Below are 55,118 nucleotides of genomic sequence, written 5' to 3'. Positions count from 1 at the left end.
CGTGATTGGCACCTTCGCCTTCTATTTCAGGGAATGTCGCGCGCCGAGCCGCTGGCATCAGCGGATCGTCGACGCCTGCGTTCACCTCGGCGCGCTGGCGATCGAGCGAAAGGAAGCCCGCGCCCAGATCGCCCGGCTCGCCTACCATGACATGCTGACCGGGCTGCCGAACCGTGCGCAGTTGCGTGAGCTGATCAACCAGGCCATCGAAGACTGCGCGCCACAGAAGCAGCTCGCGCTGGTGTTCCTGGATCTCGATCACTTCAAGGACGTCAACGACACGCTCGGACATTCGGCGGGCGACGCCCTGCTGATCGAATTTACAAAACGGCTGCGCGCCCGTATCCAGCCGTCCGACCTGCTGGGACGCCTGAGCGGCGACGAGTTCGTCATCGCGCTACCGAATTGCGATCCGGCCCGCGCCTCGCTGGTCGCCTCCAACATCACCGAAGCGCTGACGTCGCCGCTATGGATCGATAACAGGCAGGTGCCGATTTCCGCCAGCATGGGCATCAGCATCTATCCCGACAACGCTACCGATATCGATACGCTGATACAGCAGGCGGATGCGGCGATGTACAAGGCCAAGCAGGCGGGCCGCTCCACCCACCGCTTCTTCAGCGCCGACATGAACCGGCTTGCCGAGCAGCGGCTCGTCTTCAGCGCGGCACTCCGCCAGGCCATCGCCAATGACCGGTTGAGGCTCGTCTATCAACCGCAGACCCGAACCGTCGATGGCGCCCTCTACGGCGTCGAAGCGCTGTCCCGCTGGCACGATCCTGATCTTGGCGAAGTCCCGCCTTCGAAATTCATTCCGCTGGCCGAGGAAGTCGGCCTGATCGAGCAGATCGGCCTGTGGTCGATCCGCGAGGCGTGCCGGCAAATGGCCGCGTGGCGCCAAGCCGGACTGGACGTCCCCTGCGTGGCGGTCAACCTGTCGCCGCTCAATTTCCAGAATGCGAAGCTTGCCGCCGTGGTGGCGGAGACCCTCGCAGCCAACGACCTCCCACCCCAGACATTGATGCTCGAGATCACCGAAGGCGTGCTCGTGAACGAGCGTTCTGCCGCGATCGACACCATGAATGCGATCCGCAAGCTCGGCGTCGGCCTGTCGCTGGACGATTTCGGAACCGGTTATTCAAGCCTGAGCCGGCTGGCGCACTTGCCGATCCGCGAATTGAAGATCGACCGCAGTTTTATGCGCAACATCGAGCGTGATGCCAGCGCGCTTGCGATCGCGACCGCCGTTGTCCGTGTCGGCCAGAGCCTGAAAATGGCCGTGGTCGCCGAGGGCGTCGAAACCGAGGGACAACGCAAGCTGCTGGCCGGGCTCGGATGCGACGTCGTGCAGGGATATCTCTACGCGCCTGCGATGTCGCCCGAAGCGTTCGAGCGATGGCTGCTCGACCATGTCGCCGAGCAGGCGCTGACGATGCGCAGATGCGTCGACGAGGCCCGTTCGCAGCCGACGCCGTCGCTGCTGGTCGCTTCCACGGGGGGTTAGGAAAAACGTAGGGTGGGCAAAGGCGCACTTGCGCCGTGCCCACCATCTTTCATGTTCGCCGATCTATGGTGGGCACGCGTCGCTTTGCCCACCCTACAGACCGCGCGCCCTCACTTCGCCGGGACGTATTTTCCGTCCTTCACCGTCAAAATGATGCGCGAGCGGTCGTCGAGGCCGTAGCGATCCTTTTCGGTGAAGTTGTAGACACCCTGGCTGGCGGCGATTTCCTTCTCGGACATCAGTGCCAGGCGGATCGCCTCGCGGAATTCCGGCGTTCCCGGTTTTGCCGTCTTCAGCGCCACCGGCACCACGCGCTTGAGCACCTCGAAGGCGTCGTAGGAATGGCCGGCGAACTGGCTGCGGCTGTTGGCGCCATACTTGGCTTCATAGGCGGTGTTGAGCGCGAGGCCCGGCTTCTTGGTCAGCGCGGTGTCGGGTTGCGTCTCCGGCGACATCACCGGACCCGACGCCATGATCACGCCTTCGGCCGCGGGACCCGCGATGCGGATGAAGTCCATGCTGGCAGCGCCGTGGGTCTGGTAGATCAGGCCCTTGTAGCCGCGCTCGCGCAGCGTGGTCTGCGGCAGCGCCGCGGCGGTGCCGGAGGCGCCGACGAGAATCGCGTCCGGATTGGCGGCGAGGAGTTTCAGAACCTGTCCTGCGACCGACGTATCCGGCCGCGCAAAACGCTCCTCGGTGGCGAGCGTCATGCCCATCGGTATAGCCTGGGCCTTGAAGTCGTTGAACCAGAGATCGCCGTAGGAATCGGAGTAGCCGATATAGCCGACGGACTTGATGCCGTGCGCCTTCATGTGCTCGTACAGCACCTTGCCCATGATCGGGATCGGCTGCGGCATGGCGACCGACCACTTGATGCGCGCCTCGTTGATCGGGAACGGCGCGAGACCGATATGCGGAATTCCCGCCTCGTTCGCCACGGTTGCGACCGCGACCGTCGAAGGCGTCGTCGAGGAGCCCATGATGATGTCGGCCTTGGACTCGGTGACGAAGCGCCGCGTGTTTGTTGTCGCCGTGGTCGGATCGCCGCCGTCGTCGAGCGTGATGATCTTGATCGGCACGCCGCCGATTTCCTTCGGCACGAAGTCGAGCGAGTTGCGTTCGGGAATGCCGAGCGCCGCCGCAGGGCCGGTCGTGGTGATGGAAATGCCGACTACGATCTCGTTGGTTTGCGCCATCGCCGGCAAGCCCGTCAGAGCAAGCGCCGCCGCGACGGAAGCAGCGGACAGAAAAGTCTTATTCATTCATTCCTCCCTGGATTATCTATTTATCGTTTTAAGCAAAATCTCGTGGGCTATTCAGCCCCTTCTTTAGGTCATGCGCAGGCCTGAGTCAGCCCCGCATGAACCGCTCGATGATCTCCTGCGGCATCGGCGCCGATTTCAGCTTCGCGGGGTCGTCCGGATGCTTGCCGACCAGCACGCGGGTCTCGAACGCCTCGATCGCCAACGCCTCGGCCTTGAACACGTTGTGGACCACCTCGAAAGAGGATCGCTTGAAGCTCTCGATCCGGCTTTCGATTCTGATCCAGTCGCCATGGGTCGAGGGGATGTGGAATTTCGCCCGCGTGTCGACCATGGGGATGCCGACCAGGCCATATTTGTGGATGAGGTCCTGCTTCGAATAACCAGCCGCTTCGAACATGATCGACGTCGAATCGTCGAACATCGCGAAATAGCGCGGATAGTAAACGATGTTGGCGGGGTCGCAGTCGCCCCACTGGATCTGCACGTCGCGCCGGTTGACGAACATGGGATGAAATATCCTAGCGCGGCGCCATGCGAAGCGCGGCATCGAGCCGCACCACTTCGCCGTTCAAGTAAGGATTGTCGATCATATGCAGCGCCAGCGAGGCAAACTCGTCGGCTTGACCGAGCCGGCGCGGGAACGGGATCGAGGCGGCAAGCGAGTCCTGCGCCTCCTGCGGCAGATTGGCGAGCAGCGGCGTGAGGAACAGGCCCGGCGCGATCGTCAGCACGCGAATGCCGAACTGCGCCAGCTCACGCGCGATCGGCAGCGTCATGGCGACGATGCCGCCCTTCGAGGCCGAGTAGGCCGACTGCCCGATCTGGCCGTCATAGGCCGCGACGGAAGCCGTGGAAATCACCACGCCGCGCTCGCCGGTTGCAAGCGGCTCCAGTTTCGACATGCCTGATGTCGCCAGCCGCAGCATGTTGAAGGAGCCGATCAAATTGACCTTGATCACCTTGTCGAAATCGCCGAGCGCCATCGGACCTTCCTTGCCAATCACGCGCTTGGCAACGCCGATGCCGGCGCAATTCACCAGCACGCGCGCCGGGCCGTGTGCCGCCGCGGCCTTGGCGATCGCGGCTTCCGCCGAGGCCGCATCGGAGACGTCGCAGATCACGGCTGTGCCGCCGATCTCGGCGGCGACGGTTTCGGCGAGCGCGGCGTTGAGATCGCAGACGGCGACTTTGGCGCCCTGCGCCGCGAGCCGGCGCGCGGTCGCGGCGCCCAATCCCGATGCGCCACCGGTCACGATGGCGGCCTGATCCTTCAACTGCATGATATTCTCCCTGACAAACTCTTGTTCGAATTCGGCTACAGCGTAATCACCTGCGCCGGCGGCGCGGGCGAATAAATCTCCTCAATCAGCGCGCTGCGATTTTCGAGCACCGCGCGCTGGTTGATCGAACCCTTGTCGGTGACCTCGCCTCGATCGATCGACAGTGGCGTATCAAGCAGCACCGCGCGCGTGATCCGGGTCGACGACCCCGTGGCGCCAGCCGCCAGCTGCTGGAAGCGTTCGCGGAAGGCCGCAACGATCAGTGGGTCGGACGCAGCAGTGGCAATGTCGTCAGGCGGAAGCGTCGGATTGATCAGGCGGCAACCGTCGAGGTCGAGCACCACCAGCGCCGATATTTCGTCGCGGTTGATGCCGGCAATGACGACGTCACGCACCAGGGGTGCACAGGCCGCAACGAAGCGCGCGCGCAACGGCCCAACGCTGACCCAGGTCCCGCTGGCGAGCTTGAAGTCTTCACCGGTACGGCCGTCGAAATCGAACCCGGCATCGAAATTATCGGGGTCGACCGGCTTCAGCGCATCGCCCATTTTGTAGAAGCCTTCCTCGTCGAAGGCCTTTGCGGTCATATCAGGCTGACGCCAGTAGCCGGGCATCACGTTCGGGCCCTTGGCGCGAACTTCCAGCTTGCCGTTGTTGGGCACGAGCTTCGCGTCATTGCCCAGCACCGGCAGCCCGACATGGCCGGAGCGGCTGGTGAGCGGATTGACCGACATAAAAAACGGCGCGGTTTCGGTGGCGCCGAGGCCGGTCAGCATCGGCACGCGATAACCGGTTTCGCGGACCGAAAGTTCGTCCAGGCTGTTCCAGACGAAGGCCGACAGCGCGGCGCCCGAGAAGAACATCGCATGCAGGCGAGCAAAGAATTTCTTCCGCAAGGCCCCATCGTCGCGCAGATAGGGCAGCAGCGATTCATAGCCCTTGGGCACGTTGAAATAGACCGTCGGCGAAATCTCCTGCAGATTTCGCACGGTCTCCTCGATGCCGCCGGGCATCGGCTTGCCCTCGTCGAGATACATCGAGCCGCCATTGTACAGCGTCAGCCCGATATTGTGATTGCCGCCGAAGGTGTGATTCCACGGCAGCCAGTCGACGATAACCGGCGGCTCGTCCTTCAGGAACGCCAGCGTCTCGCGCAGCATCACCTGGTTGGCGCAGATCATGCGCTGCGTGTTGATGACCGCCTTCGGGTTACCCGTCGAGCCCGACGTCAGCAGGAATTTGGCGATCGTCTCCGGGCCGATAGCTTCATGCACGGCATCGAGGCGCGGGTGCAGCGGCGTTGCCATCAGATCCGCCAGCGTGGTGACGTCGCGGCCGGGCACGGCGCCGCGCGAGGCCGCGATCTCAGTGCCGAAGGAAACGTTGGCGGCCAGCGCATCGGCGAATTTCGTGGCGTCGTCGGCGAAGACGAGGCCGGGCGTCAACAGCTTCATCAGATAGCCGAGCTTGCCGTAGTCCCGCGACACCAGCGAATAGGCCGGCGATACCGGGCAGAAGGGAATGCCGGCATAGAGCGCGCCGAACGCGATCAGCACATGATCGATCGAGTTGCCGGAGAGAATGACGACCGGCTTCTCGACTGAGAGGCCGCGCGCCAGCAGCGCGGACGCGATGTGCCGCGAGGAGGCGAGCAGTTCCGCATAGGTGATCTGCCGCCAGCCCCGCGTCGCGTTCCGCTCCGCCATGAAGACCCGATCGGGCGCGGCTTTAACCCAATGATGCAGGCGATCGGTGATGCGCACGGGATAGTCGAGCAGTTGCGCTTTCGGGCGCAGATAGATGGTGCCGTCGTCGCGGCGCTCGACATGCACCGCGGGCGTGCCGAATGAGATCGGGCGCAGCGGATGATTTGCGCGCGCGGCTGAATCGGTCGAGGCGGACATGCTGGGCGTGGCGCTCATGTCAGGTCGGCTTCACCTTTGCGGTCTTGTGGTCGAGAAACGCGCGAATACGGCGCTTTGCCTCTTTGTCGCTCTGCGCCACCGTCGCCATCAGGGATTCCATCAAGAGGCCGGTCTGCGGATTGGCCTCTGCGATCATCGGCAATGCCTGCAGCACGGCGAAATTGGTCAGCGGCGCGTTCGCAGCCACGCGCTCCGCAAGTTCCAGCGCCTTCGGCAGCGCGCCGCCGGCTTCGGTGAGATATTGCGAGAAACCATAGGCCGAGCCTTCGGTGGCCGAATAGACCCGGCCGGTGAGCATCATGTCGATCATCCGCGCCACGCCGATCAGCCGCGGCAGCCGTACCGATCCGCCGCCGCCGACGAAAATGCCGCGCTGGCCCTCGGGCAGCGCGAAATAGGCTGATGGTTCGGCGACGCGGATATGTGCCGCGCAGGCCAGTTCCAGGCCGCCGCCGATCACCGCGCCCTTCAGCGCCGCGATCACGGGGACGCGGCTATACTGGATGCGATCGAACACCCGGTGCCACATCTGCGAGTGCCGCAGGCCCTCGGTCGCGTCATGCTCGGTCAGTTCGGACAGATCGAGGCCGGAGGAGAAATGATCGCCGACGCCATGGATGACCACGGCGCCTGTCCCCTCTGGAAGATTGGTGAAGCAATCCTGGATCGCGAGGATGATGCCGTCGTTCAGCGCATTGCGCTTGGCCGGGCGGTTGAGGCCCACGGTCAACACCGCGCCCGTCTGCTCGATCTTGAGCAGGTCGGATTGACCCGCAGCGGCGGTGGTGGCGTTTCCCATGGGCGTATATTACTTCCTGTGCAGAATAGTTATATTTTATAACGATCTTGGCGAGAGTCAATACGGCGCAGCTGCTCACCCTCCCCTGGAGGGGGAGGGTCGCTACGCATGTAGCGAAGCGGAATGCGTAGCGGGGTGGGGTGACGGTCTTTCCACATCCAACAGCGCCCGAGTTGAGAGATCACCCCTCCCCGTCTCACATTTTCGCTGCGCTCAATGTGAGCCGACCCTCCCCCTCCAGGGGAGGGTAAGAAAGCGTCACAGCACCTGATGGACGTCGATCACGACGCGGTCGGCGTGGCGGGCGGCGGAGCCGATGAAGAGGTTTTCCATCAGCCAGCGGTATTTTGCAGCCCCGGTCTCGAATTTCGGCACGGTGCGGCAATAGATCAGTTTGGGATCGACCGGCTCGCCGCGCTTGAGTTTCTGCAACAAGTCGACCGGGCCGAAGCGCAGGCCCTTGTTCTCGACATAGATGACCGCGCCATCGTCGGTCTCGAAGGCGTATTTGGCTTCCAGCTCGATCAGCTCGTTCGGGCGGATTATCTGGAAGTCGGCGCCGAAGGCGCAGACCTTGCCGTTGATCCCCTCGCCCTTCACCTCGCCGCCTGTTATCGGAATGATCCGGCGCACGCCCGTGCCGATATCACCCGCCGAGGTTACCTCGCCGATCCGCACGGTGATGGTGAAGACGTATTTGGTCGAAAGCTGCGGGGTCATGGCGCAAACCCTATCCCGCCATGCGGGTCGGCAGCCAAAGCGCCAGCATCGGAAATGCGATCAGGATCACCAGCCGGATCAGGTCAGTCACGACGAACGGGATCACGCCGCGGAAGATCGTCGAGAATGACACGTCTTTCACGACGCTCTTGATGACAAAGACGTTCATGCCGACGGGCGGATGGATCAGGCCGAGTTCGACCGTCATGACGATGATGATGCCGAACCAGATCGGGTCGAAGCCGAGATGGGTGATGACCGGGAAGATGATCGGCACGGTGAGGATGATCATGGCCATGGCGTCCATCAGGCAGCCCAGCACCAGATACATCACCATGATGAGAGCAAGAATGCCGTAGGGACCGAGCCCAAGGCCGGTGAGAAGTTCCGTGACCTTCTGCGGGGTCTGCGTCACCGTCAGAAAATAGCCGAAGATCAGCGCGCCGATCAGCACGGTGAAGACGGCAGCCGCCGTGCGGGTGGCTTGCAAGAGCGACGCGAGGATCTTTTCCTTGTTCAGCCGTCCGGTGAGCAGGCCAATCAGGAACGCGCCGGTGGCGCCAACGCCGCCGGCCTCGGTCGGCGTAAAGCGCGGCAGAAACGGCAAGCCGTAAAGTCCGCCAATGACGAAGATGAACAGCAGTACCGGGGCCCAGATGCTCTTCAGGCCCGCAAAGCGCTCGCGCCACGGGATCGGCGTACCCCTCGGCAGGAAATCAGGCCGAAACCAGCCGATCAGCGCGATGGTCAGCATGTACATGGTCATCGCGAGTATGCCGGGAATAATGCCGGCGATGAACAGTTTTCCGATGTCCTGCTCGGTGATGATGCCGTAGACCGCAAGCACCGTGGACGGCGGCAGCATGGCGCCCAGCGTGCCACCGGCCGCGATCACGCCGGTGGCGAAGGATTGCGGATAGCCGAAGCGGCGCATTTCCGGATAGGCCACGGCCGAGAAGGTTGCGGCGGTCGCGACCGACGAGCCGCAGATCGCGGCAAAGCCGCCGCAGGCGCCGACGGTGGCAATGCCGAGCCCGCCGCGCAGATGACCGACAAAGCCGTTGGCGGCGCGGAACAGCTCCTGACTCATGCCGGAATTGCTGACGAAGGTGCCCATCAGCAGGAACATCGGGATGACGCCAAAAGTGTAGTCGGTCACCGTGCGCATCGAGGTCTGGCCGACCAGTTTCAGCGCCGGCGTGAAGCCGACGAGGTAACCAAAACCGCAGACACCGACGAGCCCCATCGCCATGCCCACGGGCACGCGCAGCAGCATCAGCGCAAACAGCGCAACAAATCCCAGGACGGCGACCGCGTCTGTGCTCATCGCCTACTCCACGGCCTTGATCTTGGGTTCTTCCTGCATCTCTTCCGGATGGAAGATCAGGCGATAGGTGCGGATCGCGATCAGCAGCACCGCAGCGCCATCGCCGGCCCAGGCAACGGCAAAGAACGGCCAGGTCGGCATGTGCATGTCGAAGGTGAGGACGTTGTCGTTATAGGTGCCGCGCACCTTGTCGAACAGCGTCCAGGTCTGCACCGACACCACGAACAGCAGCACCAGCGTGGCGAACACGTCGATCATGCGCTTGTATTTCGGGCCGACATTGGCCCAGACCAGATCGACGGTGATGTGGCCGCCGCGATAGCTGGTGGCGGCAATTCCCCAGAAAATCAAAATGCCGAGCAGCATGCGCCCGATATCGAACGAGTCCGGAATGTTGTAGCTGAGCGTGTTGCGCAGGATCACGGCCAGGAAAATGTTCAGCGCAACGATGCCGACAAAGGCGGCTGCGATCCATTCGATCGTGTCGATGAATCGGTCCATCCACGCGCGACTCATGGCGGCTCCGAGGGGCTGGCGATGGCAGGGAGGAAACGGCGGCAGGAGATTCCTGCCGCCGGAGAGATGTTTACGCGTTCTACTGCGCGAGCGCGTTGTACTTGGTGAGCGAGGCCTTGAGCTCGGCCAGCGCCGCGTCCGGATCGGCGTCGCCCTTCTTCTTGACGCCCTCAGCCCAGGTCTTGACCAGCGGTTCGGCCGCCTTCTTCCAAAGTCCGATCTGCTCGGGCGTGAGCTTGTAGACCTCGTGGCTGGACTCCGCCTTGATCTTATCGATCCCGGCGTCCTCCATCTTGCCCCAGTATTCGCCGACCTTGCCGGCGGTCTCGGTGTTGCAGTTATTGTCGATCGCCTTCTTCTGCTTGTCGGACATCTGGTTGTATTTGTCCTTATTGATCACGAAGGCGAAGGTCGTGACATAGAGCGGCGCCTCCATGTCGTACTTTGTCACCTTGTCGATGCCGAACAGCAGCAGCGAGCCCCACGGAAAGGTAACGGCGTCGGCGACACCGCGCTCGATGATGTCGCGGACCTCAGGCGCGGACGACTGCACGTTGGTGCCGCCGAGCTGGGTCACGAAATTGGCCATGGTGGCATGGGCGGGACGGATCTTCATGCCCTTGATGTCGTCGGGCACGACGATCTTCTTGGTCCGCGAATGAAACGACGAGGGCGAATGGACGAAGGCGAGACAGAACTTGACGTCCTTCATCTCCTTCTCGGCATATTTGCGATACCACGCATCGAGCGCCATCGAGCCGCCCTTGGCTTCCGACATCAGGAACGGCAATTCGCCGGCGCCGATGATCGGGAAACGGCCCGGCTGGTAACCCGGATTGACGTAGGTGACGTCGGCGATGCCATCGCGCGCCATGTCGTAATGGTCGAATGCCTTGCCGAGCTGCTGCGCCGGAAACACCTTGGACTTGATAGTGCCGCCGGAATCCTTTTCGACCGCGGCCGCCCAGTCCTCCAGCGCCTTCTGCAGCGAATGCGTGGCCGGCACCCAGTGCGAAATCTTCAGCTCGAAGTTTTTTTCCTGCGCCAACGCAGGCGTCACACCTGCTGCGAGCAGCAGCGCCAACAACGCTTTTCTCATGAACATTCTCTCCCCTGGCATGACAGGCCTTTAGTAAGCGGCCTCGTTATTTAACATGTTATCTAGCTAGCCCGCTTTTTCAAGGCGGACATCCGGCCGCACCGTTTTGCGGTGCGGCGAACGGCGCTTCAAGGTTTTTGCGCCAACGTGTTTGCCAAAAACGTTATATGATATAATTATCGGGGCAAGTCCGCGGGCAACCGACCTGCAGACTACAGCAATCGGGGAGCCAGGATTGAGGACAAAAGTAGCAATCATAGGCGCAGGTCCGGCAGGATTGTTGCTTGGGCAACTATTACACCTTTACGGCATCGAAAACATCATTCTCGAGCGCCAGACGGGCGAATATGTGCTCGGCCGGATCCGCGCCGGCCTGCTCGAAGAAGGCACGGTGGCGCTGCTCGACGAGGTCGGCGCCGGCGCGCGCGCCCATCGCGAGGGGCTGGTCCACCATGGCGTGGAGCTCGCGTTCGGCGGCGCCCGCCACCGCATCGACATGCACGCCGCCACCGGCAAGACGGTCATGATCTACGGCCAGACGGAAGTAACGCTGGACTTGATGAACGCCCGCAAGGCGGCCGGCCTCACCACGGTCTACCAGGCCGCCGACGTCAAACCGCTCGATTTCGATACCGACCGCCCGCGCGTCACCTATGTCAAGGACGGCCTCACGCACGAGATCGAATGCGACTTCATCGCCGGGTGCGACGGCTTTCACGGCGTCAGCCGCGCCAGCGTAAAACCGTCGGCGATCCAGACCTATGAGCGGATCTATCCGTTCGGCTGGCTCGGCATCCTGTCGGAGACCCCGCCGGTCAGCTCTGAGCTGATCTATTCCAACCACGCACGCGGATTTGCGCTCTGCACCATGCGCTCGACGCGCCGCAGCCGCTATTACGTGCAGTGTCCGCTCGACGATCATATCGACCAGTGGTCGGACGAGCGGTTCTGGGACGAACTGAAGCGCCGGATCGACCAGAAGGCGGCGGATGAACTCGTCACCGGCCCTTCGATCGAAAAGAGCATCGCGCCGCTGCGCAGCTTCGTCGCCGAGCCGATGCGGTTCGGCCGGATGTTTTTGGCCGGCGACGCCTCCCACATCGTGCCACCGACCGGCGCCAAGGGGCTGAACCTCGCCGCCAGCGACGTGCATTACCTCTCGCAGGCGTTTCGCGAGTATTACGACGAGAAGTCCTCCGCCGGCGTCGATGGCTATTCGGCGAAAGCGCTGGCGCGGGTCTGGAAGGCGGTACGCTTCTCCTGGTGGATGACCTCGATGCTGCACAAATTCCCCGACGAGGGCGAATTCGGCACGCGCATTCAGCTTGCGGAGCTGGAATATGTCGTCAGTTCGAAGGCGGCCTCGGCTTCGCTGTCGGAGAATTATGTGGGGCTGCCGTTTTGAACCTGTATGGTGGGCAAAGGCGCGTTTGCGCCGTGCCCACCATCAAGCACTCCGCAAGAATGGTGGGCACGCTTCGCTTTGCCCACCCTGCGAAGTCTTCGCGCTTAGCGTGCCACCGTCATCCCATTTCAAACACTCGCCCAAATCCCGTTTAAAACTTTGTAGGTGATGCGCGGCACACTCCGATAGCGTTCAATGACGAGAAACATCGTCAACCCGCGAGCCGCACATGACCGCACCCGACATCCCCGAAGGTTTTGAGCGCCACACCCGCAAGAGCCCGCTGACCGATCCCTGGGAGCCGCTGTATTCAAAGCGGACCGACAAAGCCGTGATCCTCGGGCTGCGGCTGGCAAAGCCGCACACCAACGGCCGCGGCATGATCCATGGCGGCTTGATTGCCGCGCTTGCCGACGGCGCCATGGGCCATAGCTGCGCCCATGTGATGGGCGGGGTGTCGTCGCTGGTGACGATCGGGCTCGCGGTCGATTTCGTCGGGACCGCCGAGGTCGGGCAATGGCTCGCGGTCGAGAGCGATGTCGTCAAGACCGGCAAGACGATCTGTTTTGCGCAGAGTTTGATCAAGGCCGACGGTGTCGTGATCGCGCGGGCCAACGCGACGTTTCGCGTGGTGCCGAAGAAGGAACCGGTGAGCTAGCCAAAATGCCAGTCGGCCATCTCGGTCACGAGATCGATGAACGTACGCACCTTGGCCGACAAGAGCCGCGACGTCGGATAGACGATCTGGATCGGCATCGCCGGCTGTTCGAACGACGCCAATACGATCCTGAGCCGCCCCGCTTTCAGCGATTCGGCGGCCTGATAGGCCATCACCCGCGTCAGTCCGCCGTCCGCTTCCGCATATTGGATCGCGGCGTCCGAACTGTTGGTGGCGAAGCGCGGCGTGCTGGCGACGCGGATCTCGCGGCCGTCCTCGACGAAGCGCCAGTCGAGCGCCGCCGTCATGGCGCCGAACTGAATGGTGTCATGCGAGGGAACCTCCCCTGGCCGCCCCGGCTCACCGCGTGCTTTGAGGTATCCGGGCGAGGCCACCACGATCCGCCGCATCTCGCCGACATGGCGCGCCACCAGCGTCGAGTCGGGGAGATGGCCGATCCGGACCGCGAGATCGACACCGTCCTCGACGAGGTTGACCATGCGGTCCGACAGGCGGAGGTCGACGGCGACATCGCCATAACGCTTCAGGTAGGCGGTCACGATTGCGCCGACGTGCAGCCGGCCGAAGCCGACCGGCGCCGAGATGACGAGCTGCCCCTCCGGCCGCGTGCGCTCGCCCTCGATGGCGCCCTCGGCCTCCTCGATATCGGCCAAAATCCGCCGCGCGCGCTCCAGGTAACGCGCGCCGGCGTCGGTCAGCGTCACCTGCCGTGTGGTTCGCTGTAACAACCGCGCGCCGAGCCGCTCCTCCAGCGCCGCAATCAGCCGCGTGACAGCAGACGGCGACAGGCGGAGCTTCCGGGCCGCGGGGGCAAAACCCTGCAGGTCGGCCACGGCGACAAAAGCCTGCATGGCATCGATCCGGTCCATTCAACTATTGCATAATCCGCAATAGTGAAGTGTCAATTCCAAAGATTGTTTTAGTTATTTGAACATCCATCTTGAAGCGTAAGGATGACCGTTTTGGCGCCCCACGGGAGGCTCAGATGTCTGACGTTCACACCTATTCCAGCGACGTCGCCTTTACCCCGGCGGTGAAGGCGATCCAGACCCGCAAGGGCTCGCGCGAGGCCTATGCAAATGTCGAGGCGCGCGGCGGCTGGCGCACCGAGATCGACGAAAATCTCGCCGGCTTCCTCGCCGAGACCAACAGCTTCTACCTCGCGACGGCTGCCGCGGACGGCCAGCCCTATATCCAACACCGCGGCGGGCCGAAGGGCTTCATCAAGATTCTCGACAAGAACACGATCGCGTTTGCCGATTACAGCGGCAACCGGCAGTACATCACGCAAGGCAATCTGTCGGAGAATCCGAAGGCGCATATTTTCGTGATGGACTACACCCATCGCCGCCGCGTGAAGATCTGGGGCGAGGCGCGCGTGGTGGAAGACGATGCAGCCTTGACCGACGCACTGATGCCGAAGGGCTACAAGGCGCGCCCGGAGCAAGTGATCCTGTTTCGGGTCGCAGCGTGGGACACCAATTGCCCGCAGCATATCCCGCAGAAGTTCGACGCCGCTGACGTCGCGCAGGCGCTTGCCTTGCGCGATGCCCGTATCGCCGAACTCGAAGCGGAGCTGGCGGCATTGAAGGGCCAGCCCGCGCCGGCGATGCCGTAATCAGGCGGCTTGCTCTTGCTGCACCGGCGCCCAGGCGAATTCCGGGTAGTACAGCAGCATCATCCGGTCGACATAGGTGGTGAGGTTGGCGAACTGCTCGGTCCGCCGCCGCAGCGGAGATTCGAAGAACGGCGTCAGGATTCCGGCGAGCGCGCCGAAGGCGGTGGCGTCCATGCCGCAGGGCGTTTCACCCATCAGAAAGGGCTTGTCGCCAAGCTGCACCGACAACGCAAACAGCGAGCGCACGGCGAGATCGACGTCCTCTTCGGGCGCGTGACGACCGAGGCCGCTGAGCAGATAATTCTCGGCGACGCGGAACTGGGCGTCCTCGCGCAGTTTTTCGCGCAGGTGCAGCGGCGCGCTGTCGAAGAAATGCGAGGGTCCCTTGGCAAAATTGTCGCCATCGACCCAGCGCGCGCCGACCAGCGCCCAATAGACGTGGTGTTCGATCATCCGCTCGAACGCCCAGGCCTGTGCACGCGCCTGCAGGCTGAGCGGGGCATCGAAATCGAAACCGTATTTGGCTTCCAGATGCGCGCGAATGAAGGTGGAATCGGCGATTGTCTCGGCCTCATCGACGATATAGGGCAACTGCCCCTTCGGCGAAGCCGGCGGCTTGGCCTTCTCCTTGCGATAGGCAAGACCGGCCATCTTCAGCTGGACCTCGGTTTTGGTCACAAAGGGGCTGATCTCCGGCAGGCCGAAACCGGCGCCGAAGCCATAAAGGGTAATCATGCTGGTCTCCCGATCCTTCAAAAACGTGCCCCAAAGCTAGCGGCCCTCTGCTGCCACCATGGTGTCAGCAGCAGCAATGCCGGCCACGGCCCTCCTCTGGCCGCGGCGTGCGGGCCTTGCGCACCCACGAGACAAGCTGCCCTTGCGCAAAGGCGCACATTGCTGTCAATGAGCGCCACGCCAGCTCAACCATCGCCCAGCGCAGATCGGTGGTGACGCACTGGATGGAAACCAGCTGTTCCAACGCAAATCCCTGGGCATTTTCGAGGGGTCCGCGGCTTCCCCGGAAGCCGAATTCGCTGAAAATCGTCATGGACAAATTCCCTTCACTTGAGGTGTTGTCCCGATATACCCACCCCCTGCTGCCAACATGCTGTCAGCATCGGGCAGGTGCTTTTAGAAAAGAGTGCTTTTTTAGAAAAGAGAACGCGCCATGCGACGGGCCGACCGGCTGTTCCAGATCATTCAGGTGCTTCGGCGCACAAGGAAGCCTTTGACGGCGGATGCCATCGCCGCCGAGCTGGAAACCTCAAAGCGAACCATCTACCGCGATATAACGACGTTGATCGAACAGCGCGTGCCGATCCGCGGCGAAGCCGGCGTGGGCTACATCCTGGAAAAGGGATTCGATCTGCCGCCTTTGATGCTTACGCCCGATGAAATCGAGGCCTGCGTGCTCGGCGCGCAATGGGTGGTCGGCCACGCCGATCCCGCGCTGGCGCGCGCCGCACAGGACCTGATGGCGAAAGTCGCCGAAACCGTGCCGGAGCGCCTGCGGCCATTCGTGCTGGAGCCCGCGAGCCGCGCCCGATCGGCATGGAACCGGGAGCCCGACCGCATCGACATGGTGCGGACACGCGCGCAGATTCACGAGGGCAAAAAGATCACGCTGAACTATCGCGACGAGCACGGGCGCGGCAGCCAGCGTACGATCTGGCCGATCGCAGTCGGCTATCACGAGGCGGTGCGGATACTCGCGGCGTGGTGTGAACTGCGCAAGGATTTCCGCAGTTTCCGCACCGACCGCGTCGTCGACGCGGTCTACCACGACGAAAAATATCCGGAGCGGCGCGACATCCTGCGGGCGAAATGGCGGCGCAGCCTGGTCTGGGAAGCGCCCAAGGATACCTGAAAAGGATACCTGAAAAGGATACCTGACGCGGGTGGCTGGCCGCGGCCGTCGTTCCGGGCTAAACGCAGGCATGCAAGGAATCGCCGCCGATCACGAAAACCCCTGCCAGGCCTGCGGCGCCTGCTGCAGCTACTCGCAGAACTGGCCGCGTTTCACCACCGAGGACGATGCGGCGCTCGACCTGATCCCGGAAGGGCTGGTCAACGAAAGATTGTCGGGAATGCGCTGCGACGGCGACCGCTGTTCGGCGCTGTCAGGCAAGGTCGGCGAGGCGACGGCGTGCCTGGTCTATGCAGTGCGGCCCGAAGTGTGCCGCACCTGCATGCCCGGCGATGTCGAATGCGCGATGGCGCGGAAGCGCCACGGATTGCCGGTGCTCCCCGTCGTCCCTGCGGACGCAGGGACCCATACCGCGTGATCTATCGATAAGGTAGTTTGGCTGACGCCTTCCGTAACCATCCAGGCCGGTGGTTATGGGTCCCTGCGTTCGCACTAGCGTTTGCAGGAACGACGGGCGGAGAGATTACGCCGTCACCGCTTCCGCAACATCTTCGTCGTCGATTTCGTCCTCGATCGGCTTGAAGGTCGAGAGCGGCTTTGTCGAAAGGGTGATCGGCTTGCGGCCGCCGTGGGATGACGATGAGGCGGAACGCGCGGCGGGTTCGCGCGACAGCGCATAGAGCGTTGAACCGACCCGGCCGCCGAAATGAATCAGCTCGCGTTCGGTGCAGCTTGCTGCAATCGCAACAGCCAGCGCGTGGAGGTGGCTGCGGCGGTAGCAGAATAGCGCCAGCATGGCACGGACCTCGGACGAAACGCTCTCCACCAGAAGCGGCAGGCCGTTTGCATTGGCGCGATACATCTCGCCAAGCAGCTCGTCGCGGACCGGACAGAAGTCGTTCTCGAAGGCGTCGCGGCTTGAAAACATTGCGGGTTCTCCCTTTGCGGAAGATGCAGTGCAATACTCTAATGAAAGGTTAACCACGCGCATCAGTAGTGCTCCGGGTGTCTTGTCAGACACACCCGAATCGAAAATCGGAGCATGATTCGCACCAGAGCGAATGCTTAGCCTTCCGATACCGGAACAGGATTGAAACAGGGAGGCCGCTGCCGCCGGCCGCGCGGGATCAGTTCGCCGCCATGAAGATCGACAGGCCGAAACCGGTGAGGTGGTGCAGCGCCTGATCGACGCCGATCAGCGTCCAGAACCACGGATGCTCGTTCTCCATCGTCACGCCGTAGCGGGAAGCGAATATCCCCTTGATACGGTCGATGGTGATGTGAATCGCGAAGTCGATGAAGGCGACGAACCAGAATCGCGGCGCGACGATCAGGATCAGCGCCATCCCTACCGCGAGGTGGACGAGGCAATGCGCCAATAGCGGCAGGGCCCAGCCGGTCTTTTGATCCTTGCCGATCGCCATCCAGGAATTCTGCAGCATGAAATCGGCAATGATGTGCTTCACGGTCAGAAGCAGCATCCATCCTATCAGCGCACCTACCGGGACCGAAGACGACATCGAAGGAAACAACAAAGCTGACGCCCTTTTCTGGGACTGGAGAGGTAGCGAAAAACCGGGACCTAGGCTGTCAGCGCAATGTTGTTGTCAAACCCGGACTGTTCGAACGTTGCCTTTATTTATGACATCTCCCGGGTCGGAATGCACCTGTGGGTAGTCTGAAAATCGCACGGTGTGGCGGAACTGCGATACTGCGGCGCGGCGCGCAGCATGGTTCGCGGGGTAAGGTTACCGGCCGGCGCGGTTTGCAATCCCATAGGAGCGGGCTATCATTGGCCGTCGGGCAAATTATCGTTCTTTTCTAGGCATTTACGAATTCATTTGGACGGCCTGCGGCCCGCTCGGCGGCGACACGTCCCTGACCTCCGGGTACGAGCCATGAGTGCTGAAGCCCCAACGCCGCATCCGGAAATGCCGCGTCGCCGTTCGCGGGTCGTCAAGAGCAACCGGACCCAGATCCTGCTGTTTTCCATCCTGACCCTGATCCTGACCGCCGCCGTGGTGTGGGGTGGCCGGGCGTGGGTTCGCAATTCCGAGACGCTGGTGTTTGCCGTCGGCGAGGCCAACGGCCCCGAGGCGCGCTTTGCCGCCCGGCTGGCGGCCGTGCTGAAGAATAATTCCTCGCGGCTGCAACTCAAGATCGTGCCCAACGGCGACAATGCAAAGGCGCTGTCGCAGTTCGACCGCAAGGAGGCCAACCTCGCGATACTGCGCACCGACGCCAGGATTCCGCCCCGCGCCCGCGCGCTGGCGATCCTCGAACACGACCTGCTTCTCTTGATCAGCCCGAACGGCAAGAAGATCAAATCCATTGCCGAGCTGAAGAAAAAGAAGATCGCGGTCGTAGCCGACAGCGAGATCGGGGCTGCGCTGGTGCGCAATATTCTCGAATTCTCCGACACCCCGGATGCGGCACGGGTCCAGATGGCGCCGCCGGGCGCGACCTTCGAGCAGCTGTTCGCCGCAGGATTCGGCGCCGTGGTCAAGATCGCGCACGCCTCGCAGATCGTGAAGGACAAGAGCTACGAGCAGTATACCAGGCGCGGCGGTTTCACCCTGAATGCGATCGATTCGGCGAAAGCGATCGCCAGGAAATACCCGGCGATTTCAGAAGAAACGGTGGCGACCGGAATGCTGTCCGCCTCGCCCGCCGTCCCAGCGGAAGACGTCGACACGATCGGGCTGGAATGGCTATTGGTTGCCCAATCCAAGCTCTCGACGACGACCGTGAGCGACCTGGCGCGGATCATCTACGAGAACAAGGCCGAGCTCGCGCTCACCGACGGCTTCGCCTCCAAGATCGAGCCGGCCGCGACCGACAAGGATGCCTTCATCGTGGCGCATCCGGGCGCTGCCGAATACATCAACGACGAGATCAAGTCCTTTGTCGAGCGCTACAGCGACCTGATGTATGTTGCGCTCGCCGCGCTCAGCATCATCGGCTCGATCTTTGCCGCCATCTACACCAAGGTCACCCGGATCGCGCCGGAGAAGGCCAGCCAGCTCGCAACCGCCATTCTCGATATCGGCGAGCGCATGGAATACGCCAAATCGCTGGACGCCCTTGACGAACTTCAGGACGAGCTGGAAACGATCCTGCGCGGCGTGGTGATCGGGTTGCGCGACGGCACCATCAGTAGCGACGGGCTGGATACCTTCAAGCTCGGCTATGAATTCGTGCGCGACGAGATCGGCTTGCGCCGTGAACATCTCAAGCGGCACCCGCCGTCCCAGGACGACAAGGTGGTGGCTGTGAAGACCGCGCAGAGCGCGTAAAATCAGGCCGCGTTCGAGCCGGCGCGGATTTCGGCGATCTTGCGCTTGAGCGCCGTCTGTCGCGGGTCGGGCAATGCGGCCGCGCGCGCCTCAATCACCGCCCCAGCGAGATCCGGCAAGGCCAGCACGCCATCGAAGGTCGGCTTGACCAGGCCGTCGATGATCGCATTCCAGTCCGCCAGGCCCTGACGGTAGACGTCGCCATATCCCTCGATCATGGTCGCGGTCTGCACGATCGCGGGCGCGGCCTGGGGCTGCTTGGTCAGGCTGCGGTCGATCATGTGCAGCCAGCGTTCGACCCAGACCCGCTCCTTGGCGTAACGCACCGAAAGCAGCCGCCAGCGCCGCAGCCCCGCCTCGATCTTGAGGCGGCGGATTCCGAACCGGCTTGCCGTACTGAACCGGATGGAGACCCGCTTGTGCAACCAGCCCGCCCATTCGAGTGCGTCGAGCAGATACTCGGCGATAACAGCGGGTAGCGCGCCGATCAATTCTTCTAACCGGAATTTCTTGACGTCGACGGATCCGGCCGGCGCACCGGGTCGGCCGTCGAGTTCGGCAAGCTTGAGCTGCGCGATCCGGATCGGATCTTCATAGGTCATGCGCACCGCCATCAGCCGTGCAATTTCGGTCAGCATCACCTCGTCGACGCCCTGCTTGCCGACGAACCGCCGCAGCCGATGGACGTAAAGTTCGGCGTAGCTTGTTCCTTGATAGTCGATCAGGAGATGGATGGCGTCGCTCGCCGCGGCCATCACCGGCTCCGGCAGCCCTTCGGGCAGGAACGGCGGCGTGTCGTCATCCTCGCCGATGAAATCCGCGAACAGATAACGCAACGACGACAGGATACCGCGGTCTGACACTCCTCTGGGCTCCCGGCCTCTATGCAGGCTTCGGCGCGGCGGCGGAAGCCGTTTGCTGGTTCAACTGCTGCTGCAGCGTCTCGAGGTTCTGAAACAGCCGCGCGCTGATCAGGCGAAGGAAATAGAAGCCGAAAGCCGGGTTCTGCACGTAGAGCTCCTCGACCTTGGTGTAGCTGACGCTCAGGACGAGGCCGGCTTCCACGCATTCCAGCGTCTGGGTTCGCGTGTTCGACGGCGACAGCATGCCCATTTCGCCGACGATGGCGCCGACCGGCAGCACGATGCCCGACTCGACCAGCTTGAACTTGCCGCTGACGATATAGAGCATGTCCTCGGCCTTTTCGTCCTTGTAGAACAGGATCTCGCCGGCTGCACATTGGCGCTCGGTCATGAACGGCTTCAGCCATTCCATCGAGAGGTCGCTGTTGACGGACTTCTTCACGTCGCGCACCAGTTGCAGCATCTGGTGCAGGCGATAGGAGTTGACGAACAGCATGGCGAGCTGCACCACGATCACCAGGTAGTTGCGGGCCGGGATCGCGGTCAGGATCAGGATCACGTTGGCGAGAATGCCGAACACCCGCAACGGGATCATGGTCTTCATCGTGGTGGTGGCGACCACGAAAATTGTCGCAAACAGCGCGCCGGCGGTTCCTGCGTGTTGTGCCAGATGAGACGTATCCATCGGAAACCAACCAATATCTAAACGTGTTTTCACGATTCTGCTGCAGTGCCCGCTATCGTAATGTCCGCGGGGCCATTTTGATATACGAGGAAAGAACGACGATTTGTCGGGTTTCTCACGATTCCCGGGTAAAATTCGCCCCTCACCCCGGCTCCCGGTCGCGGGCGGGCCGGTTGTCCTAAGGACGCGTGGCACCGTGTGAAGGCCGTCGTTGACGGCCTCGCCGCTGGCAGGCACTTTGCGGACATTGGTCACGCTGCGGCTTGACTGTTATCCAGCTCATCGCACCCATCAGGCCCCTCCTCACCGATGTCCAAGCGGCTCGTTCTCTCGGCACTGGCTCGGTTCACCGCCAAGACGGCCGGCCGCAACATGACCAAGGCGGCCTATGCCGCGGTGGCGGCCGGCGTCGCGGCGATGGTGGTGCTCACCGTGGCCCCCGCCTACGAGGCGGCGCACCATTGGGTCGACGCGGTGCTGTGGACGTGCCTCGTCTATTTCGTGTTCGAATGGCTGGTTCGGCTGCGCCACATGGCGGGGCAAGGGCGGCTATCGCTCTACGCGCTCTCCAGCAGCGGGGTCGTCGACGCGATCGGCGCCCTGGCCGTGCCGGCAGCGCTCCTCGCGGGCATCGAGCCCAGGACGGCGTGGCTGCTCAGCATCCTCTGGGTGCTCAAGGTCGTTCCGGGCATTCCGGGGCTGCGGCAGTTGCGGCGCGTGCTGGTGCTGGAATCAGGGCCGCTGCTCAGCGTGCTCGTGATCTTCCTGATGGTGGTGTTTCTGGCGTCGGTCGCGGAATATTTCCTGGAGCGCGACGTACAGCCGGCGACCTTCGGCAGCGTGCCGGCGGCGCTGTGGTGGGCGGTGGTGACGCTGACCACGACCGGCTATGGCGACGTGGTGCCGATCACCCCGCTCGGCCGCATGGTCGCGGCGCTGGTGATGATCTCCGGCCTCGGCGTGTTCGGGCTCTGGACCGGTATTCTGGCGACCGGCTTTGCCGCCGAGACCCGCCGCGACAATTTCCTGAAGACGTGGGAGACCGTCAGCAAGGTGCCGTTCTTCGCTACCCTCGGCCCGGCCGCGATCGCCGACGTCACGCACATGCTGCGAACCATGGACCTGCCGGCGCGCACCATGATTATCCGCAAGGGCCAGCAGGGCGACTGCATGTATTTCATCGCCAATGGCGAGGCCGAGGTCGAATTGCCCGGCAAGAAAGTGGCGCTCGGCGAGGGCGCGTTCTTCGGCGAGATGGCGCTGCTCGGCAACAATGTGCGCGGCGCCAATGTCACGACCACCAAGGTGACGCGGCTGCTGGTGCTCGATCTCGTGGATTTTCGCCTGCTGATGGCGCGGCATCCTGATCTGGCCGAAACCATCGATGCCGAGGCCCAACGGCGCGCGCAAGAAAACAAATGATCAAACAAGCAAGAACAATGGAGAACAGCATGCGTGAAGCAGCCGACACAGCAAGCGCGCCGATACTTGAAGTCACAGGCGCGCGCGCCACCATCCGCCTCAACCGGCCGAAACATCTGAACCGGCTGCAGAGCGAGGATCTCGGCGACCTCGTAAAGCTGTTCGACCGGATCGAAGCCGATCCCGCGATCCGCGTGCTGGTGTTGACCGGCACCGGCCGCGCTTTCAGCGCCGGCTACGATCTCAATTCAGTGGCCGACCGCGCAACAAGCGCGAACGCGCAGCCGAGCGCGGGATCGGCATTCGAAGCGGTGGTCGACCGCCTGGAGGACCTTGGCGTGCCGACGATCTGCCGGCTCAATGGCGGCGTCTATGGCGGCGCGACCGACCTGGCACTGGCCTGCGATTTCCGCATCGGCGTCGATACGGCTGAAATGTTCATGCCGGCGGCGCGGCTCGGCCTGCACTATTACAAGAGCGGCATCGCCCGCTATGTGTCGCGGCTCGGCGTCGACAACGCCAAAATGCTGTTTCTCACCGCGCAGAAAATCTCAGCACCCGAAATGCTGCGGATCGGCTACCTCACCGCCATGGTGCCGGAGGAAGCGCTCGACGAGGAAGTCGACCGGCTCGCCAACATTCTGGCCGGCAACGCGCCGCTCGCAATGCGCGGCATGAAGCGCGCCATCAATGAATTCGCCCGCGGTAAACTCGACGAGGAAGCCGCCGACCTCCGTCATCGCGAGAGCATGCGCAGCGCCGAGATCAAGGAAGGCATCAAGGCCTTTGCCGAGAAGCGCCCGCCGAAATTCTGAGAAGCCTAGAGTCCCGTTCCGATAAGATCGGAACGGGACTCTAGATTCCAGTTTCGACGCGTTTTCTTCACGCGAACCGGTTACCCACTTCGCTCGAAAACGCTATGGAAAAATTCAGGCCCGCTTCGTCCGCATCGCCCGGACCTGCTTTATATCGGGATCGCGCGCAAGCGCCTGGTAGCGCTTGCTGTCGACCGCGTAGATCGCGACGCGCCCCTCGGCATCGGCATGCACGCCCCAGCCGAAGCGCTTGCCAAGCCCTGACGCGCGCAGACACGCCTGCCCCTTGGAGAAGAATTCGTCGCGGGCAAGGCTTCGCGCCTTCTTCGTCGCCTTCGCATCGAGCTGCCGGCCGTGGGCGGAGGTCGCGAATATGACGTCGTCGGAGGTGTACTTGTAGGGCGCTTCCGCAATCATCCTGTATTGCAGGCCTGCGACCGTCGGATTCCCCGCGCGGGCCGGCGGCTCCTCACCGGTACGCGCGGGGCAATCCTCCGCGACCTGGATGAAGGTGTCGAAACAGTTGGTCGTGTGAACTGTCTTTGTCATCAGGGAACCCGTGGTGCCGCTCACCCGCCGCAAGCTGCCGCGTGCTGCGCCGCCATTTCGGCATCGGACGCGGTGATCCGCTGGAAGGCGGGCCGCGACGTGATGCGCTCGGCATAGGCCGCAAATATGTCCTTTCGCGGCACGAAGCCAAACATCATCGTCCAACTGAACGCCACACCCCAGAGAATGTCGGCCGCCGTCATGCGTTCTCCGAGCAGATAGGGTCCCCTGGAAAGCTGCGCCTCCAATGCGCCGAGCATGGAGTCGTAGTCGGAATATGGCGAATGCGACACAGGGGCCGGTTCGCGCTTCATGAATTTATCGATCAAGGCAGGCTCGAAGGACGAACCGTAATAGGCGATCCAGCGCAGATACGGACCGCGGCAGGGATCGTCGAGCGCCGGCGTCAGCCCGGCTCCCGGAAACAGGTCGGCGAGGTAGATGTAGATCGCCACCTGCTCGGTCACCAGCGCCTCGCCGTGGCGAATGACCGGCACCTTGCCCAGCAGGTTGATGGCGAGATAGGCCGGCTGGCGCTGCTCGCCCGCCTTCATGTTCAGGACATGGAGATCGTAGGGGGCTCCCAGTTCCTCCAGCAGCACCCGCGTGCCCGTCGCGCGGGTCTGCGGCGAATAATAAAGCGCGATGCGGTCATTGCTGGTCATTGGCAGTCTCCATTGGGCCCTCGCGGGCAACGGACCTTCTATGCCTGACCATACCTGACATCCTGTGTCAGGTATGGTTTAAGGGATCATGCGCGCAAGCCGGCTGCTTTCGATCCTCACCACCCTGCAGGCGCGGGGACAGGTCACCGCGCCCGAACTCGCGGAGGCCTGCGAGGTTTCGGCGCGCACCATCTATCGCGACATCGATGCGCTCGCCGCGGCCGGCATTCCCGTCTATGCCGAGCGCGGCGCGGAAGGCGGCTACCGCCTGCTCGATGGTTATCGCGTGCGGCTGAACGGACTGTCACAACCGGAGGCCGAGGCGCTGTTCATGACGGGACTGCCGGGTCCCGCGGCCGCGCTTGGCCTCGATGCTGCGATGCTGACGGCGCAGACCAAGCTGATGGCGGCACTGCCGGCCAACCTGCGTCCGGACGCCGGCCGGATGCAGGAACGCTTTCATCTCGATGCCCCAAGCTGGTTCGGCGAAACCGAGCAGCCGAAGCATCTGCGCGCCATTGCGAGCGCGCTGCTGCGCGAAAACCTGATCGAAATCCGCTACCAGAGCTGGCGGGCCGAGAAGCGCCGTCGCGTCGCGCCGCTCGGCCTCGTGCTGAAAGGCGGCAGCTGGTATCTCGCAGGGCACGTCGATGGCAGCGTGCGCACCTATCGCGTGGCACGCGTTCTCGACTGCAACGTTCTGGACGAGCGCTGCGTCCGGCCCGCCGGTTTCGATCTCGCCGCCTATTGGCAAGCCGCAACGATCCGGCTCGAAGCCGAGATGCATCCGAACTACGCCACCGTGCGGCTGTCGCCGTTCGGCATAAAACTGCTCAACGCCTTGAGCCAGCCTTACGTGAGGACGCGCACCCGTATCGAGGAGGCCGCAGATGCCTCCGGCTGGCGGATCGCTGTCGTGCCGATCGGAAAAACGGTGTGGCATGCAGCCGCCGAGCTGCTGCGTCTCGGCGCGGAGGCGGAGGTGCTGGCACCGGCCGAGCTGCGCGACAGGATGGCCGAACTCACCCAGGCCATGGCCGCACGCTACCGGGCGGCGCAGGATGGTTACCAGGATGACAAGGATTTCCGCGGATCTCGCGCCACGAAACACTCCTGAAACACGATTCTCCCCTTCGTACGTGAACGCAGAACGTCGTCGGCCCGACTGATGGGCAGGGACGCAACAACGGCCTCGTGCCAATCAATTGGAGAGTATTTAAAATGTTTCGCAAGATGACCCTCGGACTGATCGCCACCGCCGCGCTCACCATTGCCGCTGCAGCGCCCGCTTCCGCCGGCGGCTTTTACCACGGCCATCATCATTGGGGCCACGGCTGGGGTCCCGCCATCGGCGTCGGCTTCGGCGGCGTCTATGTCGACACCGGTTTGAACGGCTGCCTGCAACAGCGCTGGGTCGAAACCCGCCGCGGCATGCGCCTGCGCACTGTGAACGTCTGCGCCTACTGATCGAACGTTCTTGCAATAAAGATCCCGGCCGCCAGCTGCGCGGCCGGGATTTTTCTACCCTGGAGCCGTGCCTATCCGGCCAATTTGACCATCGCCTGCACTGGCCATATTGTAGCGGATGCGGTGCAAGCCGCTCCCGGGCCCGCGGGAAGGGTTGAACCCACTTGCAGCTTTCGAGCGACATCTAGAGCCTTTGTGCAGCCGGTATTGCGGGCCGTCGGCGATGTCATGCACGGAGGTGTTTGATGAACCGGTCTCCCGATCGATTGAACCTCGATCATCTGAAGAAACAAGCAAAGGAATTGATCCGCCGCTATCGAAGCCGCGATGCGGCGGCGATGGCGCGGTTTCGGCACGCGCTGCCGGCAACGGCGGGCCTCAGCGATGAAGACCTTTCGTCCCGGGGACTGCGCCTGCACGATGCGCAATCATGCATCGCGCGCGAACACGGCTTTGCATCCTGGCCTGACTTGAAGCGTTACGTCGAGGTGCAGGCGGTCACGCAGAATGAGCGCGCCGTTCGCGTCCTGCACTGGGCCCAGCTGCTTTATTCCGGCGACGTCAGCGGCACAGTCAACCGCGCCAACCCGCGCGTTGCTTTACGGATTCTGGCCGATGATCCCGACCTCGTCGCAGGCGATCCTTATCTTGCCTGCGCGATCGGCGACGAACGCGTGCTGCAGCAGGCGACGCAAGCCGATCCGGCATGGGTCAACCGGCCTGGTGGCCCGTTGCGATTGCCGCCGCTTTGCGCTGTCGCACATTCGAGCCTGCTACGCGTGGAGGAATTTCGCGAGCGCCTGCATCGCAGCGTGCAGCAGCTCATCGCGGCAGGCGCCGACGTCAACCAGCACATCTACAGCCGCTGGCCGCCGGGATCCCTGAGCGAGCCGGATCAGCGCTGTCCGCTCTCCACGCTCTACGGCGCCGCGGGTAGCAACCACGATCCGGTATTGACCAAACTATTGCTCAAAGCCGGTGCGGACCCCAATGACGGCGAATCGCTTTATCACTCGCTGGAGAATCCAGCGTGCACGCGTCTGCTGCTGGAGCACGGCGCGCGCATCGCAGAAAGCAATGCGATCTACCGTTCGATCGATCTCGACGACGACACTGCGCTGAAGCTTCTGCTGCAGCATGGCGGCGATCCGAACGAGCCGGCGCGAAATCCGCCGCTGACCGATTGGGGTTCGCCGCTCACATGGGCGATCTATCGCCGACGGCCACGCCATGTGAAGGCACTGCTGGATGCGGGCGCCGATCCATCGCGACCGACGGCGGAAGGCGTCAGCCCGTACCGGCTGGCGCTGCAATTCGGGCTTACTGACGCTGCCGCCCTGCTGCGGGCGCGAACTGACGCGCCTGATATTTCCGACGAGGAACGCTTTATTGCCGCGTGCGCGCGCGGCGACGAAGCCGAGGCACGCGCGATGGCTTCGCGGCGCCCCGACCTGCCGGCCTCGCTGTCGCCGGCACAATTGCGATTGCTGCCTGATATGACAGCAGCAGGCGCCGACGACGCCGTCAGGCTGATGGTCAGGCTGGGCTGGCCGATTGCGGTGCGCGGCGGCGACTGGGACGCCTCTGCCCTCAATCTCGCAGTGTTCAGCGGCAATGCCGGGCTGACTCGCTTCCTACTCGAACACGGTGCGAGTTGGACGGAACAGCACGGCTATGGCGACAACGCCAGCGGCACACTCGGATGGGCATCCCTTAACGAGCCGGTCGAAGGTGGCGATTGGACCGGCTGCGCGCGCGCCCTGCTTGATCACGGCATGCCGGGCGCAACGGTAGTCCCGGATGATCCCGAATGCGTCCTCATTGCAGGAATCAGAAAGCGGTTCTCCGACGAAGTCACTGAAGAGCTGCTGGGCTAGCCGCACGTGCGCCAGGCTGTTCATGGCCGGGTTCAAGCGATTGGCTTGACCCCGAAGCCCTACACCCTGCCCTTCAGCGCGTCGCCGATTTCGTCGAGCACCTTGGGGTCCTCGATGGTGGCCGGCATGGTCCAGCTTTCGCCGTCGGCGATCTTCTTGATGGTGCCGCGCAGGATTTTTCCCGAGCGGGTCTTCGGCAGCCGGCCGACCGTGATCGCGAGCTTGAAGGCTGCGACGGGCCCGAGCTTGTCGCGCACCAGCGCCACGATCTCCCTTTCGATCTCGGCAGGCGCGCGCGTCACGCCGGCCTTCAGCACCAGGAAGCCGCAGGGCACTTCGCCCTTGATCGCGTCCTTGATGCCGAGCACCGCGCATTCGGCGACGTCGGCATGGGAAGCCAGAATTTCCTCCATGCCGCCGGTGGAGAGCCGGTGGCCGGCGACATTGATGATGTCGTCGGTGCGGCCCATCACCCAGACATAGCCGTCCTCATCCTTGTAGCCGGCGTCGGATGTCTTGTAGTAGCCGGGAAACTCCGTGAGGTAGGCTTCCTTAAAGCGCGCATCCTGCTCCCACAAGGTCGGCAGGCAGGCCGGCGGCATCGGCAGCTTGATCACGATTGAGCCCATGGTGCCCGCGGGCACCGGCCTGGATGCCTCGTCGACCACGTCGACCTGATAGCCCGGCATCGGCACCGTCGGCGAGCCGTGCTTGACCGGCAGCATACCGAGCCCCACCGGATTGCCGGCGATGCACCAGCCGGTTTCGGTCTGCCACCAGTGATCGATGACAGGCACCTTCAACTGTGCTTCCGCCCACTCCACCGTCGGCGGATCGGCGCGCTCGCCGGCCAGAAACAGCGTGCGGAATTTCGACAGATCGTATTTGCGGATGAACGCGCCATCCGGGTCTTCCTTGCGGATGGCGCGGAACGCGGTCGGTGCGGTGAACAGGGCGACCGCCTTGTGTTCCGAGATCACGCGCCAGAACGCGCCGGCATCCGGCGTGCCGATCGGTTTGCCCTCATACATGATGGACGTGGCGCCATGAATCAGCGGCCCGTAGACGATGTAGCTGTGGCCGACCACCCAGCCGATGTCGGAGCCGCACCACCAGACCTCGCCGGGCTTGACGCCGTAGAGGTTGAACATCGACCATTTCAGCGCGACCAGATGCCCGCCATTGTCGCGCACGACGCCCTTCGGGATTCCCGTCGTGCCGGACGTGTAGAGAATGTAGAGCGGATCGGTCGCCAGCACCGGCGTGCACGGCGCGGCCTTGCCGGCAGCGAGCGCAGCACGGCGCAACGCTGCCCAGTCGTGATCGCGGCCGGCCGTGAGTTCGCAAGGATGCTGCGCCCGCTGCAGGATGACGCAGTTCTCGGGCTTGACGCTCGAGAGCTTGATCGCCTCGTCGAGCAGCGGCTTGTACTGCACGATGCGGCCGGGCTCGATGCCGCAACTTGCCGAAAAAATCAGTTTCGGCTTGGCGTCCTCGATCCGGGTTGCAAGCTCTTTCGCAGCAAAGCCGCCGAACACCACCGAATGCACCGCGCCGATCCGCGCACAGGCCAGCATCGCAAACACCGCTTCCGGCACCAGCGGCATATAGAGGATGACGCGGTCGCCCTTGGCGACGCCGAAATCGGCCATCACGGCGGCGAGCGTCTGCACCTCCTTGAGCATCTCGGCATAGGTGAATTTCGAGATGGAGTTGGTGAGCGGCGAATCGTGGATCAGCGCGACTTGATCCGCGCGTCCGCCCGCGACATGGCGGTCAAGCGCGTTGTAGCAGGTGTTGACCACAGCGCCGGCGAACCAGCGGCCGTAAGTCCCCATCGAGGGATCGAATATCTTTTTGGCGGGCTCGATCCAGTCGATCTCGCGCGCCGCCTCGGCCCAAAAGCCCTCGGGGTCGCTAAGCGAACGGGCATGGACCTCGTGATAGCGGCTGTTGTTCTGAACGTTCATGGCGCACTCCCGCTCAACGCGTTCTTGGGGCAGCTCTGGAAGCCCTGACATGGGCGAGTGCCGGGCACCCTGCCATTGACCAGGATCAAATTCAGGCCGCATTTCTTGAACGCATTGTCACGGGAAGCGGTGGGAGATCAAGCCGGAACAGACCAGCCGTTCTGCAAAAGCCTATTGCCGAGCGATCGTATTGAGCTTCTCCAGCCGGTCCTCCATCGCCTGACGGAGGTCATAGCCGCGCTTGCCGAACGACGCGTTGCGCTTCTCGATGAAATCGCGCTGCTGCCGGGTCAGCGCCAGCGCCGCGCGATGGCTGTCGGATTCCGCATTGGCGATCACCCGCAGAAACACGTCGTTGATGTTGCGGTCGAGCTGGGCGAGACCGGGATCGGCGCAGATCGCCTTTTCAACCTGACGTTTCGCGGTGGTGCAATTGAAGCTCGGCAGATTCTTCTGGTAGCTCAGCGAGCCCAGCCGTTCGATCTCCTGCGCAATATCCTTGTGATTGGCGGCGGCGGTGCTGTCGGAAGGGTTGAGACGGACGGCTTCCGCATAATCCTGCAGCGCGCGGCGGCGGTCGCCCTTCTTGACCCAGGCCGCGCCGCGGTTGTTGTAGGCGCGCTGGAATTTTGGATCGAGCTTCAATGCCGCGTCGTAGTCCGCGATGGCACGGTCGTAATCCTTCCTGGCCTGGTAGGCATCGCCGCGGTTGGTGAGGAATTTCGCTTCGGGGCAGATCTTGATCGCCTCGTCGTAGTCGGCGATCGCGCGGGCGTAGTCGCCGTTGCCGGCGAGGTCGAGGCCTCGATTGTCGAAGAATTCCGGCTGCGTCGGATCGATCCGGATCGCCGCGGTGACGTCCTCAATCGCTTTTTCCGCACGGCCCAGCTTGCGGTAAGCTGCAGAACGGTTGCTGTAGGTGCGCGCGCGGTGCGGCTCAAGACGCAGCGCCTCGTCGTAATCGGCGATCGCCTTCTGATACTCGCCCTTGAAGTACCAGGCGGCGCCGCGATCCGAAAACACCTGCGCGAAATCCGGCTGGAGCCGCAGCGCTTCGTTATAGTCCTCGATGGCGCGGTCGTATTTTTTGGCGTTGTTGAAAGCGTTGCCACGGTTGGCGTAACCATTGGCATTGTCCGGCTCGAGCCGGATGGCCTGGTTCAGCGCCTCGAGCGCAGCCTCCATTTTGCCGGTCTGACGCAGGATTTCACCGCGGGCGCGGAAGGCCCGGGCCCGGTTGGGATCCCTGGATATGACGGTATCGATTTCGGCCAGGGCCTTGCCGGTCTGGCCGCTGTTATGCAACGCGGCGGCGCGGGTAATCGTGGCGTCGAGCCGGTCGGCTTGCGGCGTCGCCGGATTGTCGATCAGCGCGGTGCAAACCTCGATCACCTTCGCGGGCTCGGCGGCCGAAAGCGCCGCACAGATGACCGGCGGCTCGGCGGCCGGCTGAGCCGGGGCGCCGAAGGAGGTCAGGATTGCAATGGCAAAGGCCGCGCTTGCGGCAAATGGCGAAACAAATGGTCGCATCATCGGCTCTTCAAAATAAATGAAGTACGCGCGGTTATGCCGCGCCCGATCACTTGGTCGCCGCTGATCTTCCCAAGGTTCGAAAACTCGGGGCATCTCCCCCTAATCGGGCCAATATGGCCCAGGTTCAGGACCATTAATAAATCCAGGTCCGAGCCCCTTGTCGTTATTCACGCAACGCTATGTGTTGACCCGCATCCGTGCATAGCCTAGGGAAACTTCCATGAAACGCACGATGATCATTGTCAAACTTTGGTGGCTGGCCTTCTGACAGGGCGGCCGGACGTTTCATTGCATCTGGGGCCGCCGCAAGGGCGGCCTTTTGTTTTGATGATCCCCCATGCGGTGTTCCCCTCATCTCACGAGGACACCTCATGACCAGACCCGTTGTTCTGACAGGCGACCGCACCACCGGCCCTCTGCACATTGGCCACTATGCCGGATCGTTGCTCAACCGTCTGCGATTTCAGGACACCCACGAGCAGTTTCTCCTCCTGGCTGATACGCAAGCCCTGACCGACAATGCGCACACCCCCGACAAGGTGCGGCTCGGTGTGATGGAGGTGGCGCTCGACTATCTTGCCATAGGGATCGACCCAGCCAAGACCACGATCTGCCTACAATCCCACCTGCCCGCGCTGGCCGAACTGTCGATGCTCTATTTGAACTTCGTGACCGTCGCCAGATTGGAACGCAACCCCACGATCAAGGACGAGATCCGCGGCCGCGGCTTCGGACGCGACATCCCGGCAGGCTTCCTTTGCTATCCTGCGGCGCAGGCGGCGGACATTACCGCGTTCAAGGCAACTGTAGTGCCGGTGGGTGAGGATCAGGCGCCGCTGATCGAACAAACCAACGAGATCGTGCGCCGTATCAACACCACGGCCGGACGGGCAGTCCTGCCGGAAGCGCAGGCCGTCATTCCGCAGGCGGGGCGGCTGCCGGGCGTGGACGGGAAAGCGAAAATGTCGAAATCCGGCGGCAATGCCATCGCCCTTTCGGCCTCGCCGGACGAGATCGCGGCGGCAGTGAAGGCGATGTTCACCGACCCGAATCATCTGCGGGTCGAAGATCCCGGGCGAGTGGAAGGCAATGTCGTCTTCACCTATTTGGATGCTTTCGACGAGGACCGCACCACGCTGGAAGAGCTGAAGGCGCAGTATCGGCGGGGCGGACTCGGCGACAGCAAGATCAAGCGCCGTCTCGAAGACATCCTGCAGGCGCTGATTGGGCCGACGCGAGAACGAAGGACGCAACTGGCCAAAGATCCGGCTTATGTGCTCGACGTGATTCGCCGCGGTACGGAAAAGGCGCGGAGCCGGACCGAGACAACGAAGCGGGAAGTTGTCGAAGGCCTCGGGCTGTTCATGTTGTAGTCTAGTAGCCGACGATCCCGTTGATCTTTTGCAGGCGGTCGCGCATGGCCTTTTTCAGATCGTAGTCGGGCCGGCGGCCGTATTCCGCATCGCGCCGGGCAAGGTATTCCTGCTGCTCCCGCCGCAGCGTGCGGGCTTGCTGCGGGGTCATCTTTGCGGCGGCCGCCTTGACATAGGCCGCGTGGACTTCGCGATCGAGATCGGCAAGTTCGGGATTGGCGCAGATCGCCTTCTCCACCTTGCGGCGGGCAGTTGCGCAGTTGAAGCTCGGCTTGCCGGCGATCGCCTTCAGCACGCCCTGTCGCTCCGCCTCCTGCGCTAGCGCCCGGTGGTTGGCCCTTGCGACGACGTGATCCGGATTCAGCTTGATCGCCGCGGCAAAATCGGCCACCGCCTTGGGCAGATCACCTTTCTTACGCCAGAGTTCACCGCGCGCATTGTGAGCATCGGCGTATCCGGGATCGAGCCGCAACACGCCGTCATAGTCGGCGATCGCGCGGTCGATCATATCCTTGCGTTCATAGGCGGAGGCGCGCGCAATCAGCGCCTTGATGCGGTCGGCCTTTTCGGTCTTTGCATTGTCGATCAGCGCGCCGCACGTGCTGAGCGTCTTGTCGTCGTCCTTTGCATGGGCAGCAGCAAGGCACGGCGCCGGGTCGATCTTCAGATCCTTGACCGGCTCGGCGCCGGTCGCCCACGCATCATGTGCAAACACAATCCACAGCAGAGAGGCCACGACCAGGTTGCGGATATCGGGATAGCCTCGCATCAATTGATCCGGAAAGCGCTGTCGATTGCGGCGCGATCCTAGCAAGCGACCTGCGTTTTCGACAAGCAACCTGCAAATTTCCCGTTCGCACAAGAACAGATTTTGGCAGAAACGTGACCCGCGGGAAACGTAATTCTCTTCACAGACGGAAGAATACAATCCGTGAGAAAATCTGCTGTGAACCTTTTGCAGTTTTAGCGGACTCAACAACCATGACCACATTGACCGACTTCAATCCGCCGCGCGCCATCGCGCAATCCCAATCAGGTTACTTCTTTTTCTACATGGCGCTGGCCTGCATGGCCGTCGCCTTTCTCGGCTTTGCACCGACCTACTGGCTGCCACTGGCGAAGCGATCGTTTTCGGCCTCGCCCGTTGTGCATTTTCACGGCCTATTATTCTTCGCCTGGTCGCTCTATTTCGTATTCCAGAGCTGGCTTGCCGCGTCTGGCCGGGTCGCCCGGCACCGCACCATCGGCATGATCGGCGTCTCGCTGGCGACCGCGATGACGATCTTCGGCTTCATGGTGGCTGTCAATGCGATGAAGCGCTCCGCCGCGGCGGGACTGACCGACGAGGGAATCGCATTCGCGATTGTTCCGCTAAGCGGAATTCTGTTCTTCGCGGTGGTCTTCGCGCTCGCCATTGCGGCCATCCGCCGGCCGGAAACCCACAAACGGCTGATGCTGCTGGCCGGCATCTCGCTATTGGACGCCGCGGTCGCGCGCTGGTTTCTGACCTTCCTGGCGCCTCCCGGCCCCCTCGGCCCTCCGCCGGTGCCGGTGACCATCCCGCCCGCCTTCGTCGCCTATCTCCTGCTGGTGGCCGCGATCGTCCACGACTGGCGCACGCGCGGCCGGCCGCATCCGGTCTATGTCTACGGCGGCCTCGCGCTGATCGCCGTCAAGCTCCTGAACTGGCCGATCAGTGCTACGCCGCTCTGGCATTCCTTCGCCGGCGGCATATTGGCGATGGCGCAGTAGCCGAATTGGGCGACTGTCCGATTCTTCCAATCAGGAAGATCCGCCGGCTTTTATGCTAGATTGATGGCGACATCGATCTCGGCCGGCAGGAATCCCAGATTTGCTAGCATTCGAATGGATAATCGGGCTGCTGCTTGGCGCAGTGCTGCTGTCCGCGCTGGCGCGGCGGCTCAAGGTGCCCTATCCGACATTTCTTGCGATCGGCGGCATGTTGCTGGCCTTCGCGCCATCAGGTCCAAAGTGGACGCTGGAGCCTGATCTGGCGCTGGCGCTGTTCGTGGCGCCGGTATTGCTGGATGCGGCTTTCGACACCTCGCTGCGCGACCTCCGCAACAACTGGCTGCCGGTATCGACACTGGTGCTGGTCGCGGTTGGGGTCACGACCGCCGCGGTCGCTGTCGTCGCGCACTGGCTTCGCCCGGACATGCCATGGGCGGTCGCGATCGCGCTCGGCGCCATCGTGGCACCGCCCGACGCCGCGGCGGCCACTGCGATCCTGCGCCAGGTCAACCTGCCTTACCGCATCCAGAAGATCCTCGAAGGCGAAAGCCTGCTCAACGATGCCAGCGCGCTCCTGATCTACCGCGTCGCGGTCGGCCTGGTTGCCGCCGAGCACATGAAGGTGCACGAGTTCGTGCCGTCCGTTGCGCTGGCGCTGTTCGGGAGCCTCATTGCCGGATTCCTGTTCGCGCGGGTCTGGACGAAGATCACACGCCGCATCACCGAGGCGCCGAGCGCAATCATCACCCAATTCGCCGGCACCTTTATGGTGTGGATCGTCGCCGAGCATATCGGTCTATCAGGCATTCCCACCATCGTCGCCTATGCGATCACGATCGCCCGCACCGCACCCGAGCGTACCCCGGCGCGGCTGCGCGTGGCCTCCTATGCGGTGTGGGAAACCGTCGTGTTCGTGCTCAACGTGCTGGCGTTCATTCTGATCGGCATGCAGCTCAATCCGATCTGGTCCGGGCTCGACGACGAGGTGCGGTTCAAGTACTGCAGCTTTGCCGCCGCGATCCTCGCCGTCGTGATCCTCGCCCGCGTCGCCTGGGTGATGCCATATGGCGCATTGCTGCGCGCCTTGAACGCGCACGGCCTGCTTCCTTCCCATGTGTCTCCCGCGGTACCGACGGTGGAACGCGGCATCATCGTGTCCTGGTGCGGGATGCGCGGCATCGTTACGCTGGCGGCCGCCTTCGCGCTGCCGGAGAGCTTCCCGTATCGCGATCTCATCCTGCTGACGGCCTTTGCCGTGGTGCTGGGGACGCTCGTGGTCCAGGGCCTGACGCTGCGGCCGGTGATCCTCGCGCTGAAATTCGAGGAGGACGATCCGGTCGCGCGCGAGGCCGCTCAAGCCCGCTGCATCGCCTATCGCGCCGCGCTCGAGGCGATCGAATCCGATCCGTCCGAGGAGGCCGAGATCCTGCGGCTGGAATATCGCGCCGTGCTGCTGCGCGCCGAAACCGAACCCGAACTCGGCATCGCGAGCAGCGAGCTGCCGGCCGATCCGCTGCGCCGCCGCGCCATCGGCGCGGCACGGGAAGCGCTGCTGCGGATGCGTCGTTTCGAGGAGATCGGCGACGACGCCTTCCACCAGGTGGAAGAAGAGCTCGACCGCGCCGAATTGGGCGCGCAGGCATAACGGGGCAATAGCGCGTCACGCGCCCGATTTGCTCGTGATACCGCCATCGACCACGAGCTCGATGCCGGTGACATATTTCGATTCATCGGACGCCAGAAACAGCGCGGCGTTGGCGACATCCCAGGCGTCGCCCATGTGCCCCATCGGCACCTGTGCGTCGCGCGCCCGCCACATCGCCTCGACATCGCCGGCCGAATAGCTGGCTGCCAGCCCCGCGGAGTGTTCGACCATCGGCGTCTTCATCAGGCCCGGCAGGATGCAGTTCACCCGGACATGGTCGCGCGCGAACTGCACAGCGGTGGTGCGCGTCATCTGGTTCATTGCCGCCTTCGAGGCGCCGTAGGTGACGTAGGAAATACCGAGATGGCGGATGGATGCAATCGACGAGATGTTGATGATCGAGCCGCCGCCCTGCTTCTGCATCACGGGGATGACATGCTTCATGGCGAAATAGGCGCTCTTGAGATTGACGGCGAAGACGTGATCCCAGCTCGCCTCGTTCACCTCGACGACATTTCCCATTTCGGCGATGCCGACATTGTTGTCGAGCACGTCGATGCGGCCATAGGTCTTGCGGCACGCCGAAACCATCGCCTCGACCTCGGTTTCACGGGAGACGTCGGCGGTGAAAGCCGCCGCCTTGCCGCCCTCGCCCGTAATGATCTCTACCGTCTCCTTTGCCGCCGCCGCATTGCGGTCGACGCAAAACACCTGCGCCCCCTCGCGCGCGAAGGTCACCGCGGTTGCCTTGCCATTGCCCCAGCCGGGACCGATCGATCCCGCCCCCACCACCATCGCTGTCTTGCCCTTGAGCCGTTCCATCGACCTCTTCTCCCTTGCGAGTTCTCGTCTTCTTGTAGCCCGGGTGAAGCGCAGCGCAACCCGGGATTCTTGTTTGGCACTTGCCCCGGATTGCGCGGAGCCTGTCATCGGGCGCGCATTCGCGCGACCCGTTGGCTCCATCCGGGCTACGGATTGCAGGCGCGCATGATCGTCACATCGGTTCCGACCGGATGACCGAATATGTCAGACAATGTTCGGCATTTGCCATCACTGCACAACCGCCATTCGCCGGCGGCCCCGGAATTGCCCAGCACCACTTCCGGCAACGCTGCGCGCTTCGGCTGCCATCGAAACCAGCCATCGATCAATCGCGCCTCCGGCGGCGGCTCCATGCCCGCACCGCTGCCCTTCACGCGCGCCTGCACCAGCTCCAGCGCCTGCGGCGTGACACGCCAGTCTTCCTGCCAGTCGGTCTTCTCGATCGAGTGCGTCCACGCCAGCGTGAACGCCGCAATCGACAGGGTCTTCACGACACCGGCTGAGGCGAGGCAGACGCTCAAGCCGCTGCCACCGCGTTGCGCGAACGCTGCCGCCATTGCCAGACCACGACGGCCGCCGCCAGCGCGAAGCCGATAGTGTCGCTGAAGGCGAACTCGCCGAGCAGGCACAGCGCCGCAACGAAAGCGACCGCGATCTCAAGCCGGGTCAGCCGCGTAAACAGGAAGCCGATGGCGACGATGCCGAACAGGCCGATCGCGACCAGCGCCTTGAGCATCGCCAGCGCCACCGCGCCGTAAAAGCCGAGTTGGGCCGTCATGGGATCGCCGGCCTGCAGCATCAGGGCCGGCGAGTAGACGAAGATGAACGGGATGACATAACCTGCGAGCGCGATCCGCATCGCCTCCCAGCCGATCCTGTCGGGGTTTTCCTTCGCAATCGGCGCCGCCGCGAGCGCCGCCAGCGCCACCGGCGGCGAGAGGTCGGCCATGATACCGAAATAGAACGCGAACATGTGGCTGGTGATCGGCGGCACGCCGAGCTTGGCGAGCGCGGGTGCCGCGAGTGCGGCGGTAATGATGTAGGTCGGGATCGTCGGGATGCCGGCGCCGAGCAGGATCGACAGCAGCATGGTCATGACCAGCGCCAGGAACAGGCTCTTGGCGCCGAGCCCGATGATCCAGCCGCCGAAGATGGTGCCGACGCCGGTCTGCGTCATCATGCCGATGATGGTGCCGACGATGGCGCAGGCCATGCCCACAGTGAGCGCCGATTTGGCGCTGTCGGCGAGTGAATCGCGGCAGGTCGCGAGCGTTGCCCGGCCGCCGCGCGTGATCGCGGCAATCAGGACCAGCCCGCCGACGACGCATGCGATCGGTATGATCTCGAGGCCGCTGCGCGACACCGCTGCGGCTACCAGCGCGAGCCCGATCCAGAAGATGTAGCGCACCACGATGTGGGAGAGCCCGAGCGTGATGCTGGCGCCGAGGATCAGGGCGACCGTCAGCGCGAGCCCCATGCTGCCAGCGTAAAGCGGCGTAAAACCTTCGAACAGCATGTAGACCAGCGCGACCAGCGGCAACACCAGGTACCAGCGCGCCACCAGCGCCTTCCACGCGTTCGGGATGTCCGAACGCTTCATGCCGACGAGGCCGTGCTTGCCGGCTTCCAGATGCACCATCCAGAACGCGGACGCGAAATAGAGGATGGCCGGGATCACCGCGGCCTTGACGATCTCGGAATATTGCACCCCTAACGTTTCGGCCATGATGAAGGCGACCGCGCCCATCACCGGCGGCATGATCTGTCCGCCCATCGAGGCGGTGGCCTCGACGCCGGCGGCAAAGGCGCGGCGATAGCCGAACTTGATCATCAGCGGAATCGTGAACTGGCCGACGGTGACGACATTGGCGACGCCGGAGCCGGAGATCGTTCCCATCAGCCCTGAAGCGAACACCGCGACCTTGGCCGGTCCGCCGCGGGCGCGGCCGAACAGGCCGAGCGAGACGTCGGTGAAGAGCCGGATCATGCCGGCGCGTTCGAGGAACGAGCCGAACAGAATGAACAGGAAGATGTAGGTCGCCGAGACATAGATCGGCACGCCGTAGAATCCTTCGGTGCCGAACGACAAATGGGTGATGATCTGATCGAAATCATAGCCGCGATGGTTGAATGGCTGCGGCAAATACTGGCCGAACAACCAGTAAAGCAAACACACGCCGCACATCAGCGGCAGCGCCAGCCCCATCAACCGCCGCGTGCCTTCGAAGATCAGCACGGCAAGCAGCGTACCAACCGCAAGATCGGCGCGCGTCGGATCGCCGTCGCGGGCGATCAGGTCGGCGTAGAAGATCCACTGGTACAGCCCGCATAGCAAGCCCGCACCGCCAATCAGCCAGCCGAGCGCGCGGCCGAAATCGCTTTTGGCGTTGAAGTTGCCGATCAGGCCGAAGGTCATCAGCAGCAGGAAGCCGACGTGAACGCCGCGCACCACCTGGCTCGGCAGATAGTTGAACGCGGCGACGTAAAGCTGGAAGGCCGCAAAGACGATGCCGATGGCATAGGCGAGATAGCCCCAGCCGCCGGGGCCGAAGCCCGCCGGAAAACCATGCTCGAAATTATCGAACTCGACCTTGACGGGCTCTTCCGTCCCCTCGGCTTGCCGCATGTCCGTGATTCCCTGCCCGCGCTGGTTATATCACCAGCTCCGTCACTGGATACGTCATGGCTGGGCGTGTCCCGGCCATCCACGTCTTACTGCGGTCTCGTCAAGGACGTGGATGCCCGGCACAAGGCCCGGCATGACGGCGAAAAGGGTGCGCTCGCCCTACTTCATCACGCCCTTTTCCCTGTAGTAGCGGATCGCGCCGGGGTGCAGCGGCACCGGGCTGCCGGCCGCGGCCGTCTCGAGCTTGATCTCCTTGCCGGCGGCGTGCGCCGTGACGAGTTCGGGGAGCGATTCGAAGATCAGCCTGGTCATCTGATAGGCCAGATCGTCGGAGACCGCCGAATTCGTCACGAGATAGTTGACCACCGCAGCGGTCGGGACGTCCTTGTCCTGGCCGGTATAGGTGTTGGCGGGGATCATGGCCGGCACGAAGGGCGGTCCGATCTTGTCGACGATGGCCTTCGGCACCGACACCACGGTGATTTCGGTCGAAGTCGAGAGATCCTTCAGCGAGGCGACGCCGAGGCCGGCCGACTGCAGCGTTGCGTTGAGCTGGCGGTTCTTCATCAGGTCGACGGATTCGGCGAAGGGGAGATATTCGACCTTGCCCATATTCTTGTAGGTCATGCCGGCGGCGGAAAGAATGGCGCGCGAGTTCAGCTCCGTGCCGGACTTCGGGGCGCCTACCGAGAGGCTCTTGCCCTTGAGGTCGGAAAGCGTCTTGATGCCGCTGTCCGATGTCGCGACGATCTGGATGTAATTCGGATAGATCGCGCCGATCGTGCGCAGCTTGTCCAGCCTGGACTTGAAGCCGGCCTCCTCGTCGCCTTCCCATGCAGCCTTGAGCGAGTCGCCGAGCGTGAAGGCGAGTTCGCCGCGCCCCTGCTGCAGCAGGATCAGGTTCTCGACCGAGGCCTTGGTGGCCTGCACCTGGGTCTTCACGTTCGCAATCCTGTCGCCGTAGATCTTTCCGATGGCGACGCCGAGCGGGTAGTACACGCCGGATGTTCCGCCGGTCAGGATGTTGATGAATGACTGCGCGTGCGCGCCGGGGGCAAAAAATATGGCCGCCGTGGCAACGGCGGCTGCAATCAATCTGGAGTTCATGAAAGCCATTCTCCAATTATTTTGGCCGGGAAATTGGACGGGCAGCGGCTCCGGGTCAAGCCGTCCGATAAGCTAAAAAGATGCCCCCGGCATACGCCCACAAGGCCCTTGCCACGGTTACCCAAATTGGACTGAATGCGCCCGCGAAAGACCCGGGGGACACCGGGTCTGGGAGTTAACGGGGTCCCCGGGGAAAGCATGGCAGCAGACAAGACAACGCCGACCAACGACGAGGTCGTTGCGGTATCCGACGAAGCCTTGCACAAGGCAGAAGCCTACGTCGAGGCAGAGGAAGGCGCGGCCAACCGCCTGATGGGCTGGGCGGGGAAAATCTCGACCACGATTGCCGTGGTCATGAGCCTGTTTCACCTCTATGCGGCCTATGCGATCGTTCCGACCCAGGAACTGCGCTACACCCACGTCGCCTTCACGCTGGTGCTGAGCTTCCTGCTGTTTCCGCTGGCCACGCGATTCCGCAACCGCGTGCGCTGGTGGGACATCGTCCCCGGGATCGTCGCGGTCGCGACCATCGTCTATGCGCTGTGGGGCGGCGAGGATTTTACCGACCGCGCCACCGCGCCCGACCGCTGGGACGTGATCGTCGGCATCGTCTTCATCGTGCTGCTGCTGGAAGCGACGCGGCGCACGACGGGGGCGATCATGCCCGTGGTGTCGCTGCTGTTCGTCGCTTACGCCATGTTGGGTCCGTATCTGCCGGCGCCGTGGACCCATCGCGGCTACGACGTGGCGCGGCTGGTCGGTCACCTCTTCATTACGCTGGAGGGCATTTTCGGCGTCGCCGTCGACGTATCGGCGACGCTGATCATCCTGTTCACCATCTATGGCGCATTCCTGCAGCAATCCGGCGCGGGAAAATTCTTCATCGATTTCTCGCTGGCGCTGATGGGCGGCAAACCCAACAGCGCCGGCCGCACGGTCGTGCTGTCGTCATTCCTGCTCGGCGGTCCCTCCGGATCGGGTGTCGCCACGACCGTCATGATCGGTACCGTGGCCTATCCGATGATGGCCAAGGCGGGCTTCGAGAAGAACGCCGCGGGTGGCTTGCTGGCCGCGGGCGGGCTGGGCGCGATCCTGTCGCCGCCGGTGCTGGGGGCAGCCGCGTTCCTGATCGCCGAATTTCTCAAGATCAGCTATCTCGACGTGATCTGGATGGCAACCATCCCGACCTGTCTTTACTACATGTCGCTGCTGTTCATGGTCGAACTGGACGCCAAGAAATTCCACGCCAAGAACGTAACCTTCACGCCCGAGATGTCGCTCGGCCAGATGACCAGGCGGTACGGCTTCCACTTCATCTCGCTGCTCGCCGTCGTCGTGTTCATGATCATCGGCTACTCGCCATCGCTGTCGGTGTTTTACGCCATTGTCGTCACTTTCGCGCTGAGCTTCCTGCGTCCGGAAACCGCGCTGATGCCGACCAAGCTGGTGAAGGCACTGGCCGACGGCTCGATTGGCGCGCTCAATGCCGCGACCACCTGCGCCTGCGCCGGCATCGTCGTCGGCATCGTGACGCTGACCGGTCTCGGCCTCAAATTCTCGTCGATTGTCATTGCCTATGCGGGCGGCAGCCTCTTGCTGACCGCGATCTACACCTCGCTGATCGTCTGGATCATTGGCCTCGCCGTGCCGGTGACCGCGTCCTACATCATCTGCGCGGTCATCGCCGCGCCCGCGCTGATCAAGCTCGGCGTGCCCGATTACGCCGCGCACATGTTCATCTTCTATTACGCGGTGCTGTCCGAGGTATCGCCGCCGACGGCGCTGTCGCCGTTTGCAGCGGCTGCGATTACCGGCGGCGATCCCTACAAGACCACGCTGCAATCCTGGAAATACACGCTGCCGGCGTTCCTGGTGCCGTTCGTGTTCGTGCTCGACCCGCAGGGTGTCGGCTTGCTGCTATCGATCCCCAAGGGCGGATCGTGGGTCGACATTCTCGAAATCACGATCAAGACCAGCCTGGGCCTGCTGGCGCTGGCCGCGTTTGCCCAGAACTGGGCGCTGCGACAAAATACAGCGGTCGAGCGCGGCCTGCTTCTGCTATCCGGATTGCTGCTGGTGTTCCCGAGCCTGATCGAGGCGATCGTCGAATGGATCATCGGCCGCGATATCAGCTACACCTATGTGCCGGGCCTGATCATCGGTCTCGGCGTGGTATTGTGGCAGGCCAGAACGCGGTCGCCAACGCGACCGGCGCTCACTACTTAGTCAGGAAACGATTGAGGATGAAAAGAATGAAGAAGACCGTAGCCATACTGGCCATGACGATTTCCGCAGGTCTCGCCTTTGCGGGCGCAGCCCACGCCCAGCAGAAGACCATGTCGATCGGAACCGGCGGCACCGGCGGCGTCTACTATCCGCTCGGCGGCGCCGTTGCCAACGTGCTATCGAAGAACCTTCCCAACATGCAGGCCACCGCCGAGGTCACCGGCGGCTCGGTCGACAATCTCAAGCTGATCGGCGCCGGCAAGAGCGAGCTTGGCTTCACCATGGCCGACGCCGCGCTCGATGCGCTCAAGGGCGAGGACAAGTTCAAGAGCGGCAAGCTGCCGTTGCAGGCGCTGCTCGTGGTCTATCCGAACCGCATGCACGTGGTGACGGTGGAAGGCACCGGCATCCAGACCATGGCCGACCTGAAGGGCAAGCGTGTCTCGACCGGGTCGCCCGGCAGCGCCACCGAAGTGATGGCGTTCCGCGTCATCGAGGCCGCCGGCCTCGACAAGGACAAGGACATGAAGCGCGAACGGCTCGGCGTCGCGGAATCCGTCAACGCGGTCAAGGACCGCAAGATCGACGCGTTCTTCTGGGTCGGCGGCATCCCGACCGCCGCGGTGACCGATCTCGCAGCGACTCCCGGCATCAAGATGAAACTGATCGACCATGGCGACCTGGCCGAGAAGATGAACGCCAAATACGGCAAGCTCTATTCGCCGAGCAAGATCAAGGCAGGCTCGTATCCCGGCTACGACAAGGACAATTCGATCACCGAGGTCTGGAACCTGATCGTCACCGGCGACAAGATGAGCAATGAGGACGCCTACGCCATCGTCAAGACGCTGGTGGAGAAGAAGGCCGATATCGTCGCCGTGCACAAGGAAGCCGAGAGTTTTTCGCTCGACAACCAGGTGCAGGAACGTTCGCCGATCCCGTTCCATCCCGGCGCGCTGAAATACTTCAAGGAAAAGGGTATCGGCGGCTAGGCTTCGACATTCGCCGTTCGGACAACGCGGAAGCGCTGTCCGGACACTGGTTACAGTGACCGCGGTCTGCCGAAGACCGCGGTCATTTTTTTGCCGGAAGAAGAGTTGTGCGCTGCGTCATTGCTGCTCCTGCGAAGAAAAAGCGGAAGACGATACGCAAGCCGCTGATATCGCGGCGCCGACAAGCGACCACAGGCGTTAACGCGCGGGGCTGATCAAATATTGCCCAGGCAAAGCATCAGCTCACCGAAGCCCATGAAATGGATGGGCTTATCCGGCCCTCGGCAGCGGACAGTTGAGCCATGAAGGCTTCCTAAAGTTTTATTCTTGTCGGCGGCTTTAACCCTACTGAAGTAATCCTGTGACCTCCCGGAAAATTCCATTATTGCGACCTCAACGCGGATGTACCACTGGCGCCGGGGTATCTGTTGGGAGGGCGGCATGGAGCAAATCAATATTGGCGAGCACTCGCGCGCAGCGCACTTCGGGCATCGGAAGCTGACGCCCAGGGCCTGCGTCGTCGACAGCAAAAAGCACCTGCGATTGTTCCTTTCCGACGCTCTCGAGGATCTCGGCTTCGTGACCTGCGAATGCGGTCAGGCCGGCGATTTGGCGGGCGTATTGCAGGCGGAGCAGCCTGACCTGATCGTGCTCAGCGTATGCGTCGACGGGATCAATGTCGGCGAAATCCTCGAGGCAATCGTCCGCAAGAATTTCGGCGGCAAGGTCCTCGTCATCGGTCAACCCGACTCGATTATGGTAAAGGCCGTCCGGCAAATTGGCGACGAATACGGCATCGCCATGCTGCCCTCGCTGCAGACGCCGTTCGGCGCGGCGAGCCTGCGCGCAAGCGTCGCGGCGCTGCTGCCGGCGGAGCCGGCGCCAAGCCCCGCCGTCGATGTCGCCGAGGCCTTGAAGGCCGGCTGGCTCGAATTGTGGTACCAGCAGAAGATCAACACCCGCACGCTGGTGCCCAGCGGAGCGGAGGCGCTGGTCCGGATGCGGCATCCCGCCTGGGGCGTGGTCCCGCCGGCCTATTTCATTCCCGACGACAAGGATCCGCATTTTCGCAGCCTGTCCGAATTCGTGGTCGGCCGCGCCATCGAGGACTGGCGCTATCTGCTGGAGAGCCAGGGCCCGGTCGACCTTTCGATCAACCTGCCGGTATCGTTCTTCGGCAATGCCGCGGCGGTGCGCGATCTGTGCCGCGCCATGCCCGCCCACCCGGCATTCGCTGGACTTTTAATCGAAATCAACAGCAGCGAGGTGATCGACCAGCCGGACCTGGCGGTGGACGCCGCAAGACGTCTGCGCCTGCACAATATCGCGATCGCCATCGACAATGTCGGCGCGGAATGGCCTTCCCTCCTGGAACTCCGGAGCTTCCCGTTCGTCGAGCTGAAGGTCGACCAGCAATACATCAACGGCTGCGCGGACGACCGGCTGAAGCAGACGGTATGCCGGCGCATTATCGAACTGGCCCGGGACAACGGCGCCCGCGCCATCGCCCAGGGCATCGAGACCCGCGCCGATTTTCTCGCCGCTCACGACATGGGGTTCGATCTGGTTCAGGGCTACCTGTTCGGCAAGCCGGTGGCGGTGCGGAAATTTGCCCGGTCGTCACGCCCCCAACTCGCAGCCAGCTCCGACAAGACGCAATGAGCGTGCCTCAATCGAACTTCATGTCGATGCATTTGGAGATGTCGGAGCCGAGGCCGGACGAGATGATGATGCAACCACGCACCTTCAGCGTATTGTTGTCGCTGGCCCATACCGCATAGCCGCCGGGACCGAAGAACGAATTGGTGTTCGGCGGCTCGGTTTCGGTGGCATCGAACGAATAGCTCGAATCGGCATCGAAGATGCGGGGCTTCCTGGCGCAGCTTCCGTCGGCCTGGACGTTGATGACTTCCTTGTTGTCCCGCGTCAGCGCCAGCGAAACCTGGCAGCGGAAATATTCCGTCGTCTTGGTGTTGAACACGTAAGCATAGGATTTGCAGGTCGAGGTGTTGAGCTTGCCCGCGCTCAATCCCCGGCTGCAGGCGATCCGCTGGTTGTTGGAGAGCTTGAAATTGTCGGCCTCTGCCGCTTGAGCCAGCGTCATGAACGACAGCGCAACACCAAGACCGATCTTCATGACGTGTTTCATCTGACCATCCCTAAGACGTTTTTCGCAATGCATGCTTTTAGCTGGAAAAGCGAACATAGTCGCGAAGTCGAACGCGGGAAATCACAAAGTCTCAAGGTAAGGTGTGATGCGTCGAAGGTGCCAATTGACGGCACAATGCCGTTCGTGATTTGTTCAAAACGTGGGGCACGAGGCCGAATGGCTGTGGCGAGGATGGATGATGACGAGTGTTTCAACGAAGACGGTTTTGACGGTGGCCGTCCTGGCGGGGTTCTCGACCTGCGCATTTGCGCAAGCCGCCGCGCCGACACCCTGGGAGCTTAAGTCTGACATGGGCTATGCCTACGGCAAGGACGGCAAGACGGTCTCCTACAAGATGGGCACCAACAATGCCGGCACGCTGCTGAAAGGCGCCAAGAAGGTGCCGAAAGGGACGTTGTTCTTCATCGGCCAGAACGGGCAGCTCTATATGCGCTCCGGGCCCTATCTGGAGGGCGACGGCAAGTTCATGTTCGGGTCGGATTGAGGTACGGCGCGCTCGCGCTACTTACCCTCCCCTGGAGGGTGAAAACTAAAACGCTGCCGCCAATTCCTTCGCGCCCGGCTTGCCGGAGTTGAAATCCATGCGCTCGTCGGTGACCGCGAGCAATTTCGCCACCGTGTTGTGGCGGATCGCGACAGGGTTGCGTTCGTAACCTCCGCGCTGGAAGAAATTCGAGGTCGGCACCCGTTCGCGCATCGCCTGCGGCATGGTCACCATGTCGAGGCCGGTGCCGTCGCCGGTCAGGTTCATCATTTCGAGTTCGGCGGCCGAGAGCGGGCGATTGTAGCCCTTGGCGCGCGCGAAGATCACCGATGTCAGCAGCTTGTGGGTCTGCAGCATCGGCCCGACGTCGATATCGAGCACCATGGCGTGCACGGCCCAGCCTTGTGGCGTATTGGCGAGCTTCTCATGCTCGGACCACGTGTCCGGCACGGTGCGCGTGAACGCCACCATCTTTTTCAGCACGGCAAGCTTGTGATCCATTGCTTTCCGCGGCGCGCCCGAGAGCGTCGCGGCCCTTGCCGTCAATTCCTTGATTAATTCGTGGCCCTGTTCGGCCAATAATTCGACGCTGTTGGTAGTGAGCAACTGGTTGTAGCCGATCGCGGTCGAGATCGCGCGGGAGCCCGGCCGCGAGGCGCTCAGGCCCGACTGCATGTCATAATTGCCGTTGCCGCCGGTCTCGAACGAATAGACCCGCACCGCCTGCTCGCGCGTCAGGCCGGCAGCCACCGCGTAGCGGGCATAGGCGCGCTTGAAGTCGACTTCGGCGGCCGGTCGTTGCGGCGTGAACTGGAACTGCTCGGCGGCGGCCTTGAGAAAATCGGCGACGACGGGAATGGGCTTGCGCTCGCGCGGCGGCTTCTCTTCCTCCAGCTCCGGACTAACCGGCTGCTTCGGACCGCTGTAGACCGGCGGCTGCGTCAGCACATAATCGTCAAGCGCAATGGCCTGGCGTTCCCGGCGCTTGGCGTTGCGGCCCTTTCGTTTCTCCGAGATCGAAGACCAATAGGCCCCCGCCTCCTCCTCGAACGCGGCGCGCGCTTCCTGATATTCTTTCAGCTTGCGGCGATATTCGGCGATCGCCTGCGGCGAAGCTGCTTGCGCCATCGCGTCTGCGGTCGAGGGAGGGAATATACCGGCGTCCATTGCGATTGCAGGCACGCCCGCGAACAGCGCGAGCGCGACAAATCCGGAACCCATGCGAATCAATGGCTGGCGCATGGCCTCGTTGTAGCAAGCGTGCCCGTGAAGTCAGCCCCGAAACGGCCCGAACTTCCGCGGCGCTCTTTCTTCCTTCTCCCTTGTGGGGAGAAGGTGGCATAGGCGGCCATTGCTGTACTAAAATAGGACGCCGATGCGAAGCATCGGCGTTCTAAGAGACGGCGGCCATAGGCCGCCTATGCCACCTTCTCCCACCTCAACTCGGGTTTACCCGAGTTGAGCATTAAATTTGGTCGAAGTCGGATACATCCGACTTCGATGGGAGAAGGGAAGAGTCCCATCTCGCCACTCACTCCTGCTCGACACCGCTGGCCTTCACGAGCTGCGACCATTTCTTCTCATCCTTGTCGATGAAGGCGGCATAGTCTTCCGGTGTGCCGGGCGTGATATCGGTGCCGTCATTGCCCAACTGCTTCTTTACCTCGTCGTAAGCGAGCGCATCTCGCAGCGCCTTGTTGAGCTTGTCGATGATCGGCCGCGGCGTGCCAGCGGGCGCGACGAGGCCGTAATAGAGCGAGGCGTCGAAACCGGACAGGCCCGCTTCGATCATCGTCGGCACGTCGGGCAGCAGGCCCGAACGGGTGATGCTGGTGACTGCGAGCGCGCGCAGCTTGCCGGCGGAGACATTGGGATGCGAGGCCGGGATCGGCGCGAACGCCATCGGGATGTGGCCGCCGAGGAGATCGGTCAGCGCCGGGCCGGTGCCCTTGTAGGGAATGTGCACCAGCTTGATGCCGGCGGCGCGGGCAAAATATTCGCCGGTGATGTGGCTGGCGGTACCGGCGCCAGCCGAGCCGAAATTGACCTTGTCGGGATTGGCCTTCGCATAGGCGACCAGTTCGGCGACGTTTTTCGCGGGGAATGACGGATGCACCACCAGCGAATTCGGCGCGTTGCCGATCAGGCCGATCGGCGCAAAATCCTTGCGCGGATCGTAGCCGGGGTTCTTGTAGAGCGAGGGGCCGATCGCCAGCGTGCCGGTGTAACCCAGCAGCAGCGTGTAGCCATCGGGATCGCTTTTGGCGACCGCCTTGGTGCCGACCGTGCCGCCGGCGCCGGGACGATTGTCGACCACGACCTTCTCGCCGAGCAGTTCGCTGATCTTGTCGGCAATGGCGCGGCCGACGATCGAGGTGCTGCCGCCGGGCGCGAATGGAATGACGAGCGTGATGGCGCGGGCGGGATAGTTTTGTGCTCGCGCTGAATCGATGGCTACGCTCGGGCCGAGCAATGCGGCGACGACACAAAAGCTCTTGATCCACGTGGACATGATGAGCGCGCTCCCAGGACTGTTCTTGTTATTGGCGCGGCCATCGTTGCTGAAACAACCGGCATTCGCAAGCTGACTTCCGAATGAGGTGCTTACATCGTCATTGCGACCATCGCATCTCACATCGTGAGGTGGATGCGCAGTCCTACCTCCACGCGAACACCGGCTGTTCCAGTTCCGCGACGCGGGTGCTTCTTCCCGCCAGCACTTCGGCAAATTGATAGATCAGCGCCGCCGTCGGCGCGTGGATGTGCTGACCGGCATGGCGGAAGCGGATCACGCGCCGCGTGCTTTCTGGGATCGTGGTGAAGCTGAAGGCGTCGTTGCGTTCGATATCGGCGAGGGCTACGCGATGCACCGAGGCGACCTCCGCGGGGTTGGGCACGAGAGCTGCGCTGGTGCTCACCCAGACCACCACAGGCGTAATGAGATAGCCTGACCGCGTCGGGTAATCGTCGAGCAGGCCGAGCACATCGCCCTCGCCGAGGCCAACGCCGAGTTCTTCGTGCAGCTCGCGCAGCGCGGCCTGCGCCTGCGTCTCGCCATGGTCGCAGCGCCCGCCTGGCAGCGCCCATTGCGCGGCGTGCGAACGCAAGGTCGCGGCGCGAAGGGTCAGCAGAAACGTCGTCCCGCCGCCGGCCTCAGCTTCCGTCAACGCAATCGCCACCGCGGCGCGTTTCAGCCCGGCTACCGCCTCGCCGGACGGCACCCGCGCAAATGCCGCGCAAAGCCCTGCAATATTCCGCCTTGTGGTATCGTCGAATGCCCGGACCATCCCGCTTGACTACAACAGCCGCGCATCAGATGAAATGACCCCGGACAGCATGACAGCCCGCAGGAAACGGAAAGCACGACATGACAGCCAAGGCCGCGGACAAACTCAAATCCGACGGCTGGAAGATCGTCGAAACCTCAGGATTCCTGCACCTGATCGGCCCGCTATGGCAGCGCGTGGTCGGCGGCACGCACGAATACGCACTTGCTACCGAGGACAAGCATCACAACCGCCGCGGCCTGGTGCAGGGCGGCGTGATCATGACTTTCGCCGACCGCACCTGCGGCATGACCGCCCGCTTCGTTTCGGGCAAGCCGACGCTGGCAACGGTGCAGCTCGATACGCACTTTGTCGAAGCCGGCAAGATCGGCGAGGTTTTGGTGTCGAAGCCGCATGTGGTGCGCTCGACCCGCAGCCTCATTTTCATCACAACGGAATTGACCGTCGACAAACGCTGTATCGCGATGGCGAGCGGCGTGTTCAAGATATTGAAGAACGAGAGTTGAAGCGTTTTTTTACCTCGCCCCGCTCTTGCGGGGAGAGGTCGGCGCAAAGCGCCGGGTGAGGGGCTCTCTCAGCGAGTCCACCTGTAGAGAGAGCCCCTCACCCCGACCCTCTCCCCGTGAAGAACGGGGAGAGGGAGAGAATGCAACGAATGTGGAGGACCCACCCGATGCAATACCGCCAACTTGGCCGCAGCGGCCTGAAGATTTCGCCGATCTGTCTGGGCACCATGATGTTCGGCGGCCCCACCGACGAGGCGACGTCGTCGCGCATCGTCGCAAAGGCGCGCGAGGCCGGCATCAACTTCATCGATTCTGCCGACGCCTATAATGGCGGCCAGTCCGAGCAGGTGGTCGGCCGCGCCATCTCCAACAACAGGCACAACTGGATTCTGGCGACAAAGCTCGCCAACCAGATCGGCGACGATCCCAATCGCGGCGGGCTGTCGCGGCGCTGGGTGCTGCAGGCGGCGGAAGAAAGCTTGAAACGGCTCGGCACTGATTTCATCGACATCTACTATTTGCACAAGGAGGACCACGCGACACCGTTGGAGGAGACGGTGCGCGCCATCGGCGACCTGATGCGCCAGGGCAAGATCCGCTATTTCGGCGTGTCGAACTACCGCGCCTGGCGCGTCGCCGAGATCTGCAACATCTGCGACAACAACGGCATCGACCGCCCGATCGTCAGCCAGCCCTATTACAACGCCATGAACCGCATGCCGGAAGTCGAGCATTTTCCGGCCTGCGGCTATTACGGCCTCGGCATCGTGCCCTATAGCCCGCTGGCGCGCGGCGTGCTGACCGGCAAGTACAGACCGGATGCTGCGCCCGACAAGGACACCCGTGCGGGGCGCGCCGACAAGCGCATGATGCAGACCGAATGGCGGCCGGAATCGCTGCAGCTCGCCCAGGAGATCAAACGGCATGCCGAGGCCCGCGGCATCACCGCCGGACAGTTCGCGGTTTCATGGGTGCTGAATTCATCGTTCGTCTCGGCTGTCATCGCAGGTCCCCGCACCGAGGAACAATGGGACGATTACCTGAAGGCGCTCGACTATCGCTTCACGGCCGAGGACGAGGCGCTGATCGACCGCCTGGTGGTGAGCGGCCATCCCTCGACGCCGGGGTTCAACGATCCGGCCTATCCGATCGAGGGACGGCGGGCGCGGACGGATGGTCAGGCCCGATGAGCTGACAGAATGGCCCTCTGGCGGCCTACCACCTTTCGTTGCATCAGCGCTGGTATGTACGGTAACGGGATAGTAACCTCGGAGGCCGAAAACTACGCTGTTCAAAAACTAGCCTGTTCAAGCGGAGGTCCAGGTGGTGGACGAGCACAGAATAGCACCGCGGCGGCGGCTGTTGAAGGCGGGCAAGATTTCGTTTGGCGGCGGCGCTGCTTTCGATTGCACGGTCCGCAACCTTTCCGAAACCGGCGCCGCACTCGAGGTGATCTCGCCCGTCGGCATTCCCGAACGCTTCACGCTGGTGATCGAAGCCGACCACCTCCATCTGCCGTGCCGCGTCGTCTGGCGGAAAGAGAGGCGGATCGGGGTTCATTTCGAAACCTGACCGACGCCGACGCAGCACAAGCGGACCTGCAGATCGCAGCAGGTCCGGCCCGATACGTCGTGACCGGACCCGCCGCGAAATGATCGCTCCTGCAGGCGTCAGTGTCTGGATTCGAGGCTGACGATAACGCCTGTGGGCTCGGGCTCGTGCGGCGACAGTTTCGTCAGGGTCTCATCGCTCCAATAGGCAAGGTTTACAATCATGCCGACGGGCGCTTCCGGCTGGGAAGCCTCGGTCGGTTCCAGGACGTTGAGCCCGCCGCTGTCGATGAAGAAGGTGTGATCGCCAAACATGCTGGCCAGTTGCGGGACCACCGGATGATCATCCGGGAGCGCCTGGGCTTCGAATTGCATAAGAGCGCGTTCCACCTGTGCCGAGTTCAATTTCATGCACGACTCCTTAACTAGCTTTGGTTGGTTTTCCGGCTTCTGGTTGGTTGAGGACCGCGCAACGGCCAAGACCACACGCGGCCGCTCCTTGCGGAGGATCAAGCGTCAAGGGTGTCGGATCCTGATCGCTCGTCCCCACCAGCACCGCGCGCTGGTTCGCAAGTTCGCTTTCAAATCCGCCGCAGGGCGAATTGAGTTCGGAACAGTGGTGCCTCCTGGCGCCCGTTCAACCCGGCAACGAAATCAAATTCGCAATGTTCCGAACAAAGCCAAATGTTCCAGACAAAAACCAAGTGTGAAAATCTTGTGGCGGCCGCCGACCGCGGCCCGACTACCTCCCGTCAGGAATGGGATGCAGCCTCGCCAGCTCGTCGAGCGGCAGATGCGCCTCCGCATCGCTCAGCGCGAAACGGACAATGACATCCTGACGCCCGACCTGGCCCCAGAGCCCATCCGATGACCATTTCTGCGGCATGGGCCCGCGCAGACCTTCGACCCAAACAAAATACCATTCCGTCATCGGTACACCTCCTCCTGGCGCCTGGTCGGGAACCAGATGCGTCGTAGCCTCGTTGAGAGACATTGTCGGCCTCGAACACGATAAGGCCGATCGGCGCGTGCCGGCTGCTTTCCGGAATTCAGCGACGCCTCGGGAAAGTCCCGTACACTCCTGCGATAAGGATTTCGTCATGGAAATCAGCAATTTCAAGGACATGTACCTCGCCGAACTGCAGGAACTGGTGAGTGTCGAGGACCAGCTTGCGGAAGCGCTGCTGCGCATGGCGGCGGCCGCGTCGCATCCGGCGTTGAAGGATGCCCTGGTGGACCATCATGCGGAGACAATGAGGCAGAAGGAACGCCTTATCAGTATCCTTCGCAAGCATGGCGCCGACCCGACGGAGCATGTCGATCAGGCCATGCAGGCCCTCATCGGTGAAACCCGCAAGATGCTCGGCATCCTGGAGGGAGACGATCTTCGCGATGCGGGCCTGATCGCATCCGTCCAGAAGCTCGAGCACTACGAGATCGCCGCTTACGGCTCGGCCGCAGCACTTGCCGGCCAGCTCGACCTGCGTGACGACCAGATGCTGTTGCACGACAGCCTCTTGGAAGAGAAAGAGGCCGACGCCCTTCTCACCGATATCGCCAAGGGCGAAGTCAATCCGGACGCGCTGGCGGCGTGATTGCCGGCTAAAGCGTTTTCCAGCGAAGTGGAGGTCGGTTCGCGTCAAGAAAACGCGTCAAACGTCAAACCAAGAATCTAGAGCCTGCAACACTGCGATCCATGTAGCCTGAGCATTCTCTGACAGAACCGCACAGAGACCGCCTTGGGCGGTCTTTTGCTCAGCACGAAATGGTCTACTCTGTCGGGATGAACTGGCTCCTGGTCACGGCCGCCTTGGCCTGCAATCCCGGCGACCGCCTGGTTGACCTGCGCGACGAGATTCCGCGCGGCCTGAATTCGATCGACCTGATGGTCACCGTCGAACCCTTCTATGCGCGCTTCTACATCTACCAGCCGGGTTTCCCGGACAGCCTCCAGCATTGCTGCGGCAACAAGCCTTCTTCGATTATCAATGTGCCCGTTATCGACGGCCGTTTCTGCATCAGACAAAGTCAGCCGCGGATGAAATGGACGGTTCGCGCCCTCTTCAGGCCCGATATTCAGATGTAGTGTCGCCTCAAGCGAATTGCGCGAGGCCGTGGCCGACGGACCAATTCTCTTTCGCGGACTCGAGAACGTTCACGAACACGTTCTCGGGCCGGATGCCAGGGTTTTTGCCGAGCAACTCCGCGGTGCGCCGGAACAGCGCTTTCTTCTGTTCTGTCGTGCGGGTGTTGAACACGGTGATCTGGATGTACACGACGTCTTCGCTTCGGCTGACACCATAACAGGACGCGCTGTAGCGGAAGTTCGCAGCGTCATGCTCGCTGATGGTCATGAACTGGTCGTCTTCGGGCACGTTGAGCGTCTCCCGCATCGCGCGGTAAAGGCCGTCGAAGATCGCCTGCCGGTAGGCTTCCGGCTTTCCGGCACGCAGTGAAATGTGGATGAGTGGCATCGCGGGTCCTTATCTCGAGCCGGTAACGCGGACGCGCGCCATGGCGGCTCCCGCACGGGTGGTTCACCCCATCGACGAAATGAGCTATCAATAGTTTTTGACACGCTGTCGAAAAACGATACCCGCATTCTCGACGCTGTGTCAAATACTTTTTGGCCGGCGTCAGGCGATTGGGTTGAACCGATGGTGCACAGCGGAGGGAAACGTGAGGCCGCGAGAGTTTGACCACGACGACGTCCTGCGCATCGCCTTCGATCAATTCTGGCGCAAGGGGGTGCGGGGCACACAGCTCTCGGACATCGCGCGTGACGCGGGCGTCCAGCGCGGCAGTCTCTACAATGCCTTTGGGAGCAAGGAAGCGCTGTTTCTCTGCGCCTATGAGCGCTATGCGGGCGAATATGTGAGCGCTCTTCAAAAGACCCTCGGCGCGGGGACCTTGCGCGAGCGCCTCGCCGCGTTTTTCGATCTGACGATCAAGAATTTCCGTTCCGGCTCGCCGCCCCGCGGATGTCCGACCACACGGGGACTGATGGAGCTGACGTCGGTCGAAGGTGAAGGGCTGGACGAGAACGCCCGCAAAACCTTCGCGGATCTGGTGGCGCGCATCACCGGCCTGGTTCAGGACGCCTTGTCCGAGGGCGTCGAGCGCGGCGAGTTCAACGGAGACCCCGGGAGCGCTGCATTACACATCGTCACCGTGACACGCGGATTGGCCGTGCTCGAACGCGCCTTCGGCGATGAGGCCCAGCTTCAGAAGATCGCCGCGCATACGGTCGATCTCGTGCTCGGCAAGAAGGGTTGAACCCTTTCCGGCCCCGCGACGACAAAATCCGCATCATCGCTTCAGGGAATTACCGGTCATGAATTCGCCAGAGCCAGCCGTCCGGCCGGCATCGAACAGCAGCCCTGCCCGCCGCATCGCTCGCGGCATCAAGCGCCCAAGCTTTGCTTAAGCTAG

Annotated in this window: 57 protein-coding genes (1 of these 57 running past the window's edge); 25 read left to right on the top strand and 32 right to left on the bottom strand. The window is 63.0% G+C overall.

Going from position 1 to position 55,118, the window contains the following annotated elements:
* Positions 1-1,504, top strand: partial view of an EAL domain-containing protein gene (locus V1286_RS00285; RefSeq protein WP_334476783.1) — the 3' portion only. 1,079 nt of this gene lie to the left of the window's left edge; 1,504 of the gene's 2,583 nt are visible here — the last part of the coding sequence; its start codon lies beyond the left edge, outside the window; its stop codon occupies positions 1,502-1,504.
* A 110-nt stretch (positions 1,505-1,614) separates the two neighbouring features.
* On the opposite strand, the gene V1286_RS00280 is transcribed toward V1286_RS00285, so the two are convergent.
* The 9 genes from V1286_RS00280 to V1286_RS00240 all read right to left on the bottom strand — a co-directional run bounded on the left by V1286_RS00280 (position 1,615) and on the right by V1286_RS00240 (position 10,435).
* Entirely contained in the window at positions 1,615-2,766 is a 1,152-nt protein-coding gene (locus V1286_RS00280; RefSeq protein ID WP_334476781.1) for an ABC transporter substrate-binding protein, read from the bottom strand.
* A gap of 88 nt (positions 2,767-2,854) precedes the next feature.
* The gene (locus V1286_RS00275) at positions 2,855-3,274 is read right to left on the bottom strand and encodes an acyl-CoA thioesterase (RefSeq protein ID WP_334476779.1); all 420 of its coding nucleotides are present in this window, start codon (positions 3,272-3,274) and stop codon (positions 2,855-2,857) included.
* Between the two features lie 13 nt (positions 3,275-3,287).
* Positions 3,288-4,049: an SDR family NAD(P)-dependent oxidoreductase gene (locus tag V1286_RS00270; RefSeq protein ID WP_334476777.1), complete on the bottom strand. Its 762-nt coding sequence runs from the start codon at positions 4,047-4,049 to the stop codon at positions 3,288-3,290.
* 35 nt (positions 4,050-4,084) lie between these two features.
* Complete coding sequence (locus V1286_RS00265) at positions 4,085-5,971, bottom strand: feruloyl-CoA synthase (RefSeq protein ID WP_334476775.1); 1,887 nt, start codon at positions 5,969-5,971, stop codon at positions 4,085-4,087.
* Position 5,972: 1 nt separating this feature from the next.
* The gene (locus V1286_RS00260; protein ID WP_334476773.1) at positions 5,973-6,773 is read right to left on the bottom strand and encodes a crotonase/enoyl-CoA hydratase family protein; all 801 of its coding nucleotides are present in this window, start codon (positions 6,771-6,773) and stop codon (positions 5,973-5,975) included.
* Positions 6,774-7,031: 258 nt separating this feature from the next.
* Positions 7,032-7,493: a DUF3237 domain-containing protein gene (locus tag V1286_RS00255; protein ID WP_334476771.1), complete on the bottom strand. Its 462-nt coding sequence runs from the start codon at positions 7,491-7,493 to the stop codon at positions 7,032-7,034.
* 10 nt (positions 7,494-7,503) lie between these two features.
* Entirely contained in the window at positions 7,504-8,820 is a 1,317-nt protein-coding gene (locus tag V1286_RS00250; protein WP_334476769.1) for a TRAP transporter large permease, read from the bottom strand.
* A 3-nt stretch (positions 8,821-8,823) separates the two neighbouring features.
* Positions 8,824-9,336 carry a TRAP transporter small permease gene (locus tag V1286_RS00245; RefSeq protein WP_247834504.1) on the bottom strand — a complete coding sequence of 171 codons (513 nt, stop codon included), beginning with the start codon at positions 9,334-9,336 and terminating at the stop codon, positions 8,824-8,826.
* Positions 9,337-9,415: 79 nt separating this feature from the next.
* Positions 9,416-10,435, bottom strand: a complete 1,020-nt coding sequence (locus V1286_RS00240) for a TRAP transporter substrate-binding protein (RefSeq protein ID WP_334476762.1) — start codon at positions 10,433-10,435, stop codon at positions 9,416-9,418.
* Between the two features lie 235 nt (positions 10,436-10,670).
* Between V1286_RS00240 and pobA the strand changes: the two genes are divergently transcribed.
* Both pobA and V1286_RS00230 read left to right on the top strand, forming a co-directional pair.
* Entirely contained in the window at positions 10,671-11,840 is a 1,170-nt protein-coding gene (gene pobA / locus V1286_RS00235; protein WP_334476760.1) for a 4-hydroxybenzoate 3-monooxygenase, read from the top strand.
* 229 nt (positions 11,841-12,069) lie between these two features.
* Positions 12,070-12,498, top strand: a complete 429-nt coding sequence (locus tag V1286_RS00230) for a PaaI family thioesterase (RefSeq protein WP_334476759.1) — start codon at positions 12,070-12,072, stop codon at positions 12,496-12,498.
* Here V1286_RS00230 and V1286_RS00225 read toward each other — a convergent pair.
* Positions 12,495-13,388, bottom strand: a complete 894-nt coding sequence (locus V1286_RS00225) for a LysR family transcriptional regulator (RefSeq protein ID WP_334476758.1) — start codon at positions 13,386-13,388, stop codon at positions 12,495-12,497. The two genes, V1286_RS00230 and V1286_RS00225, sit on opposite strands and share 4 nt — an antisense overlap.
* Before the next feature lie 116 nt (positions 13,389-13,504).
* Here V1286_RS00225 and V1286_RS00220 point away from each other — a divergent pair, with 116 nt between their 5' ends.
* The gene (locus V1286_RS00220; RefSeq protein WP_334476756.1) at positions 13,505-14,137 is read left to right on the top strand and encodes a pyridoxamine 5'-phosphate oxidase family protein; all 633 of its coding nucleotides are present in this window, start codon (positions 13,505-13,507) and stop codon (positions 14,135-14,137) included.
* Here the strand turns inward: V1286_RS00220 and V1286_RS00215 are convergent, their stop codons facing one another.
* Together V1286_RS00215 and V1286_RS00210 are read right to left on the bottom strand one after the other, a co-directional pair.
* Complete coding sequence (locus tag V1286_RS00215; RefSeq protein WP_334476754.1) at positions 14,138-14,872, bottom strand: glutathione S-transferase family protein; 735 nt, start codon at positions 14,870-14,872, stop codon at positions 14,138-14,140. It lies immediately after the preceding gene.
* A gap of 64 nt (positions 14,873-14,936) precedes the next feature.
* Positions 14,937-15,185 carry a hypothetical protein gene (locus tag V1286_RS00210; RefSeq protein ID WP_334476752.1) on the bottom strand — a complete coding sequence of 83 codons (249 nt, stop codon included), beginning with the start codon at positions 15,183-15,185 and terminating at the stop codon, positions 14,937-14,939.
* Positions 15,186-15,305: 120 nt separating this feature from the next.
* Between V1286_RS00210 and V1286_RS00205 the strand changes: the two genes are divergently transcribed.
* Both V1286_RS00205 and V1286_RS00200 read left to right on the top strand, forming a co-directional pair.
* Positions 15,306-16,004, top strand: coding sequence for a helix-turn-helix transcriptional regulator (locus V1286_RS00205; RefSeq protein ID WP_334476750.1), 699 nt, complete (start codon positions 15,306-15,308; stop codon positions 16,002-16,004).
* A 70-nt stretch (positions 16,005-16,074) separates the two neighbouring features.
* Entirely contained in the window at positions 16,075-16,422 is a 348-nt protein-coding gene (locus tag V1286_RS00200; protein WP_334476748.1) for a YkgJ family cysteine cluster protein, read from the top strand.
* 105 nt (positions 16,423-16,527) lie between these two features.
* On the opposite strand, the gene V1286_RS00195 is transcribed toward V1286_RS00200, so the two are convergent.
* Complete coding sequence (locus V1286_RS00195) at positions 16,528-16,932, bottom strand: hypothetical protein (protein ID WP_334476746.1); 405 nt, start codon at positions 16,930-16,932, stop codon at positions 16,528-16,530.
* Between the two features lie 199 nt (positions 16,933-17,131).
* On the bottom strand, positions 17,132-17,485 hold the full coding sequence (locus tag V1286_RS00190; RefSeq protein WP_334476744.1) for a DUF3307 domain-containing protein: 354 nt from the start codon (positions 17,483-17,485) through the stop codon (positions 17,132-17,134).
* 417 nt (positions 17,486-17,902) lie between these two features.
* Between V1286_RS00190 and V1286_RS00185 the strand changes: the two genes are divergently transcribed.
* Positions 17,903-19,300 carry a TAXI family TRAP transporter solute-binding subunit gene (locus V1286_RS00185; RefSeq protein ID WP_334476742.1) on the top strand — a complete coding sequence of 466 codons (1,398 nt, stop codon included), beginning with the start codon at positions 17,903-17,905 and terminating at the stop codon, positions 19,298-19,300.
* A 2-nt stretch (positions 19,301-19,302) separates the two neighbouring features.
* Here the strand turns inward: V1286_RS00185 and V1286_RS00180 are convergent, their stop codons facing one another.
* Positions 19,303-20,163, bottom strand: coding sequence for a DUF6537 domain-containing protein (locus tag V1286_RS00180; protein WP_334476739.1), 861 nt, complete (start codon positions 20,161-20,163; stop codon positions 19,303-19,305).
* Between the two features lie 19 nt (positions 20,164-20,182).
* Positions 20,183-20,848 carry a Crp/Fnr family transcriptional regulator gene (locus tag V1286_RS00175; RefSeq protein WP_334476737.1) on the bottom strand — a complete coding sequence of 222 codons (666 nt, stop codon included), beginning with the start codon at positions 20,846-20,848 and terminating at the stop codon, positions 20,183-20,185.
* Between the two features lie 309 nt (positions 20,849-21,157).
* Here V1286_RS00175 and V1286_RS00170 point away from each other — a divergent pair, with 309 nt between their 5' ends.
* Positions 21,158-22,270 (top strand): cyclic nucleotide-gated ion channel, encoded by a 1,113-nt coding sequence (locus V1286_RS00170; RefSeq protein WP_334476735.1) that lies wholly within the window; start codon positions 21,158-21,160, stop codon positions 22,268-22,270.
* A gap of 29 nt (positions 22,271-22,299) precedes the next feature.
* Positions 22,300-23,085 (top strand): enoyl-CoA hydratase/isomerase family protein, encoded by a 786-nt coding sequence (locus tag V1286_RS00165; RefSeq protein WP_334476733.1) that lies wholly within the window; start codon positions 22,300-22,302, stop codon positions 23,083-23,085.
* 114 nt (positions 23,086-23,199) lie between these two features.
* Here the strand turns inward: V1286_RS00165 and V1286_RS00160 are convergent, their stop codons facing one another.
* Together V1286_RS00160 and V1286_RS00155 are read right to left on the bottom strand one after the other, a co-directional pair.
* On the bottom strand, positions 23,200-23,634 hold the full coding sequence (locus V1286_RS00160; RefSeq protein WP_334476731.1) for a DUF6157 family protein: 435 nt from the start codon (positions 23,632-23,634) through the stop codon (positions 23,200-23,202).
* 20 nt (positions 23,635-23,654) lie between these two features.
* Positions 23,655-24,299 (bottom strand): glutathione S-transferase family protein, encoded by a 645-nt coding sequence (locus V1286_RS00155; RefSeq protein WP_334476729.1) that lies wholly within the window; start codon positions 24,297-24,299, stop codon positions 23,655-23,657.
* Between the two features lie 88 nt (positions 24,300-24,387).
* Between V1286_RS00155 and V1286_RS00150 the strand changes: the two genes are divergently transcribed.
* The 3 genes from V1286_RS00150 to V1286_RS00140 all read left to right on the top strand — a co-directional run bounded on the left by V1286_RS00150 (position 24,388) and on the right by V1286_RS00140 (position 27,643).
* Positions 24,388-25,416: a helix-turn-helix transcriptional regulator gene (locus tag V1286_RS00150; protein WP_334476728.1), complete on the top strand. Its 1,029-nt coding sequence runs from the start codon at positions 24,388-24,390 to the stop codon at positions 25,414-25,416.
* A 104-nt stretch (positions 25,417-25,520) separates the two neighbouring features.
* The gene (locus V1286_RS00145) at positions 25,521-25,766 is read left to right on the top strand and encodes a hypothetical protein (RefSeq protein ID WP_334476727.1); all 246 of its coding nucleotides are present in this window, start codon (positions 25,521-25,523) and stop codon (positions 25,764-25,766) included.
* Positions 25,767-26,011: 245 nt separating this feature from the next.
* Positions 26,012-27,643: a hypothetical protein gene (locus V1286_RS00140; protein ID WP_334476726.1), complete on the top strand. Its 1,632-nt coding sequence runs from the start codon at positions 26,012-26,014 to the stop codon at positions 27,641-27,643.
* A 59-nt stretch (positions 27,644-27,702) separates the two neighbouring features.
* On the opposite strand, the gene V1286_RS00135 is transcribed toward V1286_RS00140, so the two are convergent.
* On the bottom strand, positions 27,703-29,613 hold the full coding sequence (locus tag V1286_RS00135) for a propionyl-CoA synthetase (protein ID WP_334476725.1): 1,911 nt from the start codon (positions 29,611-29,613) through the stop codon (positions 27,703-27,705).
* Between the two features lie 171 nt (positions 29,614-29,784).
* Positions 29,785-31,146 carry a tetratricopeptide repeat protein gene (locus V1286_RS00130; RefSeq protein ID WP_334476724.1) on the bottom strand — a complete coding sequence of 454 codons (1,362 nt, stop codon included), beginning with the start codon at positions 31,144-31,146 and terminating at the stop codon, positions 29,785-29,787.
* A gap of 371 nt (positions 31,147-31,517) precedes the next feature.
* On the opposite strand from V1286_RS00130, the gene trpS reads away from it, so the two are divergent.
* On the top strand, positions 31,518-32,519 hold the full coding sequence (gene trpS / locus V1286_RS00125) for a tryptophan--tRNA ligase (RefSeq protein ID WP_334476723.1): 1,002 nt from the start codon (positions 31,518-31,520) through the stop codon (positions 32,517-32,519).
* Between the two features lies 1 nt (position 32,520).
* On the opposite strand, the gene V1286_RS00120 is transcribed toward trpS, so the two are convergent.
* Positions 32,521-33,288 carry a tetratricopeptide repeat protein gene (locus tag V1286_RS00120; RefSeq protein ID WP_334476722.1) on the bottom strand — a complete coding sequence of 256 codons (768 nt, stop codon included), beginning with the start codon at positions 33,286-33,288 and terminating at the stop codon, positions 32,521-32,523.
* Positions 33,289-33,500: 212 nt separating this feature from the next.
* On the opposite strand from V1286_RS00120, the gene V1286_RS00115 reads away from it, so the two are divergent.
* Together V1286_RS00115 and V1286_RS00110 are read left to right on the top strand one after the other, a co-directional pair.
* On the top strand, positions 33,501-34,271 hold the full coding sequence (locus V1286_RS00115; protein ID WP_334476721.1) for a hypothetical protein: 771 nt from the start codon (positions 33,501-33,503) through the stop codon (positions 34,269-34,271).
* A 100-nt stretch (positions 34,272-34,371) separates the two neighbouring features.
* A complete protein-coding gene (locus V1286_RS00110) occupies positions 34,372-35,916 on the top strand; it encodes a cation:proton antiporter (protein WP_334476720.1) in 1,545 nt (514 codons plus the stop codon).
* 15 nt (positions 35,917-35,931) lie between these two features.
* On the opposite strand, the gene V1286_RS00105 is transcribed toward V1286_RS00110, so the two are convergent.
* From V1286_RS00105 to V1286_RS00090, 4 genes are all read right to left on the bottom strand, one after another.
* Positions 35,932-36,738, bottom strand: a complete 807-nt coding sequence (locus tag V1286_RS00105) for an SDR family NAD(P)-dependent oxidoreductase (protein WP_334476719.1) — start codon at positions 36,736-36,738, stop codon at positions 35,932-35,934.
* Positions 36,739-36,884: 146 nt separating this feature from the next.
* Positions 36,885-37,295 (bottom strand): DUF1850 domain-containing protein, encoded by a 411-nt coding sequence (locus V1286_RS00100; RefSeq protein ID WP_334476718.1) that lies wholly within the window; start codon positions 37,293-37,295, stop codon positions 36,885-36,887.
* Positions 37,256-39,364 carry a TRAP transporter permease gene (locus V1286_RS00095; RefSeq protein WP_334476717.1) on the bottom strand — a complete coding sequence of 703 codons (2,109 nt, stop codon included), beginning with the start codon at positions 39,362-39,364 and terminating at the stop codon, positions 37,256-37,258. The genes V1286_RS00100 and V1286_RS00095 overlap by 40 nt, the downstream gene beginning before the upstream one ends.
* A 159-nt stretch (positions 39,365-39,523) precedes the next feature.
* On the bottom strand, positions 39,524-40,471 hold the full coding sequence (locus tag V1286_RS00090; RefSeq protein ID WP_334476715.1) for a TAXI family TRAP transporter solute-binding subunit: 948 nt from the start codon (positions 40,469-40,471) through the stop codon (positions 39,524-39,526).
* A gap of 198 nt (positions 40,472-40,669) precedes the next feature.
* Here V1286_RS00090 and V1286_RS00085 point away from each other — a divergent pair, with 198 nt between their 5' ends.
* From V1286_RS00085 to V1286_RS00075, 3 genes are all read left to right on the top strand, one after another.
* Positions 40,670-42,697, top strand: a complete 2,028-nt coding sequence (locus V1286_RS00085; protein WP_334476713.1) for a TRAP transporter permease — start codon at positions 40,670-40,672, stop codon at positions 42,695-42,697.
* Between the two features lie 26 nt (positions 42,698-42,723).
* Entirely contained in the window at positions 42,724-43,689 is a 966-nt protein-coding gene (locus tag V1286_RS00080; protein WP_334476711.1) for a TAXI family TRAP transporter solute-binding subunit, read from the top strand.
* A 441-nt stretch (positions 43,690-44,130) separates the two neighbouring features.
* Complete coding sequence (locus V1286_RS00075) at positions 44,131-45,351, top strand: EAL domain-containing response regulator (RefSeq protein ID WP_334476709.1); 1,221 nt, start codon at positions 44,131-44,133, stop codon at positions 45,349-45,351.
* A 7-nt stretch (positions 45,352-45,358) separates the two neighbouring features.
* Here the strand turns inward: V1286_RS00075 and V1286_RS00070 are convergent, their stop codons facing one another.
* Complete coding sequence (locus V1286_RS00070; RefSeq protein WP_334476708.1) at positions 45,359-45,838, bottom strand: hypothetical protein; 480 nt, start codon at positions 45,836-45,838, stop codon at positions 45,359-45,361.
* A gap of 199 nt (positions 45,839-46,037) precedes the next feature.
* Between V1286_RS00070 and V1286_RS00065 the strand changes: the two genes are divergently transcribed.
* Positions 46,038-46,343, top strand: a complete 306-nt coding sequence (locus tag V1286_RS00065) for a hypothetical protein (RefSeq protein ID WP_334476707.1) — start codon at positions 46,038-46,040, stop codon at positions 46,341-46,343.
* Positions 46,344-46,388: 45 nt separating this feature from the next.
* On the opposite strand, the gene V1286_RS00060 is transcribed toward V1286_RS00065, so the two are convergent.
* The 3 genes from V1286_RS00060 to V1286_RS00050 form a co-directional block, all read right to left on the bottom strand.
* Positions 46,389-47,585, bottom strand: a complete 1,197-nt coding sequence (locus V1286_RS00060; RefSeq protein WP_417021088.1) for a hypothetical protein — start codon at positions 47,583-47,585, stop codon at positions 46,389-46,391.
* Positions 47,586-47,874: 289 nt separating this feature from the next.
* Positions 47,875-48,855: a Bug family tripartite tricarboxylate transporter substrate binding protein gene (locus V1286_RS00055; protein ID WP_334476706.1), complete on the bottom strand. Its 981-nt coding sequence runs from the start codon at positions 48,853-48,855 to the stop codon at positions 47,875-47,877.
* 145 nt (positions 48,856-49,000) lie between these two features.
* On the bottom strand, positions 49,001-49,630 hold the full coding sequence (locus V1286_RS00050; RefSeq protein WP_334476705.1) for an NUDIX hydrolase: 630 nt from the start codon (positions 49,628-49,630) through the stop codon (positions 49,001-49,003).
* Positions 49,631-49,710: 80 nt separating this feature from the next.
* On the opposite strand from V1286_RS00050, the gene V1286_RS00045 reads away from it, so the two are divergent.
* The 3 genes from V1286_RS00045 (at position 49,711) to V1286_RS00035 (ending at position 51,708) form a co-directional block, all read left to right on the top strand.
* Complete coding sequence (locus V1286_RS00045) at positions 49,711-50,136, top strand: PaaI family thioesterase (protein WP_334476704.1); 426 nt, start codon at positions 49,711-49,713, stop codon at positions 50,134-50,136.
* 167 nt (positions 50,137-50,303) lie between these two features.
* A complete protein-coding gene (locus V1286_RS00040; RefSeq protein ID WP_108514398.1) occupies positions 50,304-51,326 on the top strand; it encodes an aldo/keto reductase in 1,023 nt (340 codons plus the stop codon).
* A 136-nt stretch (positions 51,327-51,462) separates the two neighbouring features.
* Positions 51,463-51,708, top strand: coding sequence for a PilZ domain-containing protein (locus V1286_RS00035; RefSeq protein ID WP_334476702.1), 246 nt, complete (start codon positions 51,463-51,465; stop codon positions 51,706-51,708).
* A gap of 98 nt (positions 51,709-51,806) precedes the next feature.
* Here the strand turns inward: V1286_RS00035 and V1286_RS00030 are convergent, their stop codons facing one another.
* Both V1286_RS00030 and V1286_RS00025 read right to left on the bottom strand, forming a co-directional pair.
* Positions 51,807-52,097: a hypothetical protein gene (locus V1286_RS00030; protein WP_108514399.1), complete on the bottom strand. Its 291-nt coding sequence runs from the start codon at positions 52,095-52,097 to the stop codon at positions 51,807-51,809.
* 331 nt (positions 52,098-52,428) lie between these two features.
* The gene (locus tag V1286_RS00025) at positions 52,429-52,680 is read right to left on the bottom strand and encodes a hypothetical protein (protein ID WP_334476700.1); all 252 of its coding nucleotides are present in this window, start codon (positions 52,678-52,680) and stop codon (positions 52,429-52,431) included.
* A 106-nt stretch (positions 52,681-52,786) separates the two neighbouring features.
* On the opposite strand from V1286_RS00025, the gene V1286_RS00020 reads away from it, so the two are divergent.
* Both V1286_RS00020 and V1286_RS00015 read left to right on the top strand, forming a co-directional pair.
* Positions 52,787-53,281, top strand: a complete 495-nt coding sequence (locus V1286_RS00020; RefSeq protein ID WP_334476698.1) for a YciE/YciF ferroxidase family protein — start codon at positions 52,787-52,789, stop codon at positions 53,279-53,281.
* A 215-nt stretch (positions 53,282-53,496) separates the two neighbouring features.
* On the top strand, positions 53,497-53,772 hold the full coding sequence (locus V1286_RS00015) for a hypothetical protein (RefSeq protein WP_334476697.1): 276 nt from the start codon (positions 53,497-53,499) through the stop codon (positions 53,770-53,772).
* 7 nt (positions 53,773-53,779) lie between these two features.
* Here V1286_RS00015 and V1286_RS00010 read toward each other — a convergent pair whose 3' ends face one another.
* Positions 53,780-54,160 (bottom strand): tautomerase family protein, encoded by a 381-nt coding sequence (locus V1286_RS00010; RefSeq protein WP_334476696.1) that lies wholly within the window; start codon positions 54,158-54,160, stop codon positions 53,780-53,782.
* A 205-nt stretch (positions 54,161-54,365) separates the two neighbouring features.
* Here V1286_RS00010 and V1286_RS00005 point away from each other — a divergent pair, with 205 nt between their 5' ends.
* Positions 54,366-54,962 carry a TetR/AcrR family transcriptional regulator gene (locus tag V1286_RS00005; RefSeq protein ID WP_334476695.1) on the top strand — a complete coding sequence of 199 codons (597 nt, stop codon included), beginning with the start codon at positions 54,366-54,368 and terminating at the stop codon, positions 54,960-54,962.
* The last annotated feature ends 156 nt before the right edge of the window (positions 54,963-55,118 follow it).

The sequence above is a fragment of the Bradyrhizobium algeriense genome (assembly GCF_036924595.1).
Taxonomy (GTDB): Bacteria; Pseudomonadota; Alphaproteobacteria; order Rhizobiales; family Xanthobacteraceae; genus Bradyrhizobium; species Bradyrhizobium algeriense.
This window is presented reverse-complemented; position numbering and strand designations above follow the sequence as displayed.

What these genes read in the sequence shown, in the direction of transcription:
- V1286_RS00010 (WP_334476696.1), bottom strand. Translation starts at nt 54,160, where the DNA reads ATGCCACTCATCCACATTTCACTGCGTGCCGGAAAGCCGGAAGCCTAC.
- V1286_RS00030 (WP_108514399.1), bottom strand. Translation starts at nt 52,097, where the DNA reads ATGAAATTGAACTCGGCACAGGTGGAACGCGCTCTTATGCAATTCGAA.
- V1286_RS00250 (WP_334476769.1), bottom strand. Translation starts at nt 8,820, where the DNA reads ATGAGCACAGACGCGGTCGCCGTCCTGGGATTTGTTGCGCTGTTTGCG.
- V1286_RS00090 (WP_334476715.1), bottom strand. Translation starts at nt 40,471, where the DNA reads ATGAACTCCAGATTGATTGCAGCCGCCGTTGCCACGGCGGCCATATTT.
- V1286_RS00135 (WP_334476725.1), bottom strand. Translation starts at nt 29,613, where the DNA reads ATGAACGTTCAGAACAACAGCCGCTATCACGAGGTCCATGCCCGTTCG.
- V1286_RS00240 (WP_334476762.1), bottom strand. Translation starts at nt 10,435, where the DNA reads ATGAGAAAAGCGTTGTTGGCGCTGCTGCTCGCAGCAGGTGTGACGCCT.
- V1286_RS00075 (WP_334476709.1), top strand. Translation starts at nt 44,131, where the DNA reads ATGGAGCAAATCAATATTGGCGAGCACTCGCGCGCAGCGCACTTCGGG.
- V1286_RS00190 (WP_334476744.1), bottom strand. Translation starts at nt 17,485, where the DNA reads ATGCTGCTTCTGACCGTGAAGCACATCATTGCCGATTTCATGCTGCAG.
- V1286_RS00170 (WP_334476735.1), top strand. Translation starts at nt 21,158, where the DNA reads ATGTCCAAGCGGCTCGTTCTCTCGGCACTGGCTCGGTTCACCGCCAAG.
- V1286_RS00055 (WP_334476706.1), bottom strand. Translation starts at nt 48,855, where the DNA reads ATGTCCACGTGGATCAAGAGCTTTTGTGTCGTCGCCGCATTGCTCGGC.
- V1286_RS00105 (WP_334476719.1), bottom strand. Translation starts at nt 36,738, where the DNA reads ATGGAACGGCTCAAGGGCAAGACAGCGATGGTGGTGGGGGCGGGATCG.
- V1286_RS00230 (WP_334476759.1), top strand. Translation starts at nt 12,070, where the DNA reads ATGACCGCACCCGACATCCCCGAAGGTTTTGAGCGCCACACCCGCAAG.
- V1286_RS00060 (WP_417021088.1), bottom strand. Translation starts at nt 47,585, where the DNA reads ATGCGCCAGCCATTGATTCGCATGGGTTCCGGATTTGTCGCGCTCGCG.
- V1286_RS00095 (WP_334476717.1), bottom strand. Translation starts at nt 39,364, where the DNA reads ATGCGGCAAGCCGAGGGGACGGAAGAGCCCGTCAAGGTCGAGTTCGAT.
- V1286_RS00195 (WP_334476746.1), bottom strand. Translation starts at nt 16,932, where the DNA reads ATGTTTTCAAGCCGCGACGCCTTCGAGAACGACTTCTGTCCGGTCCGC.
- V1286_RS00185 (WP_334476742.1), top strand. Translation starts at nt 17,903, where the DNA reads ATGAGTGCTGAAGCCCCAACGCCGCATCCGGAAATGCCGCGTCGCCGT.
- V1286_RS00065 (WP_334476707.1), top strand. Translation starts at nt 46,038, where the DNA reads ATGACGAGTGTTTCAACGAAGACGGTTTTGACGGTGGCCGTCCTGGCG.
- V1286_RS00270 (WP_334476777.1), bottom strand. Translation starts at nt 4,049, where the DNA reads ATGCAGTTGAAGGATCAGGCCGCCATCGTGACCGGTGGCGCATCGGGA.
- V1286_RS00165 (WP_334476733.1), top strand. Translation starts at nt 22,300, where the DNA reads ATGCGTGAAGCAGCCGACACAGCAAGCGCGCCGATACTTGAAGTCACA.
- V1286_RS00200 (WP_334476748.1), top strand. Translation starts at nt 16,075, where the DNA reads ATGCAAGGAATCGCCGCCGATCACGAAAACCCCTGCCAGGCCTGCGGC.
- V1286_RS00175 (WP_334476737.1), bottom strand. Translation starts at nt 20,848, where the DNA reads ATGGATACGTCTCATCTGGCACAACACGCAGGAACCGCCGGCGCGCTG.
- V1286_RS00210 (WP_334476752.1), bottom strand. Translation starts at nt 15,185, where the DNA reads ATGACGATTTTCAGCGAATTCGGCTTCCGGGGAAGCCGCGGACCCCTC.
- V1286_RS00140 (WP_334476726.1), top strand. Translation starts at nt 26,012, where the DNA reads ATGAACCGGTCTCCCGATCGATTGAACCTCGATCATCTGAAGAAACAA.
- V1286_RS00085 (WP_334476713.1), top strand. Translation starts at nt 40,670, where the DNA reads ATGGCAGCAGACAAGACAACGCCGACCAACGACGAGGTCGTTGCGGTA.
- V1286_RS00155 (WP_334476729.1), bottom strand. Translation starts at nt 24,299, where the DNA reads ATGACCAGCAATGACCGCATCGCGCTTTATTATTCGCCGCAGACCCGC.
- V1286_RS00115 (WP_334476721.1), top strand. Translation starts at nt 33,501, where the DNA reads ATGACCACATTGACCGACTTCAATCCGCCGCGCGCCATCGCGCAATCC.
- V1286_RS00225 (WP_334476758.1), bottom strand. Translation starts at nt 13,388, where the DNA reads ATGGACCGGATCGATGCCATGCAGGCTTTTGTCGCCGTGGCCGACCTG.
- trpS (WP_334476723.1), top strand. Translation starts at nt 31,518, where the DNA reads ATGACCAGACCCGTTGTTCTGACAGGCGACCGCACCACCGGCCCTCTG.
- V1286_RS00150 (WP_334476728.1), top strand. Translation starts at nt 24,388, where the DNA reads ATGCGCGCAAGCCGGCTGCTTTCGATCCTCACCACCCTGCAGGCGCGG.
- V1286_RS00255 (WP_334476771.1), bottom strand. Translation starts at nt 7,493, where the DNA reads ATGACCCCGCAGCTTTCGACCAAATACGTCTTCACCATCACCGTGCGG.
- V1286_RS00215 (WP_334476754.1), bottom strand. Translation starts at nt 14,872, where the DNA reads ATGATTACCCTTTATGGCTTCGGCGCCGGTTTCGGCCTGCCGGAGATC.
- V1286_RS00260 (WP_334476773.1), bottom strand. Translation starts at nt 6,773, where the DNA reads ATGGGAAACGCCACCACCGCCGCTGCGGGTCAATCCGACCTGCTCAAG.
- V1286_RS00045 (WP_334476704.1), top strand. Translation starts at nt 49,711, where the DNA reads ATGACAGCCAAGGCCGCGGACAAACTCAAATCCGACGGCTGGAAGATC.
- V1286_RS00130 (WP_334476724.1), bottom strand. Translation starts at nt 31,146, where the DNA reads ATGATGCGACCATTTGTTTCGCCATTTGCCGCAAGCGCGGCCTTTGCC.
- V1286_RS00020 (WP_334476698.1), top strand. Translation starts at nt 52,787, where the DNA reads ATGGAAATCAGCAATTTCAAGGACATGTACCTCGCCGAACTGCAGGAA.
- V1286_RS00280 (WP_334476781.1), bottom strand. Translation starts at nt 2,766, where the DNA reads ATGAATAAGACTTTTCTGTCCGCTGCTTCCGTCGCGGCGGCGCTTGCT.
- V1286_RS00205 (WP_334476750.1), top strand. Translation starts at nt 15,306, where the DNA reads ATGCGACGGGCCGACCGGCTGTTCCAGATCATTCAGGTGCTTCGGCGC.
- V1286_RS00120 (WP_334476722.1), bottom strand. Translation starts at nt 33,288, where the DNA reads ATGCGAGGCTATCCCGATATCCGCAACCTGGTCGTGGCCTCTCTGCTG.
- V1286_RS00220 (WP_334476756.1), top strand. Translation starts at nt 13,505, where the DNA reads ATGTCTGACGTTCACACCTATTCCAGCGACGTCGCCTTTACCCCGGCG.
- V1286_RS00070 (WP_334476708.1), bottom strand. Translation starts at nt 45,838, where the DNA reads ATGAAACACGTCATGAAGATCGGTCTTGGTGTTGCGCTGTCGTTCATG.
- V1286_RS00025 (WP_334476700.1), bottom strand. Translation starts at nt 52,680, where the DNA reads ATGTCTCTCAACGAGGCTACGACGCATCTGGTTCCCGACCAGGCGCCA.
- V1286_RS00160 (WP_334476731.1), bottom strand. Translation starts at nt 23,634, where the DNA reads ATGACAAAGACAGTTCACACGACCAACTGTTTCGACACCTTCATCCAG.
- V1286_RS00050 (WP_334476705.1), bottom strand. Translation starts at nt 49,630, where the DNA reads ATGGTCCGGGCATTCGACGATACCACAAGGCGGAATATTGCAGGGCTT.
- V1286_RS00275 (WP_334476779.1), bottom strand. Translation starts at nt 3,274, where the DNA reads ATGTTCGTCAACCGGCGCGACGTGCAGATCCAGTGGGGCGACTGCGAC.
- V1286_RS00265 (WP_334476775.1), bottom strand. Translation starts at nt 5,971, where the DNA reads ATGAGCGCCACGCCCAGCATGTCCGCCTCGACCGATTCAGCCGCGCGC.
- V1286_RS00080 (WP_334476711.1), top strand. Translation starts at nt 42,724, where the DNA reads ATGAAGAAGACCGTAGCCATACTGGCCATGACGATTTCCGCAGGTCTC.
- V1286_RS00100 (WP_334476718.1), bottom strand. Translation starts at nt 37,295, where the DNA reads ATGGCGGCAGCGTTCGCGCAACGCGGTGGCAGCGGCTTGAGCGTCTGC.
- V1286_RS00040 (WP_108514398.1), top strand. Translation starts at nt 50,304, where the DNA reads ATGCAATACCGCCAACTTGGCCGCAGCGGCCTGAAGATTTCGCCGATC.
- V1286_RS00245 (WP_247834504.1), bottom strand. Translation starts at nt 9,336, where the DNA reads ATGAGTCGCGCGTGGATGGACCGATTCATCGACACGATCGAATGGATC.
- V1286_RS00145 (WP_334476727.1), top strand. Translation starts at nt 25,521, where the DNA reads ATGTTTCGCAAGATGACCCTCGGACTGATCGCCACCGCCGCGCTCACC.